General features: G+C 62.4%; 51 protein-coding genes and 2 riboswitches. Of the genes, 27 read left to right on the forward strand and 24 right to left on the reverse strand.

What is annotated here, in order from left to right; translation table 11 throughout:
• Positions 1-264 precede the first annotated feature (264 nt).
• The 4 genes from M0D66_RS23000 to M0D66_RS23015 form a co-directional block, all read right to left on the reverse strand.
• Positions 265-1,158 (reverse strand): ABC transporter permease, encoded by an 894-nt coding sequence (locus M0D66_RS23000; RefSeq protein ID WP_211706381.1) that lies wholly within the window; start codon positions 1,156-1,158, stop codon positions 265-267.
• 2 nt (positions 1,159-1,160) lie between these two features.
• Complete coding sequence (locus M0D66_RS23005; RefSeq protein WP_054042305.1) at positions 1,161-2,075, reverse strand: ABC transporter permease; 915 nt, start codon at positions 2,073-2,075, stop codon at positions 1,161-1,163.
• Positions 2,076-2,194: 119 nt separating this feature from the next.
• Entirely contained in the window at positions 2,195-3,490 is a 1,296-nt protein-coding gene (locus M0D66_RS23010; RefSeq protein WP_054042307.1) for a PotD/PotF family extracellular solute-binding protein, read from the reverse strand.
• Positions 3,491-3,641: 151 nt separating this feature from the next.
• Positions 3,642-4,700: an ABC transporter ATP-binding protein gene (locus tag M0D66_RS23015; protein WP_093645985.1), complete on the reverse strand. Its 1,059-nt coding sequence runs from the start codon at positions 4,698-4,700 to the stop codon at positions 3,642-3,644.
• A gap of 317 nt (positions 4,701-5,017) precedes the next feature.
• Here M0D66_RS23015 and M0D66_RS23020 point away from each other — a divergent pair, with 317 nt between their 5' ends.
• Both M0D66_RS23020 and M0D66_RS23025 read left to right on the forward strand, forming a co-directional pair.
• Positions 5,018-5,983, forward strand: coding sequence for a polysaccharide deacetylase family protein (locus M0D66_RS23020; RefSeq protein ID WP_211706380.1), 966 nt, complete (start codon positions 5,018-5,020; stop codon positions 5,981-5,983).
• Positions 5,980-6,747 carry a GntR family transcriptional regulator gene (locus M0D66_RS23025; protein WP_200620305.1) on the forward strand — a complete coding sequence of 256 codons (768 nt, stop codon included), beginning with the start codon at positions 5,980-5,982 and terminating at the stop codon, positions 6,745-6,747. Before M0D66_RS23020 ends, M0D66_RS23025 begins: the two co-directional genes overlap by 4 nt.
• A gap of 34 nt (positions 6,748-6,781) precedes the next feature.
• On the opposite strand, the gene ggt is transcribed toward M0D66_RS23025, so the two are convergent.
• From ggt to M0D66_RS23040, 3 genes are read right to left on the reverse strand one after another with little or no spacing between them, the layout of a single operon-like run.
• The gene (gene ggt, locus M0D66_RS23030; RefSeq protein ID WP_211706379.1) at positions 6,782-8,368 is read right to left on the reverse strand and encodes a gamma-glutamyltransferase; all 1,587 of its coding nucleotides are present in this window, start codon (positions 8,366-8,368) and stop codon (positions 6,782-6,784) included.
• Positions 8,369-8,378: 10 nt separating this feature from the next.
• Positions 8,379-9,569, reverse strand: coding sequence for an amidase (locus M0D66_RS23035; protein WP_211706378.1), 1,191 nt, complete (start codon positions 9,567-9,569; stop codon positions 8,379-8,381).
• Positions 9,566-10,366, reverse strand: a complete 801-nt coding sequence (locus M0D66_RS23040; protein WP_211706377.1) for a cysteine hydrolase — start codon at positions 10,364-10,366, stop codon at positions 9,566-9,568. The genes M0D66_RS23035 and M0D66_RS23040 overlap by 4 nt, the downstream gene beginning before the upstream one ends.
• Positions 10,367-10,574: 208 nt before the next feature.
• Here M0D66_RS23040 and M0D66_RS23045 point away from each other — a divergent pair, with 208 nt between their 5' ends.
• The 14 genes from M0D66_RS23045 to M0D66_RS23110 all read left to right on the forward strand — a co-directional run bounded on the left by M0D66_RS23045 (position 10,575) and on the right by M0D66_RS23110 (position 25,594).
• Entirely contained in the window at positions 10,575-11,552 is a 978-nt protein-coding gene (locus tag M0D66_RS23045) for a BMP family protein (protein WP_093645955.1), read from the forward strand.
• Positions 11,553-11,655: 103 nt separating this feature from the next.
• On the forward strand, positions 11,656-13,206 hold the full coding sequence (locus M0D66_RS23050) for an ABC transporter ATP-binding protein (RefSeq protein ID WP_211706387.1): 1,551 nt from the start codon (positions 11,656-11,658) through the stop codon (positions 13,204-13,206).
• Positions 13,203-14,300 (forward strand): ABC transporter permease, encoded by a 1,098-nt coding sequence (locus M0D66_RS23055; protein ID WP_211706376.1) that lies wholly within the window; start codon positions 13,203-13,205, stop codon positions 14,298-14,300. Before M0D66_RS23050 ends, M0D66_RS23055 begins: the two co-directional genes overlap by 4 nt.
• On the forward strand, positions 14,300-15,217 hold the full coding sequence (locus M0D66_RS23060; protein WP_093645951.1) for an ABC transporter permease: 918 nt from the start codon (positions 14,300-14,302) through the stop codon (positions 15,215-15,217). Before M0D66_RS23055 ends, M0D66_RS23060 begins: the two co-directional genes overlap by 1 nt.
• Positions 15,218-15,301: 84 nt before the next feature.
• The gene (locus M0D66_RS23065) at positions 15,302-15,988 is read left to right on the forward strand and encodes a TetR family transcriptional regulator (RefSeq protein WP_093645948.1); all 687 of its coding nucleotides are present in this window, start codon (positions 15,302-15,304) and stop codon (positions 15,986-15,988) included.
• Between the two features lie 228 nt (positions 15,989-16,216).
• A complete protein-coding gene (gene atzF, locus M0D66_RS23070) occupies positions 16,217-18,070 on the forward strand; it encodes an allophanate hydrolase (protein WP_211706375.1) in 1,854 nt (617 codons plus the stop codon).
• 39 nt (positions 18,071-18,109) lie between these two features.
• Complete coding sequence (locus tag M0D66_RS23075; RefSeq protein WP_211706374.1) at positions 18,110-19,207, forward strand: BMP family ABC transporter substrate-binding protein; 1,098 nt, start codon at positions 18,110-18,112, stop codon at positions 19,205-19,207.
• A gap of 47 nt (positions 19,208-19,254) precedes the next feature.
• Positions 19,255-20,370 (forward strand): ABC transporter permease, encoded by a 1,116-nt coding sequence (locus tag M0D66_RS23080; protein ID WP_211706386.1) that lies wholly within the window; start codon positions 19,255-19,257, stop codon positions 20,368-20,370.
• The gene (locus tag M0D66_RS23085) at positions 20,363-21,289 is read left to right on the forward strand and encodes an ABC transporter permease (protein ID WP_171928398.1); all 927 of its coding nucleotides are present in this window, start codon (positions 20,363-20,365) and stop codon (positions 21,287-21,289) included. The genes M0D66_RS23080 and M0D66_RS23085 overlap by 8 nt, the downstream gene beginning before the upstream one ends.
• A gap of 74 nt (positions 21,290-21,363) precedes the next feature.
• On the forward strand, positions 21,364-22,098 hold the full coding sequence (locus tag M0D66_RS23090; protein ID WP_093645941.1) for a cysteine hydrolase family protein: 735 nt from the start codon (positions 21,364-21,366) through the stop codon (positions 22,096-22,098).
• Positions 22,099-22,101: 3 nt separating this feature from the next.
• Positions 22,102-23,739, forward strand: coding sequence for an ABC transporter ATP-binding protein (locus M0D66_RS23095; protein WP_211706373.1), 1,638 nt, complete (start codon positions 22,102-22,104; stop codon positions 23,737-23,739).
• Positions 23,736-24,431, forward strand: coding sequence for a cysteine hydrolase family protein (locus tag M0D66_RS23100; protein WP_200620315.1), 696 nt, complete (start codon positions 23,736-23,738; stop codon positions 24,429-24,431). The genes M0D66_RS23095 and M0D66_RS23100 overlap by 4 nt, the downstream gene beginning before the upstream one ends.
• Positions 24,422-24,808: an oxalurate catabolism protein HpxZ gene (gene hpxZ / locus M0D66_RS23105; protein ID WP_211706372.1), complete on the forward strand. Its 387-nt coding sequence runs from the start codon at positions 24,422-24,424 to the stop codon at positions 24,806-24,808. Before M0D66_RS23100 ends, hpxZ begins: the two co-directional genes overlap by 10 nt.
• A 36-nt stretch (positions 24,809-24,844) precedes the next feature.
• A complete protein-coding gene (locus M0D66_RS23110) occupies positions 24,845-25,594 on the forward strand; it encodes a GntR family transcriptional regulator (protein WP_211706371.1) in 750 nt (249 codons plus the stop codon).
• 19 nt (positions 25,595-25,613) lie between these two features.
• Here M0D66_RS23110 and M0D66_RS23115 read toward each other — a convergent pair whose 3' ends face one another.
• The 4 genes from M0D66_RS23115 to M0D66_RS23130 form a co-directional block, all read right to left on the reverse strand.
• Positions 25,614-26,657 carry a rod shape-determining protein gene (locus M0D66_RS23115; protein WP_028194510.1) on the reverse strand — a complete coding sequence of 348 codons (1,044 nt, stop codon included), beginning with the start codon at positions 26,655-26,657 and terminating at the stop codon, positions 25,614-25,616.
• A gap of 120 nt (positions 26,658-26,777) precedes the next feature.
• Positions 26,778-27,233, reverse strand: a complete 456-nt coding sequence (locus M0D66_RS23120; RefSeq protein ID WP_256458130.1) for a hypothetical protein — start codon at positions 27,231-27,233, stop codon at positions 26,778-26,780.
• Positions 27,234-27,301: 68 nt separating this feature from the next.
• The gene (locus M0D66_RS23125) at positions 27,302-28,345 is read right to left on the reverse strand and encodes an ABC transporter substrate-binding protein (protein WP_093645918.1); all 1,044 of its coding nucleotides are present in this window, start codon (positions 28,343-28,345) and stop codon (positions 27,302-27,304) included.
• A gap of 173 nt (positions 28,346-28,518) precedes the next feature.
• Positions 28,519-28,652: riboswitch (guanidine-I (ykkC/yxkD leader) on the reverse strand.
• A 117-nt stretch (positions 28,653-28,769) separates the two neighbouring features.
• Positions 28,770-29,138 carry a MarR family transcriptional regulator gene (locus M0D66_RS23130; protein ID WP_211703405.1) on the reverse strand — a complete coding sequence of 123 codons (369 nt, stop codon included), beginning with the start codon at positions 29,136-29,138 and terminating at the stop codon, positions 28,770-28,772.
• Between the two features lie 156 nt (positions 29,139-29,294).
• Between M0D66_RS23130 and M0D66_RS23135 the strand changes: the two genes are divergently transcribed.
• From M0D66_RS23135 to M0D66_RS23180, 10 genes are all read left to right on the forward strand, one after another.
• Positions 29,295-30,215 carry a sugar phosphate isomerase/epimerase gene (locus M0D66_RS23135; protein WP_211706370.1) on the forward strand — a complete coding sequence of 307 codons (921 nt, stop codon included), beginning with the start codon at positions 29,295-29,297 and terminating at the stop codon, positions 30,213-30,215.
• Positions 30,216-30,224: 9 nt separating this feature from the next.
• Positions 30,225-31,283, forward strand: a complete 1,059-nt coding sequence (locus tag M0D66_RS23140; protein WP_211706369.1) for an isopenicillin N synthase family oxygenase — start codon at positions 30,225-30,227, stop codon at positions 31,281-31,283.
• 432 nt (positions 31,284-31,715) lie between these two features.
• A riboswitch (guanidine-I (ykkC/yxkD leader) is annotated at positions 31,716-31,873 on the forward strand.
• A gap of 57 nt (positions 31,874-31,930) precedes the next feature.
• Entirely contained in the window at positions 31,931-32,686 is a 756-nt protein-coding gene (locus tag M0D66_RS23145; RefSeq protein ID WP_211706368.1) for an urea amidolyase associated protein UAAP1, read from the forward strand.
• Positions 32,687-32,697: 11 nt separating this feature from the next.
• Positions 32,698-33,354: an urea amidolyase associated protein UAAP2 gene (locus M0D66_RS23150; protein WP_054042339.1), complete on the forward strand. Its 657-nt coding sequence runs from the start codon at positions 32,698-32,700 to the stop codon at positions 33,352-33,354.
• Entirely contained in the window at positions 33,351-36,974 is a 3,624-nt protein-coding gene (uca, locus tag M0D66_RS23155) for an urea carboxylase (RefSeq protein ID WP_266211671.1), read from the forward strand. The genes M0D66_RS23150 and uca overlap by 4 nt, the downstream gene beginning before the upstream one ends.
• Positions 36,971-37,093, forward strand: coding sequence for a hypothetical protein (locus tag M0D66_RS23160; RefSeq protein WP_266211672.1), 123 nt, complete (start codon positions 36,971-36,973; stop codon positions 37,091-37,093). Before uca ends, M0D66_RS23160 begins: the two co-directional genes overlap by 4 nt.
• A complete protein-coding gene (locus M0D66_RS23165; protein WP_211706366.1) occupies positions 37,080-38,051 on the forward strand; it encodes an ABC transporter permease in 972 nt (323 codons plus the stop codon). Before M0D66_RS23160 ends, M0D66_RS23165 begins: the two co-directional genes overlap by 14 nt.
• Positions 38,052-38,130: 79 nt before the next feature.
• Entirely contained in the window at positions 38,131-39,042 is a 912-nt protein-coding gene (locus M0D66_RS23170) for an ABC transporter ATP-binding protein (protein ID WP_211706365.1), read from the forward strand.
• Between the two features lie 151 nt (positions 39,043-39,193).
• Positions 39,194-39,871: a heavy metal response regulator transcription factor gene (locus M0D66_RS23175; RefSeq protein ID WP_097396675.1), complete on the forward strand. Its 678-nt coding sequence runs from the start codon at positions 39,194-39,196 to the stop codon at positions 39,869-39,871.
• A complete protein-coding gene (locus M0D66_RS23180; RefSeq protein ID WP_211706364.1) occupies positions 39,871-41,445 on the forward strand; it encodes a heavy metal sensor histidine kinase in 1,575 nt (524 codons plus the stop codon). Before M0D66_RS23175 ends, M0D66_RS23180 begins: the two co-directional genes overlap by 1 nt.
• 16 nt (positions 41,446-41,461) lie before the next feature.
• Here M0D66_RS23180 and M0D66_RS23185 read toward each other — a convergent pair whose 3' ends face one another.
• The 5 genes from M0D66_RS23185 to M0D66_RS23205 form a co-directional block, all read right to left on the reverse strand.
• Positions 41,462-41,893: a hypothetical protein gene (locus M0D66_RS23185; RefSeq protein ID WP_200620328.1), complete on the reverse strand. Its 432-nt coding sequence runs from the start codon at positions 41,891-41,893 to the stop codon at positions 41,462-41,464.
• A gap of 15 nt (positions 41,894-41,908) precedes the next feature.
• The gene (locus M0D66_RS23190) at positions 41,909-42,754 is read right to left on the reverse strand and encodes a hypothetical protein (protein WP_211703412.1); all 846 of its coding nucleotides are present in this window, start codon (positions 42,752-42,754) and stop codon (positions 41,909-41,911) included.
• A 131-nt stretch (positions 42,755-42,885) separates the two neighbouring features.
• Positions 42,886-44,379 (reverse strand): efflux transporter outer membrane subunit, encoded by a 1,494-nt coding sequence (locus M0D66_RS23195; protein WP_211703413.1) that lies wholly within the window; start codon positions 44,377-44,379, stop codon positions 42,886-42,888.
• Between the two features lie 27 nt (positions 44,380-44,406).
• The gene (locus M0D66_RS23200) at positions 44,407-45,744 is read right to left on the reverse strand and encodes an efflux RND transporter periplasmic adaptor subunit (RefSeq protein ID WP_211706363.1); all 1,338 of its coding nucleotides are present in this window, start codon (positions 45,742-45,744) and stop codon (positions 44,407-44,409) included.
• A 19-nt stretch (positions 45,745-45,763) separates the two neighbouring features.
• Positions 45,764-49,009: an efflux RND transporter permease subunit gene (locus tag M0D66_RS23205; protein WP_211706362.1), complete on the reverse strand. Its 3,246-nt coding sequence runs from the start codon at positions 49,007-49,009 to the stop codon at positions 45,764-45,766.
• Positions 49,010-49,293: 284 nt separating this feature from the next.
• On the opposite strand from M0D66_RS23205, the gene M0D66_RS23210 reads away from it, so the two are divergent.
• On the forward strand, positions 49,294-49,566 hold the full coding sequence (locus M0D66_RS23210) for a DUF4148 domain-containing protein (RefSeq protein WP_093645887.1): 273 nt from the start codon (positions 49,294-49,296) through the stop codon (positions 49,564-49,566).
• 326 nt (positions 49,567-49,892) lie between these two features.
• Here M0D66_RS23210 and M0D66_RS23215 read toward each other — a convergent pair whose 3' ends face one another.
• The 8 genes from M0D66_RS23215 to M0D66_RS23250 form a co-directional block, all read right to left on the reverse strand.
• On the reverse strand, positions 49,893-50,654 hold the full coding sequence (locus M0D66_RS23215; protein WP_244869746.1) for a hypothetical protein: 762 nt from the start codon (positions 50,652-50,654) through the stop codon (positions 49,893-49,895).
• A gap of 68 nt (positions 50,655-50,722) precedes the next feature.
• On the reverse strand, positions 50,723-53,224 hold the full coding sequence (locus M0D66_RS23220; RefSeq protein ID WP_266211673.1) for a TonB-dependent receptor: 2,502 nt from the start codon (positions 53,222-53,224) through the stop codon (positions 50,723-50,725).
• A 116-nt stretch (positions 53,225-53,340) separates the two neighbouring features.
• The gene (locus tag M0D66_RS23225) at positions 53,341-54,345 is read right to left on the reverse strand and encodes a FecR domain-containing protein (protein ID WP_266211674.1); all 1,005 of its coding nucleotides are present in this window, start codon (positions 54,343-54,345) and stop codon (positions 53,341-53,343) included.
• Positions 54,346-54,356: 11 nt separating this feature from the next.
• Positions 54,357-54,869, reverse strand: a complete 513-nt coding sequence (locus tag M0D66_RS23230; RefSeq protein ID WP_211706359.1) for a sigma-70 family RNA polymerase sigma factor — start codon at positions 54,867-54,869, stop codon at positions 54,357-54,359.
• A gap of 106 nt (positions 54,870-54,975) precedes the next feature.
• The gene (locus M0D66_RS23235; protein ID WP_167378525.1) at positions 54,976-55,146 is read right to left on the reverse strand and encodes a hypothetical protein; all 171 of its coding nucleotides are present in this window, start codon (positions 55,144-55,146) and stop codon (positions 54,976-54,978) included.
• Positions 55,147-55,363: 217 nt separating this feature from the next.
• Entirely contained in the window at positions 55,364-56,581 is a 1,218-nt protein-coding gene (gene chrA / locus M0D66_RS23240; protein WP_200620337.1) for a chromate efflux transporter, read from the reverse strand.
• Positions 56,582-56,600: 19 nt separating this feature from the next.
• Positions 56,601-57,059 (reverse strand): DUF2501 domain-containing protein, encoded by a 459-nt coding sequence (locus M0D66_RS23245; protein ID WP_093645876.1) that lies wholly within the window; start codon positions 57,057-57,059, stop codon positions 56,601-56,603.
• 285 nt (positions 57,060-57,344) lie between these two features.
• Positions 57,345-57,623 (reverse strand): hypothetical protein, encoded by a 279-nt coding sequence (locus M0D66_RS23250; RefSeq protein ID WP_244869745.1) that lies wholly within the window; start codon positions 57,621-57,623, stop codon positions 57,345-57,347.
• Between the last annotated feature and the right edge of the window lie 48 nt (positions 57,624-57,671).

The raw sequence follows: 57,671 nt of genomic DNA on the forward strand, positions 1-57,671 counted from the left end.
CTTTGTCACTAACGCCGAATGTGCGAGAGCACGGATTCCAGTCGCACCACTACCCTGTGCAGACCACGGCGCCCACTTAGCAGGGGCTTCTAGCCGCTTTCTTTGCTTACTTTCTTTGCGGCGGCAAAGAAAGTAAGTGCCGCCCCGCACAGGGGCAACACTAATAGACCACTAACAAAACAAGGAAAGGCACCAAGGCCAGAACAAGGAAACCCCAACACCCCGAGCAAACAAAAACCCAACCGCCAAGCAGGCAAAGAAACGTCACTTCACCCGCCGCCGCCCCAACCCCCGCACCGCGAGCAAACACAAAACCATAACCGTAAGCGACAAAACCGTAGTCATCGTCCCAAGCGCATAAATGACAGGCGTCGTCACCGACGTGGTAAGCCCTTGCAATTCGAGCGGCAAGGTATTCTGATCTCCAATCGCTTGCGAGGTACGCGCAATCTCATCCCATGAAAGCGTGAACCCAAACATCGCGACGCCGACAACCGAAGGTCCGATAATAGGCAAAACAACGTGCCGGAAGCTCTGCCACGGCGTTGCACCCAGATCCCGCGAAGCCTCTTCATAAGCAGGATTAAAGCGGTTGAACACAGCAAACATCACGAGCAAACCGAATGGCAGCGTCCACGTCAAATGCGCGCCCAGCGCCGACGTGAACAAGCCCATCGACGTCGTATAGGTATCGGCAAACGACTGATACCCCCACGCGGAAGCGAGAAACTTCACACCGTTATCGAGCAACCGGAACGTCAACCCGATCCCCAGCGAAACGATAATGGACGGCATGATCAGACTGGCAACCGACACGTAAAAGACGGCAGTATCCCCGCGAAATCGCCGGCGAAATGCCAATCCGGCCGCCACCGAGAACAGCACGGTCAACACCGTTACGGCCAATGCGAGCCGCACGGATCGCCCAAATGCGCCCCAGATATCGACATCGCCCACACCGTCACGCAGCGCGGCAAACCAGTGCAACGACACACCGCGCATCGGAAACGTCAGGCCGCCCTCGGGTCCCTGAAACGAAAGAATGAAAATCGTAATGACCGGTCCATACAGGAACAGCACGAACAAACCAAACAGCAGCGCGAGCCAGTAAAAGCTGGCCGGCCGACGCTCCCGATGTTTGAGGCGAATGGCCTGCATCTTCACAGCTCCTTGCGGATGTCGACCACCCGCGTCAAACCCCACACGATCATCAACACGACAGCCAGCAGAATGATCGCGTTGGCCGCCGCGGCGGGAAATTGCAGGTAGCCGGTCTGCACCTGGATGATCTTGCCGACAGATGCGATCTGCTGGCCACCCATCACGCCGACGGTCAGGAAGTCGCCCATTACGATCGTGATCACGAAGATCGAGCCGATCACAATGCCGGTCTTCGACAGCGGCAACACCACGTCGCGAATCACTTGCCAGCCGCTTGCGCCGGCATCGCGCGCGGCCTCTAGCAACGAACGGTCGATCCGCATCATCGCGTTGAAAATCGGCACGATCATGAAGAACGTGTAGAGGTGCACGAACGCCAGCACGACCGAGAAATTCGAATACAACAACCATTCGAGTGGCTGGTCGATCAGATGTGCGCCCAGCAGGGCCTGATTGACGAGCCCGTTACGGCCGAGCAATGGCATCCACGAAATCATGCGGATCACGTTCGACGTCCAGAAGGGAATCGTGCAGACGAGGAACAGGATTGTCTGCATGCTCGTCGTGCGTACGTGAAACGCCAGGAAGTAAGCAATCGAAAAACCCAGCAGCAAGGTCACGGTCCATACGATCGCGCAGAACTTGAGCGTCGACCAGTATGTTTTCAAGGTCACGCAGACGTCCGTCATCGACGAACAGCCGTTGAAAATCGCCGCGTAGTTTTTGAGCGTGAAAGCCGGAATGATCTGGTACTCGTTGAAGTCCCAGAAACTGACGATCAACGTGATGACCAGCGGCACGATAAAAAACAGCAGGAACGTGAGCGAAAGCGGCGTCGCCTGCAACCATGCCGGCGCGCGCCGGTGTTTGACGGGCTCATCCTGCGCGTGAGAAGGAAGGTCGATCGTTGCCATGGGCGGATATCAGTGGAAGCACTTTTGCGGCATAACCGCGTCATCGAAGAACTGCCGGCCGGTCATGCACCGGCAGTCCGGCATGCGATTCAGTCGCTCAGGTCACGTTCAAGCCACATTTAAGCCGCGATGAACTCGTTCCACTTCTGAACCATGTAGATGTTCTCGTCCATCACGGCATTCCAGCAGGCAATCGCCCCCATGCGCTGGTTGTACGAGCCGCCGTCACGCACGGTGCCGGCTTTTTCGAGCAACTGGCCATCGGGTGCCTTGATGTCCTGCGCGGCAGCTTTGCCTTCGATCCAGTAGTCCCATTCGTAAGGCTGCATGTGCGTCTTTGCCGTCTCGAGCACACCCGAGTAATAGCCCTGACGCATCAGGTAGGCGCCGGCCCAACCGTCCTGGAACCAGTTGACGAACTCGTACGCAGCGTCGAGCTTCTTCCCTTGCAGGGAGCGCGGAAAGCCAAAACCTGACGCCCACGAGCGATAGCCTTCCTTGAGCGGTTGGAACTTACAGGCGACACCCATGGTGCGCACCTTGGTCACGGCTGGCGACCACATCGACTGGATCACCACCTCGCCTGACGCCATCAGGTTCACGCTTTCGTTGAAGTCCTTCCAGAACGCGCGGAACTGGCCGGCGCGCTTGGCTTCGATCAGGATCTTGATGGTCTGGTCGATTTCGGCCTTGGTCATATTGCCTTTGTCGCCATACTTCACGTGACCCATCGCCTCGATCGCCATTGCCGAATCCATGATGCCGATCGCGGGAATGTTCAACAGCGCCGCCTTGCCCTTGAATTGCGGATTGAGCAATTCGGCCCAACTGTCGATCGGCCGCTTGATGAGGTCGGGACGGATGCCGAGCGTGTCCGCGTTGTATGTGGTCGGGATCAGCGTCATCCATTCGGTCGGCGTTGCGGAGAATTCCGTGGAGCGCGGGCCGGTCAGGAACATCACCTTTTTCGGCGCGGTGCCCTGATCGCCGATCTTCTTGCCGTTCACTTCACCGCGTGTCAGCACCGGCGTGATCTTGTCGGCGAGCTTGATACGTTTCGCGTCCATGCCCGCGAGCGTGCCGGCCGGAATCAGTTTCTTGAGCGCGAAATATTCGGTGTCGACAATGTCGAACGAGTTGGGCTGCGTGATGATGCGCTTGGCCACGTCGTCAGTCGTCACCGGCACATATTGAATGTCGATGCCTGTGTCTTCCTTGAATTTCTTCGCGATGTCGGCGCTCTGATTCACCGCCGTGCCGAGGTAGCGCAACGTGATCTTCTCCTGCGCATGCACGTACGGAAAACCGGCAATGCCGGCCGCCGCCACAGCGCCCTTGATGAACGTGCGGCGCGACAGGCCCTTTTCCTTCAGATCGGATGCGGCCGCTGCCGGGCTCTCGTTCGCTTCACTCATTGCCTTCTCCTCAGTTGACGTTCGTTTGGTCTGCGCCTGATGTTCGGTCAGCGCCTGTTTGTCGTTCAGTTAAAACTCGGTTCACGTTTCTCGTTCAGAGACCTTCTTTGCGCCACCGTGTCGCGCAGGCAGAACACAACCGCGCACCCGCTCAGGCCGCCAGCGGATGCGCATCCTGCTCGTTCCACCAGACCACCACACGCGCGTCGGGGCCGAGCCGTGCCGGGTCATAATCGCCGTCGCTCACCAACGAGATCAGTTCCGGCGAGCCGTCGAGCGGATCGAGCGTCATGCGTAAATGGGTGCCCTGGTATTCCGCTTCGCGCACCTTGCAGGGCACGCCGCCGATTCGCGCCAAGCCACTCTCACCGGTTGCCGTCTGAACTGGCGTGACGCCGTGCGGCACCACTCGCAGATGATCGGCGCGCACGGTAAACGAGCGGCCATTCGTGTTGAATACGTTGTGACCACCGAGAAAACGCGCGACGAACTCGGTACGCGGACGGTTGAAGACTTCGTGCGGCGTGCCGCTTTGTTCGATGCGCCCGTGGCTCATCACGACCACCAGATCGGCAAGCGCCATCGCTTCTTCCTGCGAGTGCGTGACGTGCACGAACGTGATACCGAGTTCTTTCTGCCAGCGCTTGAGTTCCGCACGCATCTGCACGCGCAGGAAGGGGTCGAGCGCTGAAAGCGGTTCGTCGAGCAAAAGGCAGCCCGGTTGATTCAACAACGCCCGAGCGAGCGCCACACGCTGCTGCTGGCCGCCCGATAGTTGCGCCGGTTTACGTTCGGCATACGCGGACATCGCGACCAGCTCCAGCAGCTCGCCGGCACGCTTGCGGCGCACATCCTTCGCTATGCCGCGCATCTTCAGGCTGAACGCGACGTTATCGAGCGCGCTCAGATGCGGGAACAGCGCGTAGTTCTGAAAGACCATCGCCGTGCCGCGGGCAGCGGGTTCTTCGCGCGTTACATTGCGTCCCGCGATCAGAATGTCACCCTCGGTGACCGATTCATGCCCGGCGATCATGCGCAGGGTCGAGGTCTTGCCGCATCCCGAGGGCCCGAGCAGGCAGCAATACTGACCGCCGGCAATGCGAAGATCGATGGCGTCGACGGCAAGCGAGTCGCCGTATTGCTTCGACACGTGCACCAGTTCGATATCGGCGGCTGTGGTTTCTAGCACCGTTGAAGCAGGCTGAATCATGGAGTGGATGTCCTCGTGAACGGCGAAGTGCTGACGCACGCAAAACCGTGCGCGATGCCTCGGCGAAGCCATCCAAATGCAAGACATGTGCCATCCGTCCATTCGCGAGGTCCGGCGATTGCAAACGCGCCGGTGTGCTTAACGTCGACGAATTGGCTCACATATTGCAAACGATCTGCGGCGTCGATCGTCAGCGATCAAAGCGTTTCTTTTTGCGCAATCGCGGTGCGTCTTCGGTCCGTCCCGGGGCATGATCCGGCCAACTCGGTTCATGCGGGGCCTAGCGCGTCGCCTTTCGTCACTCACGGCTTCTTTACATGAACGACACACGGAACATGCCCGCAGCAGAGAATCGCGCCCGTCAACCGATCGCCACCCATGGCCGCTTTGCGTATCGCCCGATCACGGATAGCGACGCGTTCCGCTGGCCCGGCGATAGCGGGCTTGCGGTCTATCTCGGCTTCAATATCGAGCACTTTGCATTCGGCGAGGGACTAGGCGCCGCGCTCGGCCCGATTTCGCCGCAACCGGATGTGCTGAACCACAGCTGGCGCGAATACGGCAACCGCGTGGGCGCGTGGCGCTGTATCGAACTGTTCGACCAGCTGGAAATGCCTGCGGGCACGCTCATCAATACCGCGCTCTACGACCATTGCCCGGAGTTGATCGCTGCGTGCGTGGCGCGTGGCGACGAACTGATCGGTCACGGGCACACCAACGCACATCGGCAAAGCGACCTCGACGAAAATGGCGAACGCGAGCTGCTTCTGCATTGCCGCGAACGTATCGCCGAAGCGTCCGGCGCGCCGCCGCAGGGCTGGCTCTCACCGTGGATCTCCGAATCGCACCTGACGCCCGACCTGCTGGCCGAGACGGATTATCGCTATACGCTGAACTGGTGTCACGATGATCGTCCGGTACGTATGGCGACACGCAGCGGACCGTTATGGTCGATTCCGTACCCGCAGGAACTCAACGATCTGCCGATGATGGTGGGCCGCCATATGGACGGCCGCGCGTTCGCCGACATGATCGTCGATCAGTTCGACGAGATGCTCGAGCAGGCGAATCGCGGCACGCAACCGCAGGCGCTCGTAATGGGCATCGCGCTGCATCCTTATCTGGTGGGGCAGCCATATCGACTACGGCATCTGCGCCGCGCGCTCGAACACATCGCCGCGGCACGAGCGAAAGGCGATGTGTGGATCACGACGCCGGGCGCAATCGCGCATCACATGGACGAACTGGAGCGGGACGGCGTGCTGCGCCCGGAGGCTGCATGAGCACGAGTACGACCACCAAGCCGAAAACCGCCGCGGCCATCGCCAGAAAAACGCCGAAGGAAGAAGCGGACGACGACGCGCGCATCTATCAATCAATCTTCGACGGCGTGCTGAACCATCGTTTGACCCCCGGCACGAAGCTGCCGGAGCCCGAGTTGTGCCAACTGTTCGGTGTGGGCCGCGCGGTCGTGCGGCGAGTTCTGGAAAAGCTTGCCTACGACGGCATCGTCGTGCTGCGGCCGAACAAGGGCGCAGTGATCGCTGAGCCGACGCCGGAGGAAACGCGCGAGATTTTCGAGGCGCGGCGCTCCGTCGAACGCATGCTGGTCGAACTTGCCGTACAGCGCGCGAGCGCTCAGGACATCAAAGCCTTGCGCCAGCAACTGGCGAGCGAGCATGAGGCGATGCATCGCTTCGACCAGCCTTCGTGGGCCACGCTCGCGAGCGGTTTTCATATGCGCATCGCCGCGCTCGCGGGCAACTCGATCCTGCAAAACTACCTGAAGGAACTGGTTTCGCGCTGCTCGCTCATTGTCGGCGTGTATGAGCCGCCGGGGCACGCGCCATGCGAGCATGCTGAGCATGCGACGATTGTCGATTGCATCGAGGCGCGCGATGCAGCGGGCGCAATGGCTCATATGGAAGCGCACCTTCGCGATATCCAGGAGCGAATCGAAACCTCGCGGATGCGCGGCGAGAAAAGCCTCGGCCAGTTGCTCGGCATCACTGGCTACGCCAATGCGTCAGCACGGGAAACTACGTGAATGGCGACGCGTGACCGCTTGACGCCCGGCCGACTCAAACCCCAAGTGCACGGCCGTCGCTACGTGGATCGTGCGCGCCCGATGCAGCACCGTCCGGCTCGATGCGAATCACGCCTGGATGGCCGGCCAAAGGACTCTGCGCTGGAATGGCGCTCACTTCATGCCCACGTGCAGCAAGTTCGGCAAACACGTCGGCGCCGACGTCCTCTTCGAGCTTCAACGCATCGCGTGTATCGGAGAATGTCTTGCCAAGCAGAAAGCGCGGACGGGCGAGGGCAGTGAGCGGGTCCATCCCGTAGTCGATCAGCCGCGTGAGAATCGCGGCCAGCGTTTGTGGCTGACCGTCGGCGCCTTGCGTGCCGAACAGCAGATGTGGCCGGCCATCCTTCAGATACATGCCGGGGTTGAGCGTGTGGAACGGCCGCTTGCCCGGTTGCACCGCATTGTGATGCCGGGGATTCGTGCTGAATGAAGCGCCGCGGTTGTGCCACAGAATTCCCGTGTCGCCCGCCACTACGCCGCTACCCCAGTCGAAGTAAACCGTTTGCAGAACACTGACGCTGCGGCCTTCGCTATCCGTCGCGCCGATAAACACCGTGTCGCCCGGGCGAAACACGTGGGGCCATGCGCGCGCTTCACGCAGATTGATCGAGCGTGCATGCGCATCGAGTGCGGTGGGCGACAGCATGTCATCGACGGGCACCCAGTTGAACTCAGGATCGGATACGAAGCGGTCGCGGTCCACGAACGCGCATTTCACCGCTTCCACCAGCAGGTGGTAGTAGTCGGCGCTGCCCTCGGCAATCTGCGCAATATCGAAACGATCGAGCATGCCCATGATCTGCAGGGTCGTCACTCCTTGAGTCGGCGGCCGCATGCTGACCAGTTCGCCGCCACGATAGGCCACACGCAATGGCGCCTCGTCGCGTGCTTGCGTTCGCGCCAGATCGCTCAACGTCAGCGGCGAGCCGGCTTCGCGCAAACCGAGTGCGATCCGCTCTGCAAGCTCGCCCTCATAGAACTCGCGCGCGCCGAAGCGGGCAATCCGCTCCAGGCTCTTCGCCAGCGCGGGTTGCACGAAAGGTTCGGCGATGGCAGGAATGTGGCCGTGTGGCGCGAAAGTTGCCGCAAAGCCGGGCAGGGAACGCAACTCATCCGCGCGTAGTGTTTGCCAGAAATGCTGCGAAGGCGTGACGGGAAACCCATTCGCTGCATAGTCGAGCGCGTGATCGAACAGCGATGCCCATGATTGCTGCCCGCCCCATGAGGTCCGGCTGATCTGATAAGCCTGATTCCACGTGTCGACGGTCGCTGCCGTGGTGATCGCAGACGCAGCACCGCGCAAAGGAATCGCGCCGCTGTACGGTGGCAGTTGCTGCGCGGCCTGGCCAATGCCCGACACCGTGCGCAACATCCCGTGCCGGTCGCCGATCACCCAGAAAGCGTCGCCGCCGAGCCCAGTGAAATGCGGATACGTCACGCATAGCGCCGCGCCGATGGCGATCGCGGCTTCGATCGCGTTGCCGCCCGCACGCAGTATGTCGAGGCCCGCGGCGCTGGCAACGGCGTGCGGACTGGTGACCATGCCGCTGGTGCTGCTGGCGAGTTTCAGGTTGTGCATCAATGCTCCGCTACCGAAGGTTCGCCAAAGTGTGTTGCGAGTATAGATCGCGCGCGAGGGCAAGCAACCCGCGATCGCTGCCGCGCGCGCCGATGAACGACAGCGCAAGCGGACGATCGATTTCGTCAGTAAAAGGGAGCGTGATTTGCGGCAGGCCGCCAAGTGCGGCGATCGAGTTCATCGTGAGCGCAGCTTCATAGAAACCGCCGATTGCGGTGTCCGACGCGTCTTTCGTCAACAGCGCGACGGGCGTGGTCGGCATGAGCAGCACGCGATCGGGTTCGAACGTCGCATCGAGCACGCTGCGTAGTTCGCGCTGAGTGGTGCGCCATTTTTCGGCCTGGTTTCGATCGAGCGTCTGCAGCCGTGCAAAGCGGGTCGCAATGGATGGGCCGAAACGTGGCTGCGCCGAACGGATCCAGTCGCCGAGCGAGGCGTCGATTTCAAGGTCCTGCACGGCCTGATAACACGCAAGCCAGCGAGCTTCGTCCCCGGCGAACAGATCGAGCGACGTGTCCGCGCCTAACGATTCAGCTAGCGCCTCAAGGCGTAAAGCATCGTCGGACTCGTTGCGCGCACGAGCGGCGAACGCTTCGGCGACACGAACCAGGCGCAGCGGCTGCCCGGACGAGGAAGCCGCAGAGGGCGCTTCCGGCAGCAGTACGTCGCCCACCGCGGCAAGCACATCGATCGAGCGCGCGAACCAGCCGACCGTGTCGAAGCACGGGGCGAAGGGCAACACGCCCTCGAGCGAGATCGCATCGTGACTCGGCCGCATACCCCACAACCCGCAGAACGCTGCGGGAACGCGCACCGAGCCACCGGTATCAGTGCCTAACGCAAAGTCCACCTCACCGCTGGCCACTGCCGACGCAGCGCCGCTAGACGATCCGCCTGGCAAGGCATGCGGCCAACGCGGATTGAGCGGCGTCCCGTCATGATGGTTGGCGCCTTCGAGGCTATAGGCGAGTTCGTCGGTAATCGTCTTGCCGTCGAGCGTCGCGCCGGCAGCCAGCAGCGCGCCGACACTGGGCGCATGACGGTGCGCCGGCACATGACTTTCCCGCCAGTCAGGATTGCCGCCACCGGTCGTCACGCCCGCGACGTCGATCAGATCCTTCACCGCAAAGCGCAGACCATCGAGCGGCCCGCTCGCCGTCGCAGCGACACGTACGCGTGGGCCAGAGATAAACGCACTCATGTGGCATCCGCCAAGGCATCGACGATGCGCGCCGAATCCGTGACGAAGCCAAAGCACTTCTTCACGTTCCAGACGGCCGCCTCCGTGCAGAACGCCGGCGACGACGTCGCGCAGCAGTCTTCCACCAGCACGCAGCCATAGCCGAGAAAGTTGGCGTCGGTCAGCGAATGCAGCACGCACTGATCGGTGTTCACGCCCGCGAACATCACCGTACGAATGCCGAGGTTGCGCAGGATGCTGTCGAGCGGCGTGTCCCAGAAGCCGCTGATGCGGTACTTGTCCACGCAGATGTCCTCGGGCAGCGGCTTGAGTTCGTCGACCACTGCAGCTGCCCAGGAATCCTTCTCAAGCACATGCGAACCGTTGCTCGCGAGCGGTTCGCCGAGGCCTGTGCCGGTTCCGGTCGGCTTATATAGATGCAACTGGTTCGGCGGCATGTTGGCGAGGTCGGGCCGGTTTCCCCAATTGACCCAGACAACCGGCACGCCGCGGTGACGCAGAGCCGGCAGCAGGCGCTGCAATGGTGCAATCGGCGCGCGGTCCACCGCGAAATCGCCCCCAATCTGGGCAACCCATCCTCCGTTGGTGCAGAAATCATTCTGCATGTCGATGACGACGATCGCCGTGCTGCGCAGGTCGATGCGCACGTTTTGCGGTTCGCACGACAGCGTCGCGACGATTGGTTCGGGCGTGGGCAAGGACATGTCGACCAGTTTCTCGCTGGCACTCCAGCTATAGCGGCCGTCGCGGCCCAACTGGCCGGAAACGCTTGTGCCATATGCGTCGTGTTGTTTCATCGGAGGTTCTCCATCGTGTCTGAATCGCCATAAAAAGGGTGTTGCCCGGACCTCGACGCGCGGTGCGTTTGCCGTGCGCAGTCCGTTGTCTCGAGCAGATCGGAACGAAGTCCGGCGCCTGTCAAAAGCACGGCATGGCACCGAAGTTGCATCTGTTTCGTTCATGAATAACCTACTTACCCAAACCAAACGCAAGAGGAATGCCAGAATGCCGATCGCCAAGTTCAAAACCCTCGCCACCTGCGTCGTGGCGCTCGCCGTATCCACCAGCGCGGTTCATGCCTTCGCTGCCGATCCGTTACGGGTCGGCGTGCTGATTCCCGGCTCGAAATCGGACAAGGGCTGGATGGAATCCGGCTACGACGGGCTCGTTGCCGCGCAGAAGGAACTGGGTCCGAAGCTCAAGACGCAGATGATCGAAAACATCAATTACGCCGACATGGAACAGGCGCTGACCAACCTCGCGTCGAAGAACCAGTTGGTGATCGGTGTAGGCGGGCAGACCCAGGCGTCGGTGCTGAAGATCGCCAAGCGCTTTCCCAATGTGAAGTTCGCAATCGTCGGCGGTAACAAGGGGCAGGACATGCCGCCGAATGTGGCGGGATATGACGTCAAGCAGGCGGAGATCGCTTACGTCGCCGGCGCGGCCGCGGCGATGCTGTCGAAGAACGGCGCGGTCAGCTACGTGGGCGGCATGGAAATTCCGTCAATCGTCAACGCCGGCAAGGAGTTCGGCAACGGCGCGCGCTCCATCAATCCGAAGATCAAGTACTTCGAGAGCTACACGGGCGATTTCGACAATGTCTCGAAGGCGAAGGAAGCCACGCTGGCGGCCATCTCCCAGGGCGCGGACGTCCACTATCACATTCTCAATCTCGGCTTGCGTGGCATGGAGCAGGCGGCCAACGAAAAGCACACGCATGTGATCGGCAGCTATACCGACCGGTGCGGCACGGACCCGCTGTATATCGCGTATTCGATTACCGGCGTCGGCTATCAGGTGCAGTACGCAATCGACCAGATGGCGGCTGGCACGTGGCAGCCGGGCTATAAGGCGTTCGGCCTGGCAATGGGACCGAAGGCGTCGGGCATGGTTGTCTGCAAGGCGACGCCGGAGATGTCGACGAAAATCAGGCAGATCGAGCAGGACATCGAGAGCGGCAAGATCAAGGTATCGGAAGGCTGATATGGACGCAACTCCAGCTTCTGCCGCTTGCACAACGGCGTTGGCCGGTGAGGGCGCCACGGCCCGCGCGAGTCACGACGCGCCGCGCACCGCGGTACTGCGCATGGACGGCATCGGCAAGCGCTTCGGCCCGTTTCAGGCGTTGAGCGACGTGTCGCTCGAACTCTTTGCGGGAGAAGTGCATTGCCTGCTCGGTGAGAACGGCGCCGGCAAATCGACACTCTGCAACGTGGTGTTCGGCGTGCATCAGCCCGACGCGGGATCAATGTGGCTGGATGGCGAGCCGTATCAGCCCCACAGTCCGCGCGACGCTCTTGCGCACGGCATCGCGATGGTGCATCAGCATTTCAGTCTCGTCGAAGACGTGAGCGTGCTCGACAACCTGCTGCTCGGCCAGGTACGCGGCTGGCTCGATCGCAAGCGCGAGGCGCAACGGGTGCGCGCGCTGGTGGCTGATCTGGGGCTCGCGCTTGAACCGGATGCGCGGGTCGCGGATCTGTCGGTCGGCGAAAAACAGCGCGTCGAGATCGTCAAGTGTCTGATCCGTGAGCCTCGGCTTCTCGTGCTGGACGAGCCGACCGCCGTGTTGCTGCCGGCTGAAATCGATGCGTTGCTCGACACCTGTGCGCGGGTTGTCGCGCGCGGTTGCGCGGTTGTACTCGTGACGCACAAGCTGGCGGAGATCCGCCGGATCGCAAGCCGTGCGACGGTGCTGCAAAGCGGCCGCGTGGTCGCTCGTTCGAGCACGCCGTCGGCCGATGTCGATACGCTCGTGCGGGCCATGATTCAACGGCCGGGGAATGAGGGCCATGAAGCGAATCACAACGCAGATCACAGCGCGAAGCCCGCGCCGCCGAAACCCCGCAGCGCGTCCCCTTACGGCCGGCCACTCGCCGACGAAGCCTTGCAGATTGACGGCCTGACGGTGCGTGATGCCGACGGTGTCACGCGTCTCGAAGACTGCACGCTGGTGGTCAACCGCAGCGAGATCGTCGGCATCGCGGGCGTGGAGGGCAACGGTCAGAGCGAACTCGGTGCGGTGCTCGCTGGCTTGCAGCGCGCAAGTGCAGGGCGCTTTTTCGTGCAGGGCAAAGATTGCACACAGGCTGCGCCGCAGACATTGACGAAGGCGGGTGTCGGCGTGGTGCCGGAAGACCGGCACGCGGTCGGCTGCGTGCCCGACATGAGCCTGACCGAAAACCTCTTTCTCAACCGCCTCGACGACTACGCGCGGCACGGCTTCATGCGCCGACGCGCGATGCGGCGCGACGCCCGTGCGCTGATGCAGCGTTTCGACGTGCGTGCCGCGAGTCCCGACGTTGCGTTTCGCGGCCTCTCGGGCGGCAACCAGCAAAAAGCGGTGCTGGCGCGCGAGCTCACGCTCGAGGGCCTCGCCGTGCTGGTCGCGGCGCAGCCTACGCGAGGTCTCGATGTCGGCGCGGTCGCGGCAGTGTATGAGCACATTCGCGCCGCGCGCGACCAGGGCGTCGGCGTATTGCTGATCTCGTCCGAACTTGACGAACTGATGGCGGTGGCCGACCGCGTCCTCGTCATGTATCGCGGCCGCATCATGGGCACCTGTGTGCCGGATGCGTCGCAAATCAATCTTCAACGCGAGCGCATTGGCGCATGGATGGCAGGCCAGACAGCATGACTCCCACGACCTCTTCGACTTCTTTGTCTCTTGTCTCATGGCACGGTTCGCGGCGCGTGCGAACCGCGGCCGTGCTGGGAGGCGCCGCGCTCTTCGCGGTTGCAGCGGCGCTGGCGCTGATCGCAATCGTTCATGTGCCGCTCGGCGACGCGCTTGCCGCCTTCGCCGACGGTGCGTGGGGCTCGCCTTACGCGATCGGCGCATCGATCAATCGCAGCCTCGTGTTCGCGCTGGTCGGCAGCGGCTTCGTGCTGGCGAACCGCGCGCAGCTGACTAACGTCGGCGGTGAAGGGCAGATCGCGATGGGCGGCATCGCCGCCACCGCGGTCAGCCTCTATGGCCACGTCGCTCACTTGCCATTCGGTCTGTCGTTCATCATGCCGATGCTGGCAGCCGCGCTGGCCGGCGCGGCATGGGGCGCGCTTCCCGGTTGGCTGAAAGCGCGCGCCGGCACCAACGAAGTGATCAGCACCTTGCTGATGACGTTCATCGCGGTGTGGTTCCTCTACTGGTGCGTGCAATCCGAAACGCTGCTGCGCCAGCCGATGACCAACGCCGCCACGCTGCCCGAGTCGCTGGATATCCCCGATTCGACCAAACTTCCGCTGCTGTCGAGTGCCAGCTCCACGGGGCTGCATATCGGTTTGCCGATCACGCTCGTGCTGTGCATCGTGGTGGCGCTGGTACTGGTGTACAGCCGCTTCGGCATGTATCTGCGCGCCGTCGGCCTGAACGCGCTGGCAGCGCGCCGCGCCGGCATGCCGATCACGTCGACAATCGTCGGCGCGCTGGCATTGGCCGGTGCGCTCGGCGGTCTCGCCGGCGCATTGATGCTGCAAGGCGATCAATATTCGCTGAAAGCCGGCTTCTCGTCGGGCTACGGCTTTGACGGTCTCGTGGTCGGTTTGCTCGCGCGTGGCTCGATAACCGGCGTGTGCGCGGCGGCGTTGCTGTTCGGCTTTCTGCGCTCGGGCGGCATCAATATGGAAATGGTCGCATCCGTGCCGTCGGCGCTGGTGCTGGTGGTGCAGGGCGTCGTGATCGTCGCGCTGGCCGGCGGATCGCTGTGGCTCGAGCCGAAAGGAGCACGTTGATGAACGCGGAATTCGTAGCGGTTTTCGTCGGCTCCTCGATCCGGTTTGCCGCCCCGCTGATGCTGGCTTCGACCGGTGAACTGATCAGCGAACGGGCCGGCGTGCTCAACATGAGCGTGGAGGGCATGATGCTGTCGGGCGCGTTTCTCGGCGCGGCGGGTGCATGGGCGACCGGCAATGCGGCGCTGGGTCTCGCGATCGGCATGCTCGGCGTGCTGCCGATCGCTTTGCTGCAAGCGTTCCTGAGCGTGACGTTGCGCGCCAATCAGATCGTGACAGGCATCGGCATCAACATCCTGGCGCTCGGCGCGACGACGCTCGCCTATCGCGAGCTGTTCGGCGAACGTTCGAGTGCGGTGATTCCGGGCCTCGCGCGCTGGTCGCCCCCCGGTCTGGGTGCAATTCCGGTCATCGGTGAGCCCGTGTTTCATCAGGTGTGGCTCGTCTATCTCGGCCTCGCGATTCTGCTGGCAACCTCGCTCGTGATGCGGCGGACCGCGCTCGGTGTGGCGCTGCACGCGGTGGGCGCCGCGCCAAGGTCGGTTGATCAGTCGGGGCTTTCGGTGACGCGGCTGCGTTATGGCGCTGTGCTGTTTTCAGGTGTGATGTCGGGCGCCGCAGGTTGTTTCATTTCGATCGGCGACATTCACACCTTTACCGAAGGGATGACTGGTGGCGCCGGCTACCTCGCAATCGCGGCGATCATCTTCGGCAACTGGAAGATCGGCCGCACAGTCGGCGCGTGTTTGCTGTTCGGCGCCGCGAGCGCGTTGCAGTTCCAATTGCCCTTGATCGGTGTGCATGTGCCGACCGCGTTGCTGGTGATGCTGCCTTATCTGCTTGCGCTGATCGCGGTGGCGGGGCTGATTGGCCGGCAAACCGCGCCGCTTGCGCTAACCCAGCCGTTCCGGCGCTGAGGCCGCGCTTACAATCCCGTGAAGTCACGCAACCCTGACGCATCCATTTGACACAACCCCGCCACCGCCAGGCTTTCCATCGATATGAAACGTGCTTCCGCCCGATCGACCTCCGCTGCATCGACCGCGCCCACAACCCAGCGTCAGAAGCTCGCTGCGGCGACCCGCCAGCGCATCTTCAAGATTGCGATCGCCGAGTTTTCCGACAAGGGGCTAAGCGGCGCGCGCGTGGAGACGATTGCGAGCCGCTCGAAGGTCAACATCCGGATGATTTACCACTACTTCGGCGGCAAGGAGGCGCTTTATCTGGAAGTGCTCGAGTTCGTGCTGGGGCGCCTGCGGGAAGCCGAACTCAAACTCAAGCTCGATGTCGACCAGATCGAGCCGGTCACGGCCATCGTGCAGCTTTACGATTTCATCGAGGGGCACTTCGCGGCCCATCCTGAACTGTCGAAGCTCCTGTCGTTCGAAAATCTGAACCGCGCCCGGGTGATGAAGCGCTCGAGCGCGATTCCGGAAATGTCATCGCCGGTGTTGAGCCTGCTGCGCACGGTGATCGCGCGTGGCGAAGACGACGGCTCGTTGCGCAAGGACATGGACCCGCTTCATCTGTATGTCGCTCTGGTGAGTCTGTGTTCATTTCACAAGTCGAACGCTTTTACGTTGTCGCGGATTTTCAACACCGACATGCTCGCCACGCAGTGGCAGGAAGATCACAAGGCGCAGGCACATGAGATGGTGCGCGCGTTTGTCTCCGCCGGCGCGTCGTAAGCGCCAGGCTCGAATGCAGGGCGCAGGAGCCCCGAGTTGGGGAGCGCTGCACCATGACGCATTGATCGAAAGGCGGCAACGCGGACCGTCTTCGCCGCCGGGAAATCGGCGCGAAACCAAACCTGGTAAGGCTGACAGCATGTTCGGGTGAACCTGAAAGTCACCTGGCATAGCTCCTGCTAATTTGAGTTCAAACTTGTATTCAAGATTGAACTCAAGGAAAAACCAGTGCCAATTTCGTCGCCCCTGAAGGTCCGTAGTCTCCTCTCGGCTTATGCCGCCAAACGTCTTACGCCCACTGAAGTCGTGGCGTCGGCGCTTGCTCGTATCGCCGAAATCGACCGGCCGGAAGTCTGGATCCTGCGTGTGCCTGCTGCAGACCTGGAGGCCCGCGCCCACGCGCTCGAAGCGCTTTACGAAGCGCAGGGCAGTGCCGTGTTCGAACGGATGCCGCTCTTTGGCGTGCCGTTCGCGGTCAAAGACAATATCGACGTTGCCGGCTTGCCGACCACCGCCGCGTGCGAGCCTTTCAGCTATACGCCGGACACCTCCGCATTCGCCGTGCAGCGCCTCATCGACGCCGGCGCGATCCTGATCGGCAAGACCAATCTCGACCAGTTCGCAACCGGCCTCGTCGGCACGCGTTCGCCTTACGGCGCGGTGCGGAACACCGAGTTTCCAGAGCGTGTGTCGGGCGGGTCGAGTTCAGGCTCGGCGGTTGCGGTAGCCGCGGGTTGCGTGGCCTTTTCGCTCGGCACCGACACGGCCGGCTCAGGGCGCGTGCCGGCTGGATTCAACGGGTTGGTCGGCCTGAAGCCGTCGCTTGGACTCGTCAGCAAGCGCGGTGTCGTGCCGGCGTGCCGCAGCCTCGACACGATCTCGGTGTTCGCGCACGACGTCGACGACGCATGGTGCGTGTTCAATGAAATCGCGTGTTTCGATCCGCTCGACGGCTACTCGCGCAAGGTCCCGGGTCTCGGTCTCCTGCGTGGCGCGCCGCGGATCGGCGTGCCGGATCATCTCGAGTTCTATGGTGACGCAGCGGCGAATCAGGCCTTCTCGGCCGCACTCGATACGCTCTCTACCCATCTGCATCTCGCGCCCACGCCGATCGACTTCCAGCCGCTCAAGCAGGTCTCCGCGCTGCTCTACGACGGCCCCTGGGTGGCGGAAAGGCGCGCCGCGCTCGGTTCATTCTTCGAGACGCGTCACGAAGCGGTCCATCCGGTCGTCGCCACAGTGATCGGCAAAGCGGATCGCTACAGTGCCGCTGACGCGTTCAATGGCCAGTACGCGCTCGCCGATCTGAAGCGGCACGCCGAGCAACTCTTCGAGACGATCGACATCCTGATCGTCCCGACCACGCCGACGCATCCGTTGATCACCGACGTGCAGGCCAATCCTGTCGAGTTGAACAGCCAGCTTGGCTACTACACGAACTTCGTCAACCTGCTCGACCTGTGCGCGTTGGCCGTGCCATGTCAGCGTCGCCACGACGGCTTGCCAGCGGGCGTCACACTGATCGCGCCGAGCGGCGCGGACCGGCGTCTCGCCGAGTTGGGCGCGCGGATCCAGGGGCTGTTCGCTACCGAGGCTGCGGACGTGGCCGGGACGGTGACTGAAAAGAAACCCGCGGCCGCGGCAAACACGATCGCGCCATTGCCGTTTCAGGAGCCGACGGTCGCGCTTGCCGTGGTCGGTGCGCATCTGCGTGGCCAGCCGCTGAACTGGCAGCTTCAGGAAGCCGGCGCGCGTTTTGTCACGGCGACGCAAACCGCCACCGGCTACACGCTATACGCGCTTGCGAACACGCAGCCGCCGAAACCAGGCCTCGTGCGCGTTACCGACCAGCAAGGCGCACCGATCGCCGTGGAAGTCTGGGACATGCCGCTGCGCAGCTTCGGCAAATTTGTTGCCGACGTGCCCGCACCGCTCGGTATCGGCTCCGTGCAACTCGCCAACGGCCTCACGGTGAAGGGCTTCATCTGCGAGCCGTCGGCAGTCAGTAACGGTAGTGGCGCACTAGACATCACCTCGTTTGGCGGCTGGCTCGCTTATCTCGACAGCCTGAACGTCAACTGAGGGCCAACGCTCTTCACCCCCAACCAGGAATTGGACACCATGACCAGTCGCCGCAAGTTCATCAAGAGCGCCAGCCTGTTGACGCTCGGCAATATCCTGCCGATTCAATCGGTGTTTGCCGCGCCGAAGACGACGGTCGGCGTGATCTACGTCGGTGCACGCAGCGACTACGGGTACAACCAGGCTCAGGCAACCGCTGCTGCCGTCATCAAGAAGATGCCTGACGTGAAGGTGGTGGAAGAGGAAAACGTGCCCGAAACCATTGCCGTGCAGAAAACCATGGAAGCGATGATCGAACAGGACGGCGCCACGCTGATTTTCGCGACCTCGTTCGGTTACTTCGATCCGCACGTGCTGAAGATGGCGGCCAAATATCCGAAGGTGCGATTCGCGCATTGCGGCGGTTTGTGGAAGCAGGGCAACCCGTCGAATATCACCAGCTACTTCGGGTATATCGACGAATGCCAGTACCTGAACGGTGTCGTCGCGGGCCACATGACAAAGAGCAAGAAACTTGGCTTCGTCGCCGCCAAACCGATTCCGCAGGTGCTGCGCAACATCAACTCGTTCACGCTCGGCGCGCAGTCCGTCGATCCGTCGATCACCACGCAGGTGATTTTCACGGGCGACTGGTCGATGCCCGTGAAGGAAGCGGAAGCCACCAACAGTCTCATCGATCAGGGTTGCGATGTGCTGACCTGCCACGTCGATGGCCCGAAGGTTGTTGTCGAAACGGCGGAAAAGCGCGGCGCGATGAGTTGCGGCTACCACGCGAGCCAGGCGGCGCTCGCGCCGAAAGGCTATCTGACCGGCGCGGAGTGGGACTGGGCGACGCCATACAAGCAACTGGTCATGGGCGCACAGGCCGGCACGCCGCAACCGAATGTGTTGCGCGGCGGCTTGAAAGAGGGCTTCGTGAAGATGTCGCCGTACGGCGCGAAAGTCACCGCGCAGGCGAAGCAGAACGCCGACTCGATCAAAGGCAGCATGGTGGCCGGCAATTTCGTGATCTTCAAAGGGCCGATGAAGGACAACAAAGGCGGCACGGCGATCGCCTCCGGTGCGAGCCACATACAGACCGATTACACACTCGAAAGCATGAACTATCTGGTGGCAGGCGTCGTCGGCCAGATCTGAACCTGGCCTGCGTGATTGTGTGAGTGTGCATGAGCGAAGGAGCCGTGATGCGCCCCAATGCCCCTACCGCGAGAGTGATGCTGTCGCTCTTGCCCGCGCTGCCGACCGCGTTGGCGGTGCTCGGCACGCTGCTGCTGTTTTCGTTGTTCCTGCTGGTGCAGGGGCAGCCGGCGCTCGATGCGATCGGGCTGATTTTTGAGGGCGCTTTCGGCTCGTCGTTCGCGTGGCAGAGCACCTTGCTGCGTGCGTCGCCGTTAATGCTGACCGCGTTGTGCGTCGCGCTGCCCGCACAGGTCGGCTTGATCGTGATTGGCGGCGAGGGCGCGCTCGCACTCGGCGGCATGTGCGCGGCAATCGTCCCGCAGATGCTGCCACACGGCACGCCGTGGCTCGTAGCCACACCGTTGATGGCGGTGGCGGGCATGCTGGCCGGCGGGTTCTGGATCGGCGCGGTGGGCGCATTGCGGCAGTGGCGTGGCGTCAACGAGACGATCAGCAGCCTGTTGATGTCGTATATCGCGATCGCGCTTTTCAAACATCTGGTGGAAGGACCGTTGCGAGACCCCGCAAGCCTGAATAAGCCGTCCACCTATCCGGTGCCCGACGCGATGATGATCGGCTCGATCCCCGGACTCGACACGCACTGGGGACTGTTCTGGGGCGTCGTCGCCTGCATCGCGGCGTGGGTGTTCGTGAAGTTCAGCACCAAGGGCTTTGCGATGCGCGTGGTGGGTGGCAGTCATCGCGCGGCACGTCTGGTCGGCTTGCCGGTCAATCTGCTGGCGCTTGCCGCGTGCGTATTGGGCGGTGCAGCGGCAGGACTCGGCGGCATGTTCGAAGTGGCGGCGGTGCAGGGCAGCGCAAATGCGTCTTTGCTCGCGGGTTATGGCTACGCGGGCATCCTCGTGGCGTTCGCCGCACGGCAGAATCCGCTCGCGATCATCGCCTGTGCGCTGATGATCGGCGGCATCGAGGCGAGCGGTTCGCTGCTGCAACGCCGGCTCGATCTCCCCGATGCCACCACGCTCGTCCTGCAAGGTCTGCTGTTCGCCAACCTGCTCGCGTGGGAAGCGCTTGGCGGGCGTATCGCCGCATGGCGCGTCAAATTGCAGGCCGCCGCGCAGACCGATCTTCCCGTGCAACTGGAGCAGACCCATGCCTGATATGCACTCGCCCATCGTGATCCTGTTGCTGTCGCTGTTCGCCGGTGCGATCCGCGTCAGCACGCCTTATCTGTTCGTCAGTCTCGGCGAGTGTCTGACCGAGAAGGGCGGGCGCGTGAATCTCGGCCTCGAAGGCATCCTCGTGTCAGGCGCGATGAGCGGCTATGCCGGTGCTTTTCTGACTGGTTCGCCGTGGGCCGGTGTGCTTGCGGCCGGTTTCGTCGGCTTGCTGCTCGGCTGCCTGCATGGCCTCGTGTGCTCGTTGCCGCGCGTGTCGGACATTGCGTTCGGCATCGCGTTGATGCTGCTCGGCACCGGGCTCGCGTTCTACCTCGGCAAGCCGTTCATCGAACCGCAAGCGCCAATGCTGCCGTTCATCGATCTTGGCACATGGACCTCATCGCCCCAATTGCATAACGCGCTGCATATCAACCTGCTGTTCGTGATCGGCGTGGTGCTGTCCTTCGTTTTGCAATGGGGCTTGCGCAATACCCGTTGGGGGATGGTGTTACGGCTTGTCGGCGATCACGCCGAGACGGCGCGCGCCATGGGCTACCCGTTGACGCGCGTGCGCATCGCCGCGACGGCGGTGGGCGGTGTGTTCGCGGGCATCGGCGGTGCGTACCTTTCGCTGGTATATCCAGGCAGCTGGAATGAAGGGCTCTCCAGCGGACAAGGACTGATGGCGGTCGCGCTGGTGATCTTCGCGCGCTGGCAGCCCTTGCGCTGCCTATGGGCCGCGTTGCTGTTCGGTGCGGCCGGCGCGCTCGGGCCGGCGTTGCAGGCGATCGGCGTGACGAGCGGCTACTACCTCTACAACGCGGCGCCGTATGTGCTGACGCTCGCGATCATGATCGTCAATTGCCGTCCGGATCGCACGCTGGCTGGCGCGCCGGGTGAGTTGAGCCTGACTCGCTGATTTTCCCCACTGAGCTTGCCTCACCATGCGAGCCTTCAAAGACCTCGCCAGGACCTAACAAGGATCTCACCGCCATGAACCGATTCATTGAAGCAAAACCCTACCCGTGGCCCTACGACGGCGACCTGCGCCCGGACAACACGGCACTCGTGATCATCGACATGCAGACGGATTTCTGCGGCCACGGCGGCTATGTCGACAAAATGGGCTACGACCTGTCGCTGACGCGCGCGCCGATCGAGCCGATCAAAAGCGTGCTGAAACCAATGCGTGAACTGGGCTTCACGATCATTCACACGCGTGAAGGGCATCGACCGGACCTCTCCGACCTGCCCGCGAATAAACGCTGGCGCAGCCGGCGTGCGGGCACCGACGGCGTAGGCATCGGCGACGACGGCCCCTGCGGCAAGATCCTCGTGCGCGGCGAACCCGGCTGGGAAATCATCGACGAACTGAAGCCGCTGCCAGGCGAGATCATCATCGACAAACCCGGCAAGGGTTCCTTCTGCGCGACGGATCTCGAACTGATCCTGCGTACGCGCGGCATCGTCAATCTGGTGCTGACCGGCATCACCACCGACGTCTGCGTCCACACGACGATGCGCGAAGCCAACGATCGCGGTTTCGAATGCACGGTGCTGGCCGATTGCTGCGGCGCTACCGACAAGGGCAATCACGACGCCGCGCTGCACATGATCACCATGCAAGGCGGCGTGTTCGGCACGGTGTCGGATTCGCACGCGCTGCTGGCTACGCTACTGGCCAAGACGGCTGCGCCAGCAGCGGCGCTCGCCACTTCAGGCAGATAAATCATGACCACGGCGCCGAAGGCATTGGGTGTGGAAGTGCTGAACGCAAGCAAATCGTTCGGCGCGTTTCGCGCATTGGATAGCGTCTCGATCAAGGTCAAAGCCGGCACGATTCACGCGCTGCTCGGCGAGAACGGCGCGGGCAAGAGCACGCTCGTGAAGGGACTGGTCGGTTATGGCGTGCTCGACGACGGACAGATCGCCGCCGACGATCGTGAGGTCCACATCGCGTCGCCGCGTGATGCACAGGCGCTCGGCATTGGCATGGTGTATCAGCATTTCACATTAGCGTCCGGCCTTTCGGTCGAAGAAAATCTGCTGCTCGCGCGCGGGCGGATGCCGTGGAAAATCGACTGGAAGGGCGAGCGCGCCGCGCTTGCTGCCTTCATGCAGCGCATGCCGTTCCGCTTGCCGCTCGACGCGCCTGTGGCCATGCTCGCTGCCGGTGAAAAGCAGAAACTCGAGATCCTGAAGCAGCTTTATTTGCAGCAGCGCTTCCTGATTCTCGACGAACCCACCTCGGTCTTGACACCGCAGGAAGCGGACGAAGTGCTAGGCCTGATGCGCGACCTGACCTCACGCGGCGAGCTGACGGTGCTGATGATCACGCACAAGTTCCGCGAAGTGATGGCCTATGCGGACGACGTCACCGTGTTGCGTAAGGGCAGACAAGTCGGCACGAGCGCGGTTGCCAACACCAGCCGCGATGAACTCGCAGCGTGGATGATGGGCACCGTCGCTACGCATGCGCCGAACGAGGTCTCTTTGAAGGACGAAGCGCCGGTGATGGCCGCGGTGACCGTGGAGCGCCTGCCACGCAAACCCGTCGACGACACTGCGCAAGTACGTCTCTCACTACGCGACGTTTCAGTCGAAGACGATCGCGGCCACACAGCAGTCAAGCACGCGACGCTGTCCGTGCGCGCCGGCGAAATCCTGGGACTTGCGGGCGTTTCCGGCAATGGACAGAAGGAACTGGTGGAAGCGCTGGTCGGTCAGCGTCGCGTGAAAGCCGGCGACATGGAGGTGGCAGGCAAGGCCTATCATGCAACACGTGAAGAAATGACCCAAAGGCGCGTGTTCGCGATTCCCGAGGAGCCGCTAAAGAACGCCTGCGTCGCTGCGATGAGCGTGGCGCAGAACCTTGCGCTGCGCGACTTCGATCGCGAGCCGTTGCGGCGCGGCGGCTGGTGGCTCGACCGGCGCGCGGTGCGTGAGCGCGCCACGCAACTGATCGCCGAGTTCAACGTGCGTCCACCGCTACCCGAACGAACCATCGGCACGCTGTCGGGTGGCAATGTGCAGCGCGCGGTGCTGGCGCGCGAACTCGGACAGCCGGTGGATGTGCTGATCGTCGCGAATCCTGTGTTCGGTCTGGATTTCGCGTCGGTTGCCGATATCCATGCCCGTCTGATGGCTGCACGCGATGCTGGCGCGGCGGTGTTGCTGGTCAGCGAAGACCTCGACGAACTGCTCGAACTGGCCGACCGCATCGTGGTGATCGCGGAGGGCAAACTGGTGTTCGAGACGCCTGCGGCGCGCGCGGACCGGACCGTGCTCGGTCAGCATATGGCAGGGCACGGTGATACCCCGGCACATCCCGCCGTACCCGCAGAAAGAATGAAGGAAGCCATCGGATGACACAGCAAACCCTGTTGACGATCGACGCCCAGCCGGGTCCCTTCACCTTGGCCCCCACGAAAACCGCGTTGGTCGTGATCGACATGCAGCGCGATTTCATCGAACCGGGCGGCTTCGGCGAATCGCTTGGTAACGACGTGTCGCTGCTGGCCGAGATCGTGCCGACCGTCGCGGCATTGCTGGCCTTCGCGCGCGGGCATCAATGGCTCGTGGTGCACACGCGTGAATCGCATGCGGCGGATCTGTCCGACTGCCCGCCGGCAAAACGGCTGAGGGGTGCACCCAACGCCCGCATCGGCGATGCAGGACCGATGGGGCGCATCCTGATTCGCGGCGAACCCGGCAATGCGATCATCGAACCGCTCGCGCCGCTTGCCGGTGAACTCGTGATCGACAAACCCGGCAAGGGCGCGTTCTACGCCACCCGGCTCGGCGAAGAGCTCGCGATGCGCGGCGTCACGCATCTGGTGTTCGCGGGCGTGACCACCGAAGTGTGCGTGCAGACCTCGATGCGTGAAGCCAACGACCGCGGTTACGACAGTCTGCTGATCGAAGACGCAACCGCCAGCTATTTCCCCGCGTTCAAGCAGGCGACGCTCGATATGGTGCGCTCGCAAGGCGGTATTGTCGGCTGGACCGCGCCACTTTCTTCACTGACGAAACTCGACGAGACGATCCCGGCATGGAGATAAATCGGCCCGATGTGGTAGCTCAAGTGCAGGCAGCCTTTATCGAATACGAGCGGGCGCTGGTCGACAACGACGTCGCGGCGATGAACGCGCTTTTCTGGCACACGCCGGAGACGGTCCGCTACGGCATCGCCGAAATCCAGCATGGTGGCGAAGCGATCCGCGCATGGCGCGAGAGTTGCGAGCCGGTGCCGAAGTCGCGCAAACTGCAGCGCACCGTGGTGACGACGTTCGGCGCCGACTTCGCCACCGTCAGCACGGAATTCACCAGCGACGCGACACCTTTGATCGGCCGCCAGATGCAGACGTGGGCGAGGTTTGGCTCCGCCGACGGCTGGAAGATCGTCGCGGCGCACGTCAGCCTTATCGCCATGCCATGAAACGCCGATAATAAGAAAAAAGGGGATGTGGCATCAATGAACGACGATACGACGAATCTGCTCGAGACTCCCACGGCGCCTGACACGCCTGCCGTGCCGGGCGCCGCCAATCCGCTCGCCGAGCAGGTGTACCAGCAACTGAAGAACGATATCTTCAGCTTTCGCCTGTTTCCCGGCGACCGGTTTTCCGAAAACGGCATCGCGCAACACTACGGCGTGTCGCGCACACCGATGCGCGACGGCCTGTTTCGTTTGCAACGCGAGGGCTATCTGGAAGTCGGCTTCCGGCGTGGCTGGAAAGTCTCGCCGATCAATTTCGACCAGCTCGATCAGCTCTACGATCTGCGCATCGTGCTGGAGGTAGCGGCCGTCGAACGTGTGGGGGCGGGTGGCGACGTCGCGCATGCGGCCGTCGAAGCGCTGAAAGCGATATGGTGCGTCGAGCCCGAATCGCGTGAGAGCGATCCGGTGAAGATGTTCGGCATGGATGAGAACTTTCACCGTCAACTGGTCGCGGCGACCGGTAATGCGGAGATGCTGCGCGTGCATAACGAAGTGACCGAGCGCATTCGCATCGTGCGTCGGCTGGACTTCCTCAAACCGCATCGCACGAGCGCCACCTACGACGAGCATTCCACCATGCTGAATCTGATCGAACGCAACCGGGTGACCGAAGCGATCATCCTGCTGCGCGCGCATATCACGCAGAGCAAGCTGGAAGTGCGCAAGATCACGCTGTCTATGTTGGCCGCCGCGCGCGATAGCAAGTTGCCGTTTGTGTCCTGAGGGCCACCCTCACTCGTACTTACTCATACGAAAAGGCCCCGCCGAACTTATCCATCCGCTCCAGCGCCATGCCCGAACCACGCACCACGCAGGTCAACGGCGCTTCAGCGACGAACACCGGCAAGCCGGTTTCTTCCGCGAGCAGGCGGTCGAGATCGCGCAGCAACGCACCGCCGCCCGCGAGCATGATGCCGCGCTCGGCGATGTCGGCGCCCAGTTCCGGCGGCGTCTGTTCCAGCGCGATCTTCACCGCCGAAACGATCTGGTTCAGCGGATCCGTGAGCGCTTCGAGAATCTCGTTGCTGGACACCGTGAAGCTGCGCGGAATGCCTTCGGACATATTGCGGCCCTTGACCTCCATCTCCTTGACTTCGGAGCCCGGAAACGCGGAGCCGATTTCTTTCTTGATCGCCTCGGCGGTCTGCTCGCCGATCAGCATCCCGTAGTTGCGGCGAATGTAGTTGACGATCGCATCGTCGAACTTGTCGCCGCCCACGCGCACGGAACCTTTATAGACGACGCCGCCGAGCGAGATCACGCCCACTTCGGTCGTGCCGCCGCCAATATCGACCACCATCGAGCCGGTCGCTTCCGACACAGGCAGGCCGGCGCCGGTCGCTGCCGCCATCGGTTCTTCGATCAGATAGACCTGCGAGGCGCCCGCGCTATGTGCAGCTTCCTTGATCGCGCGGCGCTCGACCTGAGTTGACCCGCAGGGCACGCAGATGATGATGCGCGGCGACGGCGCGAACATTCGCGACTCGTGCGCCATCTGGATGAAGCGCTTGATCATCTGCTGGGTGATGTTGAAGTCGGCGATCACGCCGTCCTTCATCGGGCGGATCGCCTCGATATTGCCCGGCACCTTGCCGAGCATCTGTTTCGCTTCCTTGCCGACGGCCAGAATGATCTTCTTACCGTTCGGGCCGCCTTCCTGACGAATCGAAACCACCGAGGGTTCGTCCAGCACGATGCCCTTGCCACGCATATAGATCAGCGTGTTCGACGTGCCGAGGTCGATTGCCAGGTCGTTGGAAAAATAGCCACGCAAAAAACCGAACATGCAAATTCCTGTCTCGCTGATGCCGGGCGCGTGAGCGCGCCGCTTGGGATGCCGCCCGGGGGCGGCAGGCGACCAGGTGATGGCCGGAGAGAGGGAAGAATAACAGCTTCGGGCGCCGGGCTACTTCGGCGGGCGTGCGCGCAGCAAGTTGTCGGCCTGCCATTTGATGCGGTCGCAGTTACTTTTGACCCGCACTGCGAATTCCGACGGGGAGTTGAGCTGCAGCGAGCGCATCTGCATCGCATCGCTATCCCCGCGCGCCCAACCGGCCTGCCAGCGCGTATCGAACTGGCTGGCTTCGGTGAGGACCTTTCTGAGTTTCTGCTTGTACTCGACCACGTCCTGCTCGGAACCTCCGCAGAATTCCTTAGCAAAGCGGGCGCGCTGGCCCGCGGCTTCCGCGCTGCCGTTGTCGCTCTCTTCGGTCGCTAACGCGGATCGCGGCTGGGCCAGCAGCAGAAGCGACAAAAGCAGCGCCAGTAGGGGTGCCAGCGCGAGCAGGGCGTGATAGCGAGATTGGTTTTTATACACGATTGCCTCCTTGTGGCCGTCCTCCGGCGCCGCAATGAAGCGCATGTGTGCAGCGACGGAACGTGCTGCCCCCATATTACCGTGTATAGCTATAGACGCCCGGCTGGCGCTACTTACGGCGCATTAGTCAACGCCGGATCCAGATAGGCGCTCACGTTCTGCGACTGCTTGTAGACGGCGTTGCGTACGTTGAACTTGTCCGCGTTCACGCTCGACCCGTACACCGAATCCAGTCCGTCACCCTTGACGAAGGCCTTCCTCGCCGCCGCCGCGTCGAGCAGATGCGTGCCTTTCAGCAACGGCAGATACTGGGCCGGCGTCAGGCCGACGCGCGCGGACATGATCTTGACGGCATCCGGTTGCGTCTTCGGATCGTTGATGTAGGCCACGCAGCGATACCAGACCTTGATCACCTTGGCCCAGTCGGCCTTGCGCGACTGCAGACTGACCGGATTGACCGTGATCGCGTCGTAGATCAGGCCCGGCGCGTCGGCTGAGGTAAAGATCGGACGTGAGCCCGGCACGCGCTTGAGTGCTTCGCCCGCGTTCGGTTGCCATGCACCGACCGCGGCGACATCGCCGGACGACGCCAGCACTTGCGGCAACTCGTTCGTCTTGGCGTTGACGAGCGTGATGTCCGATTCCTTGAGCGCATGCTTTTCGAGCGCGGTGTCCAGCAGCAGGTGATCGACCAGACCCATTTCCACACCGACCTTCTTGCCCTTAAGTCCGGCCACCGTGCGAATGGGCGGCTTGGCCACGATCATGTCGTTGCCGCTCGAATAGTCGGTCAGAAGGATCATCACGTTTTTGGCGCCGCTTGCGCCGGTGACCAGCGCATCGCCATTGGTCGCGCCGACCGCGTCGAGCTTGCCGGCGGAGAACGCATCGAGCGAGGCCGAGTAGTCGAACCATTGAAAATTGACATCCACGCCGGCTTCCTTGAACCAGCCTTTGTCGATGGCAACCTGGAACGCGACGAAGCCGGGCCAGTCGCTATAGCCGATGGCAAGGGGCGTGGCTGCTTGTGCAGGCGCGGCGGCAAAGCCGATGGCGACCGCAGCGGCAGCGCCGGCGATCGCGCCACGCACGCGGCGCGACGAGGCAAGGCTGCTCAGTAAAGTGAGGGACGTACGGGCGGATTCGAAGCGTTTCATCGTTTTCTCCAGGAGACCGGTCAATTGCGATTGTTGAGTTGGATCGCGCGGCGACTGCGCGATAAAACAACATGACCGGTTCCCGCGAGAATCCGAATGGTGCGGACACTGGGCGAAAACTGCGGGAGACAAACGCCGGCCACGGAGAGGCACGATAGGCATCGCTATCGCCAATCTCCCGGGCTTTTGTCCCGCCGTGTAGTGCGGCCAGCTCGTTCCCGGATCAAGTCCGGATCGAACGAACGGGTGCACCGGGCTGCTCTCGGACCAGACATTCTCGCGAACCGGAACCCTAGCATCCCTAAGATGCGACGCTGCCGCACCTCTCAGGGGTTAATCTAGCGAGAAATATGCCAGCCGGATTGCGCGATGCGTCGAGATGCTCGTTATGCGAATGCTTCAACGCAGACATGGCGTCAAAAGCTCAATCCAGGGTGGCAAAACGCTGATGCACATAGGCGAGAAACTGTTCGAGGCGTTCCTCGATCGAGGCCGCGAGACTGACCCGTTTGATGCGGCGATCCGCTTCGGAACTCGTCTCCAGCAGCCAGCCGGCGTCGATCAGCTCCTGCACGTAGCGCACCGCGGTGCGGCGGCTCACGCCCGGCATGAACTCGTAGAGGGCCGTCTTGGCGAAGTCATCTTCCGGTTCCACCCACATCCGGCAAAACAGATCGCTGTAGTTGAGGTCGTTCAGCCCCAGGTCGCCGAAATGCGCGGACCACTGCCAGTCCATGTCGAGAATGGCGCGCGCGACGGCTTGCCCCTTGTGACGCGCAAGTTTCTTCTTCATCGATTCACCACGAGGAGGAGGGGTGCACAGTTTAAGTGCTAATCGCGCCGGAAATCGGGCGCGCCAGAATTATGCATGGCGAGGCTGAGATATTTTATTGGCGAAGGAAATTCGTGTGTACCATTGCATGCAATTTTGCATGTAATTGGAGAGGCGATGAAATTCGAACTGTTCAAGACGTTCTGGGGATTCGCTGGCGGTCCGCATGATGCGGCGCCACTGGTACGTGCCGCCGGGTTCGACGGTATCGAAGCGCCCGTTCCGGCGGGTGCGGTTGAGCGTGAAGCGTTTGCGCAGGCAATCGCGGATGAGCGTCTCGAGTTCATCGCGGAAATTACGACGGCGGGCAGTTATGTACCGGAACGGTCCGCCACGCCGGCGGACCATCTGCGCGACTTCGAAGAAAAAATCGTATGGGGCAAGCCGCTCAAGCCACGCTTTTTCAATGTGATGGCGGGCTGCGACGCATGGCCGGCCGCCACCCAGGTGGATTTCTTCGCACGCGCAGTGGAGATTGCCGCGAAGCACGAGGTGACCTGCAGCTTCGAGACGCATCGAGGCCGCTCGTTCTACAACCCGTGGATTACCCGCGACGTCGCGCGTGCCGTGCCGGACCTCAAGCTGACTTGCGATTTCAGCCATTGGGTATCGGTGTGCGAGCGTCTGCTCGACGGTGAATGGGACACGATCCTCGAGCTTGCGCCGCATGCGCATCATCTGCACGGGCGTGTTGGTTATCCGCAAGGTCCGCAGGTCCCGCATCCGGCTGCGCCCGAGTACGCCGACTGCCTCGCCTCGCATCAGCGGATCTGGGAGGCGTTGTGGAGCGCGCAGATCGACAGGGGCTATACGACAACGACCATGACGCCCGAGTTCGGCCCCGATGGCTATCTGCACACCTTGCCGTTTACGAACGCGCCCGTGGCCGATCTGTGGGAGATCAACACGTGGATGGGGCGCGAAGAGCGACGCCACATCGCGGCGTTTCTTGCTGGACGTGAGGCGCGTGGCGGCCTACAAACCGAATCGCAAACGCATTCGCCGACTCAATTTTCCGCCGAACCTCAGCACGCGTAGGCCACGCTCATGAGCCAATCCCACACCCGTTTCGACCGCTTGCCCGTTGTCGACGTCAGCGGTCTCTTTAGTGATGACCCGGACCAGCGTCTTGCAACCGCACGCGAACTCGACCGCGCGGCGCGTGACGCGGGCTTTTTCTACGTCACCGGCCATCAGGTCTCGCGCGCACAGCAAGCTGCGCTCATAGAACAGGCCAAGCAGTTCTTCGCCGCTCCCGACGACTGGAAAATGCGCTATTACATCGGCAAATCGACCGCGCATCGTGGCTATGTACCCGAAGGCGAAGAGGTTTTCGCAGGCGGCAAGCGAGACAGGAAGGAAGGCTTCGATACGGGCCGGGAGTTGCCACCCGACGACCCGGATGTCCAGGCCGGCACGCCGATGCTTGGGCCGAATATGTGGCCCGAGCAGCCGGGCTTTCGTGACGCCGTCGGCGGCTATTACGAGGCGGCGTTCGCGCTCGGCCGCGCGTTGTTCCGTGGCTTCTCGCTTGCACTCGGTTTGCCGGAAACGCATTTCGACCGCTATCTGCAGAAGCCCCCGAGTCAACTACGCCTGCTTCACTATCCCTTCGACCCGTCCGCGGAAGACCGGCCGGGCATCGGCGCGCATACGGACTACGAGTGCTTCACGATCCTGCTGCCGACGGCCCCGGGTCTAGAAGTGATGAACGGCGAAGGTGAATGGATCGACGCGCCGCCGGTCGACAACGCGTTTGTCGTGAACATTGGCGACATGCTGGAGGTGTGGACGGGCGGCACGTACGTGGCGACGTCACATCGCGTGCGCAAGGTGAGGGAAGAACGCTACTCGTTTCCGCTCTTCTTTGCCTGCGACTATCACACCGTGGTCACGCCACTGCCGCAGTTCGCGACACCCGAGGCGCTGGCGAAATACCAGCCGGTTTCGGCAGGCGATCATCTGTTTGCGCAGACGGCGCAGAGCTTTACCTATTTGAAGCAGCGTCTCGAACGCGGTGAACTGGTATTGCCGGAGGGATCGAAGGGGTTGGCGAGCTTTGGGCAGCAGGCTCGTTACGCGGGCACTGAGCAGGACGTTGTTTAGCAGAAACCCGCATCAGGACTACGGCGCCGCCTCGTCTACGAGCGGCGCCGTTGCTTTTGCAGTTCGATGAAACGCGCCGACATCAGCGTGTAGAGCGTTCGGCGAAGCGTGGCAAGCGTGAGCATGGTCGGAAGAGGGCCGTGAAGAGTGTGACGCTTTATCACGCACACACCGTGCCATCGTACAGAGCGCCTACACACCGTCAGACACATGATCACGCAGCCCAATCATGGTGCCTGACGCATTCAACTGGTGCCGATTCACCCTCGGCCGTGGTGCGCGCGCCATCAAGCCAATGAACCTCTGCTTGCCGCATTGCGCCGCCGATACCATTCAATGCCTTGCCACAATGGACTTGCAGCATCAACAACGCCACGCTGGCACGCAACTCGCTTAGCTACACATCGAGAGGTGCGAAGTAATTTGCATCATCTTCAGGATCGCTAGGGTTCCGGTCGTACCGCTTTAAAGGCTTCCAGAAGGCTTCAAAGCGCGCACACGATGTCTGGTCCGAGAGCAATCCGGTCTTGCCGTTCACCTTCTTTCAAGGCGCCGGCGAGGCTCCACGGAGGGATAAAAGCCCGGGAGGTCGCGATGTCGGTCAATCGCCCTCTCATGCTTTTTCCCAACCGATACCTGGAGCCTCCATGTCGACGCAAACCTCAGTCGATCTCGCACCGATCCCGCATGTGTTGTGGGAAACGGTGATTCCTGCCGGCACGCATTGGTCCGGCGTGCTGCGCCGTGGCATGGCGCTGCGCATCGTCGATTCCGAGGGCGGCGCCAATCTGGCCGCCGTGTTCTACCGGCACGACGAGCCGCTCGAACGCTACAACATGGCCGATACCTTGAAGGCGCAGCACACCGCGCATCTGACGCGCGGCCACGTGCTCTATTCGGATATGGGCCGCGTGATGGCGTCGATCACCGTCGATACGCTCGGCTGGCACGATCCGCTAGGCGGTCTCGGCGACGCCGAACTGTTCGCCGACAAATACGGCACAGCCCGCTATCAGCAACATCGCAATGCGATGGTCCGCAACGGCCGCGACAGCCTGCTGCTCGAACTGGCCAAGCACGGCCTGGGCACGCGCGATCTCGTCGCCAATATCAACTTTTTCAGCAAGCTCGCAATCGGTGAAGATGGCTCGCTCGACTTCGTAGCGGGACATTCTCCTGCCGGCGCCGCCTTCGATCTGCGTTTCGAAATGGACACGCTCGCTGCGTTTTCGAGCGCACCGCATCCGTTGAACCCTTCCTCCGAATACGAACCGAGACCCGTCAAGCTGATCGCGTACCGCGCGTATGCCGCCGACGCCTCCGTACCGGCCGACGATCCTTGCCGCGCCGCGTGCCCTGAGAACGGGCGCGGCTTCGTCAATACCGATCGTCTGTTCGTTTAAGGAGACCCGCGATGCCTATCATCGAAAGCAAACTCGACATCCGTCACGCGGTCTACGACCTCACGCTGCCGTCCGGCGAGCCGTGGCTGCACGAAATCAAACGTGGCCAGTTGTTCCGCATTCTCGACCTGGAAGGCAATCAGGCCGTCGACACGCTGTTCTACAACAGCGCCGATCCGCTCGAACGCTACAGCGCGCAGGACACGATTCGCGCGCAACGCAATCTCTATCTGTCCGCGGGCAGTGTGCTGATGTCGAACCTGGGCAAGCCGATGCTGACCATTGTTGCTGACACCTGCGGGCGTCACGATACGCTCGGCGGAGCCTGCGCCGCCGAAAGCAATACGGTGCGTTACGCGCTCGACAAACGCTATATGCACAGCTGCCGCGACAGTTTCCTGCATGCCATTACGCATTGCACCTGTGGCGTCGGCACGCAGCTGACCAAGCGCGACATCGTCAGCAATATCAACTTTTTCATGAATGTACCGGTGACACCGCTCGGCAAATTGACTTTCGAAGACGGCATTTCCGCGCCGGGCAAATACGTCGAGATGCGCGCCGAGATGGACGTGACCGTACTGATCTCGAACTGTCCGCAGTTGAACAATCCGTGCAACGGCTACAACCCGACGCCCGTGCGGCTGACCATCTGGGACGCCCAATGACATTCGACAAAGTCCTGATTGCCAATCGCGGCGAAATTGCCTGCCGCGTGATTCGCACGCTCAAACGCCTCGGCATTGCGTCGGTTGCGGTCTATTCAGAGGCCGATCGCCACGCCATGCATGCGATGCTCGCCGACGAAGCGGTCTGCATCGGTCCGGCGGTGGCGGCCGCCAGCTATCTGAATAGCACGGCGATTCTCGAGGCGGCGCGTGCGACCGGCGCGAATGCCGTGCATCCCGGCTACGGTTTTCTCTCGGAGAATGCGGCTTTCGCGCAGGCCTGCGAAGACGCAGGCATCCGCTTCATTGGGCCGCGCCCCGCGCAGATGCGTGAATTCGGCCTGAAGCACACGGCACGCGAGCTGGCACGCGCGAACGACGTAGCGCTACTACCCGGCACCGGCTTACTGCCTGATGTAACTACCGCGTTAAACGAGGCCGAATCGATCGGCTATCCCGTGATGCTGAAAAGCACTGCGGGCGGCGGCGGCATCGGCATGTCGCTGTGCCGCGACGCGGCGCAGTTGGAGAATATGTTCGCGTCGGTCGCTCGGCTTGGCGAGGCCAACTTCGCGAACGCGGGCGTCTACATCGAAAAATTCGTCGAGAACGCGCGCCATATCGAAGTGCAGATTTTCGGCGACGGCCAAGGCGGCGTGATCGCGCTCGGCGAACGCGACTGCTCGGTGCAGCGGCGCAATCAGAAGGTGATCGAGGAGACGCCGGCGCCGGGTTTGACCCAGGCCGAACGCACGGCATTGCATGCGAGCGCCGTGCGCCTCGCGCAGGCTGTGAAGTATGAATCCGCCGGCACGGTCGAGTTCGTATTCGACGCCGACACGCGGCGCTTCTATTTCCTCGAGGTGAACACGCGGCTGCAAGTCGAACATTGCGTCACGGAGGAGGTGACGGGTGTCGACCTGGTCGAGTGGATGATCCGTCAGGCAGAGGGCGAGCTTGCGCCGCTCGACACGCTGGTTCCGACGCCCAGCGGTGCGAGCATCCAGGTCCGCCTGTACGCTGAAGATCCGCACAAGCAGTTTCAACCGAGCGCGGGCGTGCTGACCCACGTCGCTTTCGCCGCCGATGCGCGCGTCGATACCTGGGTCGATGCAGGCACAGAGGTCAGCGCGTTCTACGACCCGCTGCTCGCGAAGATCATCGTCAAGGGCGCAACACGCGATGCCGCGCTCGCCGCCATGCGCGCCGCGCTGGCGCAAACGCAGCTTTACGGCATCGAGACGAACCTCGACTATCTGCGCGCGATCGCCGGTTCGGCGACCTTTGCGCGCGGCGAGCAAACCACCGCCTTCCTCACTCGTTTCATGTTCGCACCGCACACCATCGACGTGCTCGACGGCGGCGTGCAGACCACCGTGCAGCAGACGCCGGGACGGGTCGGCTACTGGGACATCGGCGTGCCGCCGTCAGGCCCCATGGACGATCTGTCGTTCCGGCTCGCTAACGAACTGCTCGGCAATCCGACCGATGCGGCCGGACTCGAATGCGCGATGGTCGGTGCGACGCTGCGCTTCAATACCGCGACGCTGTTCGTGCTGGGCGGCGCGCCGCTCGCCGCCACACTCGACGGTCAGCCGGTCACGCTCTGGCAGGTCACGCGGGCGCCGGCGGGTTCGGTGCTCAAGCTCGGCGGCGTGACCGGCGCGGGCATGCGTGCCTGCCTCGCACTTAAGGGTGGCTTGCAGGTGCCGGACTATCTCGGCAGCAAGGCCACCTTCACGCTGGGCCAGTTCGGCGGCCACGCGGGGCGCGCCCTGCGCAAGGGCGACGTGTTGCATCTTGCCGCCGACGCAGGCCGCGGCGAATCGGGCGCGCAACTCGATCCGGAGCGCGTGCCGGTGCTCACGCACGACTGGACTCTCGGTGTGCTCAACGGTCCCCACGGTGCGCCGGACTTCTTCACGCCCGATGACATCGCGATGCTGTACGGCACGCGCTGGACGGTTCACTACAACTCCAGCCGCACAGGGGTCCGCCTGATCGGTCCGAAGCCGCAATGGGCGCGCACGGACGGCGGCGAGGCCGGGCTGCATCCGTCGAATATTCACGACAACGCGTATGCGGTCGGCGCGGTCGATTTCACGGGCGACATGCCGGTGATCCTCGGTCCGGATGGTCCGAGTCTTGGAGGGTTTGTCTGTCCGGTGACCGTGGTGGGCGATGAACTGTGGAAGCTCGGGCAACTGCGGCCGGGGGATACGGTGCGGTTCGAACCGGTGCGTGCGCAAGCATCGCTTACGATGTCGGCAGCACCTGCAGCAACCGCAACAACGATAAACCTCGGCACTCACGACTGCATTCTCTACAGCGATCCATCGGCCGGTGAGGGCACAGGCGTGGTCTACCGCCGCTCCGGCGATCAGAACGTGCTGGTCGAATACGGCCCGCTCATGCTGGACCTGAACCTGCGCTTTCGCGTGCATGCGCTGATGAACTGGCTCGATGCACACCGGCTGCCCGGCATCGTCGATCTCACGCCGGGCATCCGTTCACTGCAAGTGCATTTCGACCCGCGCACGCTATCGCACGACACCTTGCTCGCGCATCTTCAGCAGGCCGAGCGCGAACTGCCCGCCGTCGACGAGATGCGCGTGCCGAACCGCATCGTGCATCTGCCGCTGTCATGGGACGACCCGTCGACGCGGATCGCGATCGAACGCTACATGCAATCGGTACGGCCCGATGCGCCGTGGTGTCCGAGCAATATCGAGTTCATTCGCCGCATCAACGGTCTGGAAAGCATCGACGACGTGAAGCGCATCGTGTTCGACGCGCGTTACCTGGTCATGGGTCTCGGCGACGTCTATCTCGGCGCGCCGGTGGCGACGCCGCTCGATCCGCGTCACCGGCTCGTCACCACCAAATACAACCCGGCGCGCACGTGGACGCCGGAGAATGCCGTGGGAATCGGCGGCGCCTATCTGTGCGTGTATGGCATGGAAGGGCCGGGCGGGTATCAGTTTGTCGGCCGCACCGTGCAGATGTGGAACCGCTACCGCACCACGCGCGAATTCGAAGCCGGCAAGCCGTGGCTCCTGCGGTTTTTCGACGAGATCCGCTTCTATGAAGTCAGCGAAGCCGAGCTGGCCGAGTTGCGCGCCGACTTCATCGCGAGCCGCGCGAGTCTGAAGATCGAGGAATCGGTATTCGATCTCGGCGCGTACAACCGCTTCCTGAAAGACGAAGCCGAATCGATCTCCGCCTTCAAGCGTTTGCAACAGGCGGCGTTCGACGAAGAGCGCGAACGCTGGAATGCCGCGGGGCACGCGGAGTATGTCGGCGAGCCGGGCAGCGACGCGGGTTCGGCCACCGGCTACGGGGCGGACGACGCGCTGGCGGCAGGCCAGCAGAGCGTCGTCGCCGACGTCTCGGGCAGCATCTGGAAACTGCTCGTCAGCGAAGGCGAGCGTGTGAGCGAAGGACAGGTGGTCGCAATCGTCGAATCGATGAAGATGGAAGTGTCCGTTGCCGTCACCGAAGACGGTGTGATCGAAGCGATCGATTGTGCAGCCGGCGCAGCGGTTGTCGCCGGTCAGCGCCTGATGGTGCTGCGTGCCGACGTGGCGGCCGGGACTATCGAGGAGGCGACGTGCAAATGAAGCAAGCCGACGAACTTTTCGAATCGATGTCGATTGCGGCGCTGCAGTCGCGCCGCAAGTCAGGTGGATCGAGTTCCGATACCGAACGCCGCCCCGGAGAATCCCATGACCGTCATTAACAGAAGCGACTGGTTCGCGGTACGCCGCGAACTCTCCTCACGCGGCAAGTGGCTATTGGGTTTCGGCTCTTTTTTGTTGCCGGTTCTCGTCTGGTGCATCGTCAGCTATGTGCCGTTCGTCTGGCATCCACAGGTACTGGTCGAGAATCCGGGCAGCGTCGACTATTTCCAGCCAGGCATGCGGGTCGACAAGGACGTGTTCGCGGACGAACTGAGCCATGCGCAAGCTGGCCAGACTGCGTTGCCGACGGGTGAACCGGTCAACCCGGTCTACCTGCCCGCACCCCACGAAGTCCTGCGTGCGTTCTACACCGCATTCACGACGCCGCCTGCGTCGCGCGACGGCGTGTGGCTGCATCAAAGCCTGTGGCACAGCATTCAGGTGATCTTCTGGGGCTTTCTGCTGTCGTCGGTGATCGGCGTGCCGATCGGCATCGTCTGCGGGACTTATAGCGCGATTGCGCGGCTGCAGGAGCCGTTTTTCGAGTTCTTCCGCTACTTGCCGGCGCCCGCGTTCGGTGCGCTGATGGTGGCGATCCTCGGCATTTACGACGGTCCGAAGATTGCCATCATCGTGATCGGCACGCTGTTCCAGCAGGTGCTGATTGTGGCGAACACCACGCGCAAGCTGGAGTACGGCCTGTTCGAAGCAGCCATGACGCTCGGCACGAAGAAACTCAAGCTGCTCACGCATGTGGTGATTCCCGGCATCCTGCCCGACCTGTACCGCGACCAGCGCATTCTGCTCGGCTGGGCATGGACGTATCTGATCGTGGCGGAACTGGTCGGCACCAGCTCCGGTATCACCTGGTACATCACGCAGCAGGCGCGTTATGAGCATTTCGACAATGTCTACGCGGCGATCATGATGATCGGAATCATTGGGCTCGGCACCGATCTCGTGCTGGCCTATGTCGGCCGCAAGCTGTTCCCGTGGGACCGCACGCTCAAGGCGTAGCGGGACCGTTTGCGCCGCGGCCTGATGTCAAACATCGCAGCGCGCAGCACTTCATTGCACCGCATTCAAGGATTCAATCATGTTAAATCCGCAACCGATTCCGTCATACCTTATCCAGTCCGACGCGGTGCGTGAGCGTTTCGGCCGTCTGAAGTCGCGCGAGGTGATTCTCGAAGTTCGCGATCTCGACAAGCGCTTCGAGAGCGCGCAGGGCGAGTGCACCGCATTGAACGGCATCAACTTCAAAACGCACCGGCGCGAGTTTGTCTGCGTGATCGGACCGTCGGGCTGCGGCAAGTCGACTTTGATTCGCATTCTTGCGGGCCTCGAACGGCAGACGAGCGGCAGCGTGCTGCTCGACGGCAAGCCCGTGGAGGGGCCCGGCGCCGATCGTGGCATGGTGTTTCAGGGCTACACGCTGTTTCCGTGGCTGACGGTCAAGAAGAACGTCATGTTCGGTTTGAAGATGAACGGCCACAGCACCATGCACGCGGAGCGCGACGCGCTGCAATGGCTCGATCTGGTCGGTTTGACGAAGTTCGCCAACGCGTATCCGCATCAATTGTCTGGCGGGATGAAGCAGCGCGTGGCGATTGCACGTGCGCTCGCGAACCGGCCGCGGATTCTGTTGATGGATGAACCGTTCGGCGCGCTCGACGCACAAACCCGCGCGAAGATGCAGACGCACTTGCTCGATATCTGGCGCAACATCGACGTAACTGTGCTGTTCATTACGCACGATCTGGACGAAGCGATTTTTCTCGCCGACCGTATCCTGGTGCTGAAGGCCAATCCCGGCGAGGTGCAGGAATTGATCGAGGTGCCGGTGCCGCGTCCGCGCGATTATTCGCAGGCCACGTCGCCGGAATTTCTGGCTACCAAGGCGCGCCTCGAAGCGCTGATTCATCCGCCCACGGCCATTGACGAGGAAGACGATGTCGTCAAGCCGCATATGGTCCGGATGACGGACGTGACGGATAACGTCGAGTAGGAACGAAGCGCGCTTGAGCCGGGAGGGGCTATTCGCCGTTCTGCGGGCAGGTATGGCCGGCCACCGGCCACCGCCAACATTACCAAATCGTAATCATCAGACGCTCCGCTTGCCGGTATGATTTAAGGGTCAAGCACAGCGGAGCACTCTCATGCGAATCCTGGTGATCGAGGATGAGCTTAAAACAGCGGCTTATCTGAAGAAAGGCCTGGAAGAATCCGGCTACGCGGTCGATGTCGCGAACGACGGCCCACAAGGGCTGCTCCTCGCGCAGGAAGAAGAATACGACGTGATCGTGCTCGATGTGATGCTGCCCGGCATGGACGGCTGGACCATCGTCAAGACCTTGCGTAGCACGCGTACCACGCCGGTGCTGTTTCTCACCGCTCGTGACGACGTCGACGACCGCGTGCGCGGCCTCGAACTCGGCGCGGATGACTACCTCGTCAAGCCCTTCGCCTTCGTCGAATTGCTGGCTCGGGTGCGCACGTTGGCGCGCCGTGGTCCGCCGCGCGAAAGCGAACTGATCAAGGTGGGCGATCTGGAAATGGACGTCAATCGCCGGCGCGTGAAACGCGGCGGCGTGCGTATCGATCTCACGCCGCGCGAGTTTTCGCTGCTGCAACTGCTCGCGCGCCGCCAGGGCGAAGTGCTGAGTCGCACGCAGATTGCGTCGTATGTGTGGGATATGAATTTCGACAGCGACACCAATGTCGTCGAAGTCGCGATCCGCCGGTTGCGCACGAAGATCGACGATAACTTTCCGGTCAAGCTGATTCATACGGTGCGCGGCGTCGGCTATGTGCTCGAAGTGAAGGACGCCGCGTGATGCGCGGCCGCTCGCTGGCCGCGACGCTCGCGCTGGCCTTCGGGGTCACCACGCTCGCGGTTTTCGTGCTGGTCGGCAGTTTTCTGTACCTTGCGCTGGACAAGCAGATCAAGGCGCAGGATGACCTCGACATCGTGCTTGCTGCGCGCCATGCAAGGCGGCTCGTCGAAGAGCTCGATGCATCGAACGGCATTCGAGAGCATGGCGACCGGTTGACCAGCATCGTGCTGGGCAATGAAGCGATGTCGATGGAAGTGTTCGGTCCCGATGGGCATATGGCGATCGAGCACAATGCGGGAGAGACGTTTGCGACGCAGGGTGGCGCGGCGAACGGGGCTACCTCGGCAGCGTCAAATGCGCCTGATGATTCCGTTGCGCTCAATTCGGCAAGCGAAACGGGCACGGCGAATGATCTCCATGATCCCGGCGAGACCGCTGAAGCGGGCGGCGTCGAGATGATCGCGGCGCTGCCGCCGCTCACGCGCATTGCCGCTACTGCGCGCATCACCGACGTGGATATCGGCAACTGGACCGGCCGCAACGGCGCACCGATCCGCGGCATCCTCGCGGACGCGCGGCTGCACAACGGCGACACGGCGACTGTGCTGATCGCGCGCAATATGAGCGACCGCTGGCGGCTGCTCGACCGCTATCGAGACAAACTCAACCTGGCCGGCGCAGCCGGCGTGATTCTGGCGATGCTGTTGAGCTATCTGTTGATTCGCGCCGCCTTGCGGCCCTTGCGCGATATCGCGGCGAGTGCGGGCCTCGTCACGGTCAATCGCCTGAATACGCGGATCACGGTGGCGCGCGTGCCGAGCGAACTCGAAGCGCTGGTAAACGCGCTCAATGCGATGCTCGAACGCGTCGAGCACGGCTTTCAGCGTCTTTCGCGTTTCACCGCCGACCTCGCGCACGATATGCGCACGCCGATTAGCAACATGCGCGGCGCCGCCGAAGTCGCACTTGCCCGGCCACGCTCCACCGACGAATATGAGGCGCTGCTCGCATCGAGTCTGGAAGAGTGCGACCGGCTCTCGCGAATGATCGAAAACGTGCTGTTTCTTGCGCGTGCTGAGCATCCGCAGTTCGTCAAACATATGCGCGCGTTCGAGGCGGGGCAGGAACTGACGCGGATCGCGGAATACTTCGAGGGCATCGCAGACGATGCGCATGTCAGGGTGCAGGTCACCGGTGCGGCGACGCTGACGGCGGATCTCGAACTGTTTCGTCGCGCCGTCAGCAATCTGCTGGCTAACGCGATCCGCTATACGCCGAGCGGCGGCGAGATCGGGCTCGATGTTCGCGCATCGGCCGACGCCGTGCGCGTCACGGTATCGAATCAGGGACAACCGATTGCTGCCGAGCACCTCGATCGGATCTTCGACCGTTTCTATCGCGTCGACCCTTCGCGCAGTTCCTTGCCTTCGTCTGGCATGTCGCAAGGGTCCACGGGTTCGACGGGGCTCGGGCTTGCCATCGTCCGCACGATCATGGAGTTGCACGGCGGCACGGTGCATGCGGAGAGCGATGCGCGGAGCACGCGGTTTGTGCTTACGTTCCGGCGGGTTTAGGGGGGCGAAGTGCGAGCTATGACTTGATCTCCACTGCACCACAAAGCACGGCCATTTCAGCACCGCATGACGGCTCCAGAACAAAGAGCGCTTGTTGACCGGCCTGCAATTGCTGAAAGCATTGCTCAACCTTTTCGTTGGTAATCGCTGCGGGCCTGGAATCAACGCGGCCGCCAAGCCACTCCAGCCAATTGCGCACTTCACCAAGCGAGAAGTTGTACCGCGGCGAAATCAGTAACCGTGACACGACATTCTGAGCGGCGAAATCAACCGTGCGCAAGGTGACGACGCCGAGAAACCTTATCGATTCGCGCTCGCCTCCAACACGCCTGAAGCAGAGTTCCAGTTCATGTTCGTCGGGACGGTGTTCGATACAGACGAGTTCTGAGTCGTGGAAGCCTGGAAACTGCTCAACGCGCCTGATATCAGTGTAGGTAGTTTGATTCATAGTCGTTCCTTGAAATCAGGGCATGGGCATTGCCAGGCCGGGCCCGCGTTTGAGGTTCCCCGAAAATGGGTCAATGGTCCAATGATGGGCATGAGGGAGCCCTTGGCCGTGGTCATGATCGTAGTCGATATCGACGACCGGTCTTCCATTGCTGCCAAAGAGGCGCATTTGCCCGCTACCGGGGTTAGTGTACCAGGTGCCCGGTTCACCTTCGTTTGGCGTTTTTGCCAGTTGGAAAGCATCGCCATCCACCGTATCTTTTGTGTATTCGAACGGCTGGGCGTCGCTAAGCAGCGACGGTGTATCGGCGCTGAAATCCCCTGTAGGAATGCCATCGCTGCTGAAGTCATCCATCGCGTTCAGCATGGCGTTGCCGGTGATTGCCTTGCGCGCCGCTTCGATTTCGTTCACGCGGTCCACCATCGCGTTGTACTGGTCGATGTAGTCCCATGCTGCATTCGCGGACAAACCCATCCCTTCCATCACCAACTGGTGGAAGCTCTTTTTGACAACGGGGGGCGGCGCACCGACACCGGCACTACCGACGCTGACCGGGCGTTCGGCAATCACAACCACGCTGCCCCCACGTACCATGTCGTGAAGCACCTGTACAACTTCCAGATCGGAGCCTTTTGCCACTAGCCGGTCATGCCAATGGAAGTTGGCACCGAGAAATTGACGCACGCGTGCGACTAAGCCGACATCGTTCGCCCATATGTCAGGGTATGCCGCAAGCGTGTACTTTCGGCCCGCATCGGCGGCCTCTTGACGTCTCGCCTGCGGCTCGAACCGCAAGTAACGCTCATCTCCTCGATACAACATGTACCGTTGCCTCGAGTCTGTCTTCAATTCCATTGCCATACCAATGTCTCCGCTGGTTGAGCGGAGAACATCGTAAAGATGGGTAACCACGCAAACGTAAAGGTATGTGAACGAGCGCGCCAGTAAGTGTTGCTCGACGCATTACAGGCATTCGGCGGCAGAGAGCCGCATCAGGCCGGAGTTCGCTCGCTACCGCCTACGGTCGCCAAATCATGCGTCGCCGCAGCATCCCCCTCGTTATGCCACGTCCCACCCAGCGCCTTCAACAACAACACACTCGATTCCAACTGCCGTGCCGCAATCTGATCCGCGGTGCGCTCGTTCGTCAGCGCGATCGTCTGCGCGGTCACCACGTCGAGATAACTGACCGCGCCCGCGTTGAAGCGGTTTGTCGTCAGCCGTAGCGACAGATCGGCGGCCGTGGTCGCGCGCTGTTGGCTGGCGGCTTCGTCGGCGAGCGAATGCAAGGCGGATAGATTGTCTTCGACCTGCTGGAAGGCCACCAGCACCGTTTGCCGGTAGTCGGCGACCGTGCCGTCGTATTGCGCCGTCGCGCCATGCAGAGTGGCCGTGCGCCGGCCGCCGTCGAACAGCGTGCCGGCGAGTTGCGATCCGAGCGACCAGAACAGACTCGGTGCGCTCAGCCATGGCGCAAAGAAGGTGCTTTCCAACCCAGCGCTTGCCGACAGCACCAGATCGGGGAAGAAGGCCGCGTGCGCCTCGCCGATCTGTGCATTCGCTGACGCCACGCGCCGTTCGGCGGCGGCAATGTCGGGACGCCGTTCGAGCAATTGCGACGGCACGCCGACAGGAATTGCCGGCGGCGTCGCAGCCGATCCGTTCGGCGGCAGCGTGAAGGTGGAGGCCGGCTCGCCGATCAGCGTGGCAATCGCATGCTGCATCTGCGCGCGCGTCACGTCGATGTCCGTGTCCTGCGTGCGCGTCGCTTCGAGTTGGGTAGTGGCCTGAGCGACCGCCGAGGCATCGATCGCGCCGTCTTTCAGTTGCTGCTGCAGCAGCTTCAAGGCGGCGGCATAGGCGGTCACGCTGTCGTCGAGCAGCTTCTTTTGCGTGTCGAGTGAGCGCAGCGAAAAATAGTCGACGGCGAGGTCGGCGCTCATTGACAGGCGCACGGCTTCGAGATCCGCTTCGCTCGCCTCAGCATCGGCCTTCGCGCCGGTCACGCTGTCGCGCACGCGGCCGAACAGATCCGGCTCCCAACTCGCCGATACGCCGGCCGAATAGTCGGGAATGGTCTTGCCCGCCAGCGCACGGTCAACCAGATTCTGCGAGGTTCTCGAACGATTCTGCGCGGCACCGGCGGTGATGGTCGGGAAGAAACCGGCACGCTGATAGTCCACCATCGAGCGAGCTTGCTGCACCTGCGCAACCGCCTTGCGCACGGTCTGATTCGAGACGTCGACGCGCGCTTCGAGTTGGTTCAGGACCGGATCGTTGAAGATGGTCCACCACGGGCCACGCGGTGCCGCGTCGGCGGGTGCGGCCTGGGCCCAGCCAGGTGCCGCGCCTGCGTATTGCGCGGGGATCTCGGCGGTGGGGCGCTGGTACGGCGGCAAAGTCGAACAGGCGCTCAGCAGTGCGCCGATCAGCGTGGCCACAATCGAACGCCGCAACAACGGGCGCGGAAGAGATATCGGAGACATTCGGCTCATCCTTTCGATGACTGGCGCTCAGCTATGCGTGGCCGGCGCGATCTGCACGAGCTGGCCTGTGCTCAGCGAATCGCCGGGGTTATCGATCACGCGGTCGGTCGCCGCGAGGCCCGTGGTGATTTCCACATGCGTGCCGAAATCGCGGCCGATGTGCACCGTCTTGAGCGCCGCACGGCCATTGCCGTCGACCACGGCGACCGTCACGCCGTCGGGGCGGAAGAGCAGGGCGCTCACAGGCAGATCGAGCGCCGGTGTGGTCGACCGCAACTGCAGATGCACCTGCACGTACGCACCTGGCATCAACGCACCATTCTTGTTATCGACGTCGACCTCGACGCGCAGCGTGCGGCTCGACGGATCGATCGAACCGGTTGTGCGCGCCACTTTTGCGGCGATGCGCCTCCCGGGATATTGCTGGGCGGTCAGATATACGCCGGTGTCGGGCGTAACGTAGGGCGCGTCGTTCTGCGGCACGTCGACGAACACGCGCAGCACGCCGGTCTGCTGGATATGAAACAGCTCGCCGGACATACCTGCCGTGCCGGGCGTGCCGCCCGCCGTCACGAGTGCACCGACATCGACGTTGCGCGCGGTGATCGTGCCGTCGAACGGAGCCGTGATCTTCTCGTACGACACCAGCTCGGCAAGATGCGCGACATTGGCCTGAGCCGACGCCAGCATCGCGCGGCGCGCTTCCATGTCGCTGACCTTCGTATCGGCGTCCTGCTGCGCGACCGATTGCGTTTTCAGCATCTCCTGCCAGCGTTGTGCGGTGGTCTTCGCGAAGTCGAAGTTGGCCTGCGCGGTGGCTTCGTCGGCACGGGCCTGGCGCAGTTGTGCGTCGAGATCGGGCGCGTCGATCGTGGCGAGCGTCTGGCCGCTTTTCACCTGGGCGCCGATGTCGGTGTTCCAGTGTGCGAGATAGCCGCTCGTGCGCGCATAGATCGACGCTTCGGCGAACGGTGTTACCGCGCCGGGCAGCAGCAGCTCGTTGACGGCCGGCGCCGGGCGTGGCGTGACCACGGATACGCTGAGCACGCTTTGCGCTTGCGTCTGTTGTGTCAGCGCGGCGCTTGCGTGCAGACGCGGCACGATGCCCACGATCAGTAACGCTGCGGCGAGGCCAGCCAATGCGAACGGCCACACGCGGCGGCGCGGCTTCAGGCTAGGGGCCATGTCGGCGGAGCGTGCGGTTCCGGCTGCGTTGGGATGCGAGTATTCGTTGCCGCTTGCGGGCTGAGCGGTCTCAGTGGCATGCACGGTATCGGCGGCTCGAGCAGCTTCTGCGATTCGATCAGCCTCAACAGCCGGTTCAGACCGGTCGCCGAGGTCCGGCGGAAGTGATGGATTGTTCATGAGCTAGTTCTCGTCGGAGTCAAAGTGTGCGGGCGGGAACACGGGATTCTTCCGCGGCGGTGCGAGCCGCGCGGCGTTTGTCGAGCCACGCATGCACCATCCCGTAGACGACCGGAACAAACAGCAAGGTGGACACCGTGCCAAGCGCAAGGCCGCCGATCACCGCGCGGCCGAGCGGCGCGTTCTGTTCGCCGCCGTCGCCGAGTCCGAGCGCCATCGGCAGCATGCCGATCAGCATGGCGAGCGCGGTCATCAGCACCGGACGGAAGCGACTGAAGCCTGCCTCGAGCGCGGCCTGCAACGGCGGTTTGCCGCCGTGGTGGAATTCACGCGCGGTGTTGATCACGAGAATGCTGTTGGCCGTGGCAATGCCGATACACAGAATGGTGCCGGTCAGCGCCGGCACACTCAGGCTCGTGCCGGTGCTGAACAACATCCACGCAATCCCCGCGAGCGAGCCCGGCAAACCGCTGATGGTGATGAACGGATCGATCCACGACTGAAAATTGACGACCATCAGCAGATAGACGAGGGCAATCGCGAACACGAGACCGCTTGCGAGGCCGCTGAACGAATCGTGCATCGCCTGCACCTGGCCGCGCACCACGATCGACGCGCCCGGCGGCAATTGCGGCCGGATCTGATCGACGAGCCGATTCACGTCGGTCGCCACGCCGCCGAGGTCGCGCCCTTGGGCAGACGCGAAAATATCGAGCACCGGCTGCACGTTGTAGTGCGAGACGACGGCTTGCTGGGTGACGCGTGTCAGCGTGCTCATCGCGCCGAGCAGGTTCTGCGGAGCGGGGCCGTTGCCGGTTGCCGCAGCGGACGCCGTCGCCGCGCCCGCACTTGCGCCACCGTTCTGCGCGACCGGAATATTTGCCAGCGCCTGCAGCGAGTTGATGTCGTACTGCGGCATCATCGCCATTAGCGGATAGCTGACACCGTTGTGCGGATCGAGCCAGAAATTCGGCGTGGTCTGCGAACTGCCTGAGAGCGCGATCAGCAGGTTCTGCGACACGTCGCGTTGCAACAGGCCGGCCTGAATCGCTCGCGTACGGTCGACATTCACATTGATCGCGGGTTCGTCGCCCGGTTGCTGGATGCGTGCATCGACGAGACCGCGCACACCGCGCAGTTGAGCGAGCAAGCGGTTCGCCACGACGCGATTGGCGTCGAGCTTGTTGCCGACGATCTGGATATCGATCGGCGCAGGCAAGCCGAAGTTGAGAATCTGACTGACGATATCGGCGGGCAGGAAGGCAAACGCGACGCCGGGGAAATCTTTGGATAGCGTGGTGCGCAGCGTCGCCACATAGGCGGCGGTGGGCTTGTGTCCGGCTGCAAGCGTGATCATCACGTCGGCGTCTTCCGGGCCGATCGGGTCGGATGAATCGTAGGTCAGGTTGATACCGCTCACCGGCACGCCGATGTTGTCGAGCATGGCCGCGAGTTCCTGCTTCGGAATCACGCTGCGCACACGGGCTTCGACTTCATCGGTGATGCGCGCCGTGTCTTCGATACGCGTGCCGGTCGGTGCGCGCAGATGCAGGCGGATCTCGCCGGTATCGACCGCGGGGAAGAAATCCCGGCCGGCAAATGGCACCAGTACGAGCGAACCGATACACAACAGCAGGAAGACCGCAATGAAACGGCGCGGGCTCGCGATTGCCGAACCGAGCACGCCGCGATAGCGTTCGCGCAACCTTTCGAAGCGATGTTCGAAGGCGACCTGGAAGCGGATCAGGCGCGCAATCGGGCCGTTGCCCGTGGCCGGCGCGTTACTGCGCGCACGCATCAGGTACATCGCGAGGGTCGGCACCAGCGTGCGCGAGAAGAAATACGACGCGATCATCGCGAACACCACCGCTTCGGCGAGCGGCACGAAGAGATAGCGGGCAACGCCGGAGAGCAGAAACATCGGCACGAACACGATACAGATCGACAGTGTCGAGACGAAAGTCGGCACGGCAATTTCGCCGGAGCCGTTCAGAATCGCGTCGTGCAACGACTCGCCGTTTTCCAGATGGTGCGTGATGTTTTCGATCGCGACGGTGGCGTCGTCGACGAGAATACCCACCGCGAGCGCGAGCCCACCGAGCGTCATGATGTTGATGGTCTGGCCGAGCGCGGACAGTGCGATCAGTGAGGTCAGCACCGCGAGCGGAATCGACACCGCGATGATCAATGTGGCGCGCCAGCTGCCGAGAAATAGCAGGATCATCAAAGCTGTCAACGCCGCGGCGATCACGGCCTCACGCGCCACACCCATTACCGCCGACTTCACGAACACCGATTGATCGGACAGCGCGGTGATATGCAGCGCGCTCGGCAAGCCCGCCGCGATATGCGGCAGCATCGCCTTGACCTGCTGGATGATGGTCAAGGTGGACGTGCTGCCGGATTTTTCGACGGTGAGCAATGCGGCGCGTTTGCCATTGCTGCGCACGATATTGGTTTGCGGCGCATAGCCGTCGCGCACATGGGCGACGTCGCGCACGTACACCACGCCGCCGGCTACCGTTTTGATGGGCAGGTCGTTCAGCGCGGCCACCGTGTCGGTGCTGCCGTTCATCTGCACGTTGTATTCCTTCGTGCCGATCTTGGCGGTGCCGCCCGGCAGAATCAGGTTCTGTGCGTTGACGGCGTTGACCACATCGAGCGGGGCAAGCCCTTTAGCCTGCAGCGCGCGCGGATCGATATCGACCATGATCTGCCGTACCTTGCCACCGAACGGCAGCGGCACCGCCGCGCCTTGCACCGTCGCGAGTTGCGTGCGGATCTGGCTGTTGCCGAGGTCGTAGAGCTGCTGTTCGGACAGCGTGTCGCTGGAGAGTCCGAGCTGCAGGATCGGCACCGTCGACGCGTTGTACGTGATGATGTTCGGTGGCAGCGTGCCAGGCGGCAGCACGCGCAGGATCGACGCGGAATTGGAGGCCGCTTCGGCGATCGCGCGATTGATGTCCGCGCCGGGGTGGAAAAAGATCTTCACCACCGAGACGCCGTTCAGCGATTGCGACTCGATATGCTCGATATCGTCGACGTCGGAGGTCAGCGCGCGCTCGTAGTTCGAGGTGATGCGGTTGGCCATATCCTGGGCGGAAAAGCCGTTAAACGTCCAGACGATGCTGACCACCGGGATGTCGATGTTCGGAAAGATATCGGTCGGCGTGCGCAGTATCGCAAGAGGGCCGACGATAAAGATCAACACCGCGAGGACCACGAATGTATATGGGCGGCGCAGCGCGAGCTTGACGATCCACATGACGGTTTCCTGAAAAGAGGCAGAGGGAGGCGCGCGGTTTCTGACGCGCCTGGTGGCGCGGGGCGCGGGCTTCTTCGTTGGTCAGGAGTGTGGCGTTTGCGCACTTACCGGGTGTGGTCCGGTTGATTACCGTTCTGTTATCTGGTTTTTTTTGATTTGTGCTTAGGCCAGGTGTGTAGATAACAAAACAGTAATCTTCGGGTCAGTGCTCCGACAGGTGAAATGACAAGAATGGGAAGCGTGGTTCAAGCCACTCATTTCTTGCACTTCATCGGAGAGACATCATGAAATTGCTTACCGCTATTGCTGTTGCTGCTCTTAGCCTGCCGTTTGGGGCTACTGCGTTTGCTCAATCAAATCCGTCAGGGTTGACCCGTGCTGAGGTCATTGCTCAGTTGAAGCAGGCTCAGGCTGAAGGGGTCGTGCCTACGTCTAATAATGACTATCCGCCTACGGCCAGGGAGATTGCTCGGAATCGGCAGATTTATGCTATTCAGCATGGGGGGGATGGCGCTGTGAAGACTGCTGCGGATCAGGCTGCGGCGGCTTCTAATTGATGCTGCATCCGGACTCACGCGGTGTTGGCCTTTCCTTGATTTGCTTTTCGTCTATTAGCGTTGCCCCTGTGCGGGGCGGCACCTACTTCTCTTTGCCGGCTGCAAAGAGAAGTAGGCAAGAGAAAGCAGCTCAAACCGCTAATGCTAAGTGGGCACCGTAGCTTGCAACAGGTAGTGGTGCATCTGGAATCTGGGTTCGTGCACGTTCGAGCGTCAGTGACAAGGGCGTCATACTTCCGGCGGCGCTGCGCGCGCCGAAGAGTAGTTCATAAAACCGATCACTTTGTTTTCGCGCTCGGTTTTATCCTCCGCTGTGATCGTGTTCTTCAACTTAAGCCCAGCGCCCAGTTCACCGCTGCGTCGAACAGGCTGTTTCCCGCCGGCGACAAGTTGGCGAAGGTGTCGTTGTTCAGGAAAAACATCACGCGGCGTGCGGGGGCCAGCGATTCGTAGTCCATCGTCGCACCTTTCTCGTACGCGAAGATTGCCGCCTTTTCCGGTTGACCATACAGCGTTGCAATCGTCGTCGCGCCCAAGCCTGGTTTGCCCCAGCTCATCGCGGCCTGTTTGACATATACGTTCGTTACGCCTGCCGGTAAACCGGCTGCGATCGGGTGCGGTGCATTGACCAGCCACAGGTAACGCTCCTTCTCCGCTTCGCCGAAATCGACGTCGTGACGCTTGCCCGTCATCGCGAAGTCGTCGAGTAAATCGTTCTCCCATGTCAACAACGGTTTGGCCAGGTAGCGCCAGCCACCTACTACCTGTTTCGATGAGACCGTCGATGAAATGACAACGAGATCCGCATCGCCGACGGCCTCCGGCGGTTGCGCCTGGTCCTGCATGCGCACGCTGTAGCCGCGCGCTTCGAGCTGTGCCGCGATCCTCTGGTCGACAGTCAGGCTCGGCCCGTTGATCTGCACGACCATCACGATTTTCTTCCCCGTGCGTGGTCCGCTCGTTGCCGCGCGCGCTGCAGGTGTCGTGACAGCCAGCAGGGCGCCAAGGCCCGCTGCTGCGGTGAGAAATGTCCGGCGCTTACGTATGGGTGCTGAGTTCTGTTCAGCGCGGCGATTCTGAAGTTTCATGACGATTCCAGTCCCGTGTTAGTCAAGTGAATGCGTGTGTTACGTGCGAGGCGCGATGTCGGCACGGCCTAGAACTCGAGCGTCGACAGCAAAGAGACCTGACGTGCGTCGCCAACCGACACGAAATACTTGTTCACGCTCGACGGGTAATAAGTCTTGTTGAACAGATTTTTCACGTTGAGCTGGAACGACAGATGCCGATTGCCAAGTTTCGTCTCATACGTGGCAAAGGCGTCAGCGACGGTGTAGGCCGGTAGCGTAAAGCTGTTGGCCGAATCGCCCGGCCGTGGGCCGACGTAATGCGCGCCGGCGCCGACTCGCAACTGATCGCCGCCGAAGATCGTGCCGAAGTCGTACACCGCCGCAAGCGATGCAGTATTCTGCGGGGCGTTCCACAAACGCTTGCCGGCGTAAAGCGGGTCCTCGGTGGTCTTCGCGTCGATGTATGCGTAGCTCGCAATCACGCTCCAGTGCTGGCCGATCTGGCCGGCCACGTCGAGTTCCACGCCGCGCGAGCGCGCTTTGCCGGCCGTGCGCCAGTCGGTCTGCTTGGTCGTGTCGTTGTACTGCTGCACCAGCACGTTCTTCTTGTCGATATTGAACAACGCCAGCGTGCCGCTCAGGCCGTTGGGCATCGCCACCTTGGCGCCGAGCTCCCACGAGGTGGCTTCCTCCGGCAGCACCGATGAATCGATTACCACGCCCGAAGACAGCGGCGCGATCGTCGAAGTCGGTTTGAGCGACTGCGTGTAGCTCCCGTATAGCGATACCGTGTCGGTCCATTTGTAAACCACGCCCGCGCGCGGCAGCCATTTGGTGCCGTTAATGTCGGTATTGACGACAAATGGCCGGCCCTTTCCCGCGATCTGGTTGTAGCTCAGAAAGCGCGCGCCGCCTATCAGGATCCACTTGTCGGTGAGGTGCAAACTGTCCTGGAAGAAGAGCGAGCGGTCGTGCAGCGTGTCGGTCTGATCGCTGTCGCTGGCCGACACCGTGGTCGACGGACTCTCCAGACCGTAGACCGGACGGAAATAGTTGAACGGATATTTCGTGGCCTGGCGCAGCAAGTCCTTGCGATAGATGCGGCGGTATTCGTCGTCGACACCGACCTGCAAATCGTTGCGCAAGCCGGCAATGTCGAAATGACCGTCCACATAGGCGATCGCGTAACTGTCCGTGCTGAGCGCGCCATGTGTCGCATCGTTGCTGCGCGACACGGCGCCCGTCGTACTGTTGATGCCTTGCACGCGTAACTGACCCGCGTCGTAGGTCTCGCGGTTGTAGCTGTAGCCGAAGTGCGCCTTCCAGTTGGCGTTGATCTGATGGTCGACGCTGATCTGCGCGAGGTTCGATTCGCCGTCCATTTCGTTGAACGGTTCGTCGAGACGTTCGCGGCTCGAGATCGCGAGCGGCTTGTTGGTCTTCGGGTCGAGCGCCGTGCCGCGGTCGAACGGATAGAGAAACTTTCGATATTCGTACGACACCACCACCTGCGTATCGCGTCCATACCATGCGAGCGACGGCGCCACGAGCGTCTCGCGATGTTCGCCGAAGTTGCGCCAGTATTGTTCGTCGGTCTGATCGACGACCAGCCGGTAGGCGAGGCCGGAGTCGCCGATCGGCCCGGTCGTATCGAACGTCGCGCCGGCTCCATTGCGACCGTGTCCGTAGGTCGAGCCGAGCACGGAGATCGCGTGATACGGTTTGAGCAAGGGTTGCTTGCTCACCACGTTGACAACGCCGCCCGGGTCCATGATCCCGTACAGCAGCGAAGTCGGGCCTTTGAGCACTTCGACACTGTCAGCGGCTGCGTTCAGCGCGCGCCCCTGCACAAGCGGCATGCCATTGTGCATGATCGAACCGTCGCGATTGCCGCCAAAACCGCGCTTGAGCAAGGTGTCCTGCGTGCCGGCCAGCGTATTGCCTTGCACGATGCCGCTCACGTTCGCGAGCGCGTCGTCCAGATTGCGCGGACGTTGGTCGTGCAATACCTGAGCCGGCACGATGTTGACGGCTTGGGCCGTGTCGAGCACCGGTGTATCCGAACGCGTCACCACTGCGTCGGCAGGTGGCCGGTAGCTGTCGGCTTTCACCGTCGACGAACTGACGGTCACGGCGGGGAGGGTGGTGCCGTTCCCGTTGCCAATGTCCGCTGAAGGCTCAGTACGCTGCTCGAGCGTATAGCTGCCATTGGACTGTTGCACCGCGCCGAGCCCCGTGCCGCGCAGGATTCGACCGAAGCCTTGCTGTATGTCGTAATCGCCGCGCAGACCTTCGCTCATGCGGCCGTCCGTCAGCGCCGCGGGAAACGACAGCAGCAGTCCGCTCTCACGTCCGAAGCGATTGAGCGCCGCTTCGAGCGGGCCAGCCGGAATGTCGTAGCTCTTGCGCGGCGACGCTGCCGAAGCGGATGGCGCATCGGCGGCCAGCGCGACATTGAACGGCAGGCCCGCCGAGATCAGCGCAGCCGTTGCAATATGCCGCGCGAAGTGTGCCGGCTGTCGAGCGCGCAAAGCGCCGCGGCTGCTACGGCTGCCATTGCCGGCGCCGGTCTTTCGATGCTGTGCCATATTCAAAGCTCGCAGGAAGGTAGACGATGTGTTGCTCTCATCTCCCTTGTCACGCGAGATTCGAAAACAGCTCACAACAAACGAAAAAATTTCAGCGCCGGTAGCGCAAGCCGGTTTTAAGAGCGAGCCGCGCGCACGGTACCCCAGTAGCGTGTGATGAACACGACCTCAACCGGCAAGGTTCTCGTCAGGGTGTCGAGCACGAGGTCGGGGTCGGCGAGCGGGAAGGTGCCCGAAAGCCGCAAACCGGCCACGGAGGGATCGCAGCTCAGATGCCCCGCGCGGTAGCGGTCGAGCTCGTTCACGAAGTCGCCGAGCCGCATGCCGCTCGCGACGATCAGGCCATCCGTCCATGCTGCGTCGTTCTCGCTGATCGGCTCGACCGCGCTGATGTCATCACGTGTAAAGCGGGCGCGTTGGCCTGCATGGACGACCGGCGCGAGACCGGGAGCATCGAATGGATTGATCCGCACGGCGCCTGCGAACACATCGAGACGGCAGAGCGCGCTCTGTTGTCTGACGGCGAAGCGCGTGCCCAAAGGCTGCAAACTGCCTTGCGCGGTCTCGACGATGAACGGCCGGCGCTCACTCTCGTTGTGACCGGTCGCGATCATGATTTCACCTTTGATCAGGCGCACGCGGCGCTCGGCATTGCTGAAACGGATATCGATGGCGCTGTCGGTATTCAGTGTCAGGCGGGTGCCGTCAGCAAGCGTCATGGTGCGGCGTTCGCCGAGTGCAGTGCGCGCGTCCGCGCTCCATGCGCGCCACGGCACGTGTTCACCGGCAAGCCATGTCGCGCCGCCGGTGAACAGCAGGCTTGCGAGGACTTTGACACTCGCACGGCGCTTCGCCGAGCCAGGACGCGTCAGCGCAGCGCGTGCGGCCGCCGCGCCACCTGCGTCTGCGTTGCCCGAGCCTGTTTCAGCGAGGCCACGGAAGCGGCTGCTGACGCTGCAGATGTGTTGCCATGCACGCTCATGATCGGGATGCTCCGCGCGCCAGCGCGTTAGCGCGAGTTGCTGCGCGCGCGACTTGTCGCCGGATTGCAGTTCCATCCACCACTCCACGGCGCGCAGGGCGATGTGCTGTGGAATATCGGGTCGCGCGCTCGCGTTCATCCGTCGATCCGTTAGGCCGCGCTGAGCGCAAAGAAACACTGCGCGCCGGCGCGCACCAGATGGCGTTTCACGGTCGAGACGGACAGCTTCAGTTGTGCGGCGATTTCGGCATGGCTCAAGCCGTCGAGCTGGGCGAGGAGGAACGCACGCTTGACGGCGAGCGGCAGTCGCTCCAGCAGACTGTCGATTTCACACAGCGCTTCGAGAAGCAACGCACGCTCTTCAGGGGAGGGCGCAAAACTTTCGGGGGCGAGCGCCAATGCTTCCAGATAAGCGCGCTCGATCTGCTCGCGACGCCAGTAGTTGGCTATCACGCGTTGCGCGACGGTCGTCAGGAACGCACGCGGTTCTTCCAGGGCGAGCGGTTCATCGCGGGCGAGCAGACGCACGAACGTGTCGTGCGCAAGGTCGGCCGCGCGATGCGCGCAGCCGAGCTTCTTACGCAGCCACGCGTGGAGCCAGCCGTGATGATTGCTGTAGAGCGCCTGCATCTCGTGATGCAGGGCCGATTCGATTGCCGCCATGGCCTACCGGACGCGCCGGATCGATGGATGCGGCGCCCTTGTAAATGAGAACGATTCGCATCATAGCATGACAAAATGTAAGGGTGGAATGAGAACGTGCCTGGCGCTATGACCGGTCGCGGTTACGGGTTCGCGTGGCGCCGGTGATCACCGCGAGGCCGAGCATGACGACCGCGACGATCGCGATCGTATGTTGTGCAACATGCAGCGCCATCAGTCCCCACGCCACGCCGCCTATCAGAATGATCCAACCTACGAGATAAATGAGCAGGGTCATCGTTGTTCTCCTTTTCGTTCGACGGACGGGACCAGCTTGCCTGCTATGGAAAACGTTACCGGTCGCCCCGATTGGGCCGTTGAAGTCGCGTGCCCGAACCGGCCTGCAGCAGGGCGAATCCGGCACATGCGATCAACGGGTCTATCGAGCAGCAGATTTCGCGCCTGACGTCGAATGCCCGCGCCGATTCAGGCGGGGAACGATGGTGGAAGGGAATTCAGACGACCCACCACGCGAGCAGCGCCGTGAGCAGCACCACGGCCCATGAAGGCAGGCGCCACCAGCCGAGCAAAGCGAGCGCCACGATGACGAGGGCGAAATCGCGTCCACTGTGCACCGCGCTGGTCCAGACGGGATCGTAGAGCGCGGCGAGCAGAATGCCGACCACGGCAGCGTTGATGCCGGCCATCGCCCGGCGCATCGACGCGAATGCCCGCAGTTCGCCCCACAGCGGCAACGCGGCGCCGACCAGCAAAAACGACGGCAGAAAAATTGCAATGGTGGCGATCAGCGCACCGCCTATACCCGCCGGATAACCGGTGCTGGCGGCGCCTAGAAACGCCGCGAAAGTAAATAGCGGACCCGGTATCGCCTGGGCTGCGCCGTAGCCGGCCATGAAAGAATTGGTCGAGAGCCAACCGCGCGGCACGACGACCGCTTCCAGCAAAGGCAGCACGACATGGCCGCCGCCGAACACCAGTGAGCCGACCCGGTAGAACGCAGCGAACAGGTCGAGTGGATACGCATGCAGCAAGGCGGCCGCAGCAGGCAAGCCGAACAGCAACAGCCCGAAGACGGCGAGGCAAAGAAGGGCGCCAGCCTTCGTGCCGGGCATGCCGAGCGGCGCGCGCGGCACCTCGGTCGATGATTTCAGAAGCAGGGCACCGGCGATACCCGCCACGACGATCGATGCGATCTGGCCATAAGTTGCGCCGAGCACGATCACCGCGATGGCTGACGCAGCCGCGATCGTGACGCGGGCGCGGTCGGGGCAGAGCGTGCGTCCCATCGACCAGACTGCCTGCGCAACGACGGCGACCGCAGCGAGTTTGAGGCCGCGCAGCAGATGAAGCCCGTTTGCCTCTGCCAGGTGGGTGAAACCGTAGGCAAACGCGACCATCAACAGCACCGACGGCAGCGTGAAGCCGAGCCAGGCCGCCAACGCGCCCGCGATTCCGCCACGAAAGCGGCCGATCGCGATACCGACCTGACTGCTGCCGGGGCCCGGCAGAAACTGGCACAGCGCGACCAGATCGCTAAACGTGTGTTCATCGAGCCAACGGCGGCGTTTAACGAACTCGTCGCGGAAGTAGCCGAGATGGGCGGCAGGGCCACCGAACGAGGTCAGGCCGAGCCGCAGGAAAATGCAGAAGATGCTCCATGGCGAACTATGTGCGGGCAGTTCGAGGGGCGTATCGGATTCCGTGTTCTGCATCAACATGTTCCACACCCGCTCACAGCAAGGATTTCCCCTGGGCGAGAATCTTGTCGCAGACCTGTTTCGTGACCTGTTCTTTCAGGCCGCCACCGCTCAGGTCCAGTTGCTTGCCGTCGCCGCTGCTCAAGATGCCCTTGGCACCATTGGTATAGCCGCTGTCCGTCGAGGCCGAACTGGAGCCGCCCGGCAGTTTGCTCATCAGCGAGTCCTTGACCGAAGACGCGCTGCCGCCGCTGAGATAGTTGTTCTTGATGCAGAAGTCCAGCACACCCGCGACGTTGCTGGTGCTGCCGGACGTGAGCGACTGTCCTGACAAGGCACTGCCCATGCCGCCAAGGCTCCCGAGGCCGCCGGACGATCCACCACCCGAGCCCTGATTGAGCAGGTTACCGAGCTGCGCCTGAGCGGCCGGGACAGGTAGCAATGCTGCGATCAGCATTCCTGTAGCTGCGATGCGATAGGTGCGTGATTTCATACTCGAACTCCTTCTGCTGGCTGGAAGTCCTCTCTACTATAGTGCCTTTCAGACGCACGGCAGACGGGGTTGTCACGTTAAATGTTGTCATGCGTGGTGGATTACCTGCGACAGTCTCTAGAGACTGTCATCTTGATCGTATAGACGTACGCCGTATATCCGAGCGCTGTTAGAGGGAAGGGGCTCATCGAGCACGTTGCAAGGCGGAGTGAGTTTCCGCGATATTTGGCGTGCGACTGCGTTGGCATTCACCGCTGCACAGGTCAGGTTAGTCGCTGAGCGATCCTAAACGACCGTATGAGACAGACTCAGAATGACAGTCAATGCGCCCGATTTGTCATAGTCGAAGAGTCGTGACTTCACTTTCAGCACGCCATCGAATCCCAGGTCGTCCACCTTCATTGTTACGTTATCGCCGACAAGAGGAAGTTGATGTGCTGCCCGTGTACCGGTAGTACGGTATGTGCCAAAGCCACCCGTGTACTCGTACACATAAGTCACTTTCTCATCCATGTGCGCCCCGCCCGTGTGAATCATGTGGTCAATCTGATAGAAGTCTTGCACAACTGCGTCCGATTTCGCCTGGCCTCATTTGGACTGAACAGGATGTGA

The organism is Paraburkholderia sp. SECH2 (assembly GCF_030464795.1).
Classification (GTDB): Bacteria; Pseudomonadota; Gammaproteobacteria; order Burkholderiales; family Burkholderiaceae; genus Paraburkholderia; species Paraburkholderia aspalathi.

Excerpts from the sequence above, each read along its gene's own strand:
- M0D66_RS23000 (WP_211706381.1), bottom strand. The coding sequence starts at position 1,158 with ATGCAGGCCATTCGCCTCAAACATCGGGAGCGTCGGCCGGCCAGCTTT.
- M0D66_RS23005 (WP_054042305.1), bottom strand. The coding sequence starts at position 2,075 with ATGGCAACGATCGACCTTCCTTCTCACGCGCAGGATGAGCCCGTCAAA.
- M0D66_RS23010 (WP_054042307.1), bottom strand. The coding sequence starts at position 3,490 with ATGAGTGAAGCGAACGAGAGCCCGGCAGCGGCCGCATCCGATCTGAAG.
- M0D66_RS23015 (WP_093645985.1), bottom strand. The coding sequence starts at position 4,700 with ATGATTCAGCCTGCTTCAACGGTGCTAGAAACCACAGCCGCCGATATC.
- M0D66_RS23020 (WP_211706380.1), top strand. The coding sequence starts at position 5,018 with ATGAACGACACACGGAACATGCCCGCAGCAGAGAATCGCGCCCGTCAA.
- M0D66_RS23025 (WP_200620305.1), top strand. The coding sequence starts at position 5,980 with ATGAGCACGAGTACGACCACCAAGCCGAAAACCGCCGCGGCCATCGCC.
- ggt (WP_211706379.1), bottom strand. The coding sequence starts at position 8,368 with ATGCACAACCTGAAACTCGCCAGCAGCACCAGCGGCATGGTCACCAGT.
- M0D66_RS23035 (WP_211706378.1), bottom strand. The coding sequence starts at position 9,569 with ATGAGTGCGTTTATCTCTGGCCCACGCGTACGTGTCGCTGCGACGGCG.
- M0D66_RS23040 (WP_211706377.1), bottom strand. The coding sequence starts at position 10,366 with ATGAAACAACACGACGCATATGGCACAAGCGTTTCCGGCCAGTTGGGC.
- M0D66_RS23045 (WP_093645955.1), top strand. The coding sequence starts at position 10,575 with ATGCCGATCGCCAAGTTCAAAACCCTCGCCACCTGCGTCGTGGCGCTC.
- M0D66_RS23050 (WP_211706387.1), top strand. The coding sequence starts at position 11,656 with ATGGACGGCATCGGCAAGCGCTTCGGCCCGTTTCAGGCGTTGAGCGAC.
- M0D66_RS23055 (WP_211706376.1), top strand. The coding sequence starts at position 13,203 with ATGACTCCCACGACCTCTTCGACTTCTTTGTCTCTTGTCTCATGGCAC.
- M0D66_RS23060 (WP_093645951.1), top strand. The coding sequence starts at position 14,300 with ATGAACGCGGAATTCGTAGCGGTTTTCGTCGGCTCCTCGATCCGGTTT.
- M0D66_RS23065 (WP_093645948.1), top strand. The coding sequence starts at position 15,302 with ATGAAACGTGCTTCCGCCCGATCGACCTCCGCTGCATCGACCGCGCCC.
- M0D66_RS23075 (WP_211706374.1), top strand. The coding sequence starts at position 18,110 with ATGACCAGTCGCCGCAAGTTCATCAAGAGCGCCAGCCTGTTGACGCTC.
- M0D66_RS23080 (WP_211706386.1), top strand. The coding sequence starts at position 19,255 with ATGCGCCCCAATGCCCCTACCGCGAGAGTGATGCTGTCGCTCTTGCCC.
- M0D66_RS23085 (WP_171928398.1), top strand. The coding sequence starts at position 20,363 with ATGCCTGATATGCACTCGCCCATCGTGATCCTGTTGCTGTCGCTGTTC.
- M0D66_RS23090 (WP_093645941.1), top strand. The coding sequence starts at position 21,364 with ATGAACCGATTCATTGAAGCAAAACCCTACCCGTGGCCCTACGACGGC.
- M0D66_RS23095 (WP_211706373.1), top strand. The coding sequence starts at position 22,102 with ATGACCACGGCGCCGAAGGCATTGGGTGTGGAAGTGCTGAACGCAAGC.
- M0D66_RS23100 (WP_200620315.1), top strand. The coding sequence starts at position 23,736 with ATGACACAGCAAACCCTGTTGACGATCGACGCCCAGCCGGGTCCCTTC.
- hpxZ (WP_211706372.1), top strand. The coding sequence starts at position 24,422 with ATGGAGATAAATCGGCCCGATGTGGTAGCTCAAGTGCAGGCAGCCTTT.
- M0D66_RS23110 (WP_211706371.1), top strand. The coding sequence starts at position 24,845 with ATGAACGACGATACGACGAATCTGCTCGAGACTCCCACGGCGCCTGAC.
- M0D66_RS23115 (WP_028194510.1), bottom strand. The coding sequence starts at position 26,657 with ATGTTCGGTTTTTTGCGTGGCTATTTTTCCAACGACCTGGCAATCGAC.
- M0D66_RS23120 (WP_256458130.1), bottom strand. The coding sequence starts at position 27,233 with ATGCGCTTCATTGCGGCGCCGGAGGACGGCCACAAGGAGGCAATCGTG.
- M0D66_RS23125 (WP_093645918.1), bottom strand. The coding sequence starts at position 28,345 with ATGAAACGCTTCGAATCCGCCCGTACGTCCCTCACTTTACTGAGCAGC.
- M0D66_RS23130 (WP_211703405.1), bottom strand. The coding sequence starts at position 29,138 with ATGAAGAAGAAACTTGCGCGTCACAAGGGGCAAGCCGTCGCGCGCGCC.
- M0D66_RS23135 (WP_211706370.1), top strand. The coding sequence starts at position 29,295 with ATGAAATTCGAACTGTTCAAGACGTTCTGGGGATTCGCTGGCGGTCCG.
- M0D66_RS23140 (WP_211706369.1), top strand. The coding sequence starts at position 30,225 with ATGAGCCAATCCCACACCCGTTTCGACCGCTTGCCCGTTGTCGACGTC.
- M0D66_RS23145 (WP_211706368.1), top strand. The coding sequence starts at position 31,931 with ATGTCGACGCAAACCTCAGTCGATCTCGCACCGATCCCGCATGTGTTG.
- M0D66_RS23150 (WP_054042339.1), top strand. The coding sequence starts at position 32,698 with ATGCCTATCATCGAAAGCAAACTCGACATCCGTCACGCGGTCTACGAC.
- uca (WP_266211671.1), top strand. The coding sequence starts at position 33,351 with ATGACATTCGACAAAGTCCTGATTGCCAATCGCGGCGAAATTGCCTGC.
- M0D66_RS23160 (WP_266211672.1), top strand. The coding sequence starts at position 36,971 with ATGAAGCAAGCCGACGAACTTTTCGAATCGATGTCGATTGCGGCGCTG.
- M0D66_RS23165 (WP_211706366.1), top strand. The coding sequence starts at position 37,080 with ATGACCGTCATTAACAGAAGCGACTGGTTCGCGGTACGCCGCGAACTC.
- M0D66_RS23170 (WP_211706365.1), top strand. The coding sequence starts at position 38,131 with ATGTTAAATCCGCAACCGATTCCGTCATACCTTATCCAGTCCGACGCG.
- M0D66_RS23175 (WP_097396675.1), top strand. The coding sequence starts at position 39,194 with ATGCGAATCCTGGTGATCGAGGATGAGCTTAAAACAGCGGCTTATCTG.
- M0D66_RS23180 (WP_211706364.1), top strand. The coding sequence starts at position 39,871 with ATGCGCGGCCGCTCGCTGGCCGCGACGCTCGCGCTGGCCTTCGGGGTC.
- M0D66_RS23185 (WP_200620328.1), bottom strand. The coding sequence starts at position 41,893 with ATGAATCAAACTACCTACACTGATATCAGGCGCGTTGAGCAGTTTCCA.
- M0D66_RS23190 (WP_211703412.1), bottom strand. The coding sequence starts at position 42,754 with ATGGCAATGGAATTGAAGACAGACTCGAGGCAACGGTACATGTTGTAT.
- M0D66_RS23195 (WP_211703413.1), bottom strand. The coding sequence starts at position 44,379 with ATGTCTCCGATATCTCTTCCGCGCCCGTTGTTGCGGCGTTCGATTGTG.
- M0D66_RS23200 (WP_211706363.1), bottom strand. The coding sequence starts at position 45,744 with ATGAACAATCCATCACTTCCGCCGGACCTCGGCGACCGGTCTGAACCG.
- M0D66_RS23205 (WP_211706362.1), bottom strand. The coding sequence starts at position 49,009 with ATGTGGATCGTCAAGCTCGCGCTGCGCCGCCCATATACATTCGTGGTC.
- M0D66_RS23210 (WP_093645887.1), top strand. The coding sequence starts at position 49,294 with ATGAAATTGCTTACCGCTATTGCTGTTGCTGCTCTTAGCCTGCCGTTT.
- M0D66_RS23215 (WP_244869746.1), bottom strand. The coding sequence starts at position 50,654 with ATGAAACTTCAGAATCGCCGCGCTGAACAGAACTCAGCACCCATACGT.
- M0D66_RS23220 (WP_266211673.1), bottom strand. The coding sequence starts at position 53,224 with ATGGCACAGCATCGAAAGACCGGCGCCGGCAATGGCAGCCGTAGCAGC.
- M0D66_RS23225 (WP_266211674.1), bottom strand. The coding sequence starts at position 54,345 with ATGAACGCGAGCGCGCGACCCGATATTCCACAGCACATCGCCCTGCGC.
- M0D66_RS23230 (WP_211706359.1), bottom strand. The coding sequence starts at position 54,869 with ATGGCGGCAATCGAATCGGCCCTGCATCACGAGATGCAGGCGCTCTAC.
- M0D66_RS23235 (WP_167378525.1), bottom strand. The coding sequence starts at position 55,146 with ATGACCCTGCTCATTTATCTCGTAGGTTGGATCATTCTGATAGGCGGC.
- chrA (WP_200620337.1), bottom strand. The coding sequence starts at position 56,581 with ATGCAGAACACGGAATCCGATACGCCCCTCGAACTGCCCGCACATAGT.
- M0D66_RS23245 (WP_093645876.1), bottom strand. The coding sequence starts at position 57,059 with ATGAAATCACGCACCTATCGCATCGCAGCTACAGGAATGCTGATCGCA.